Here is a 57671-nt window from a genome sequence, read left to right on the forward strand (position 1 = left end):
AAGGGCATTAAAACCAGATAAACACTAAATGTAGTGTCTGGTTGCTCTAAATGGATAGCCCTTATATATAAACAGTAAGTGTATTTATGATTCTTTATATTGCCGAAAAACCCAGTCTTGCCCGCGCTATTGCCGCCGCCCTTCCTTCGCCGCAGAAAAAAGAAGAAGGCTGTATTTGGCTACCAAATGGTGACTGCATTAGTTGGTGTATCGGACATTTACTTGAACAAGCGGAACCACACCAATATGATCCTGCTTATAAAACATGGAATTTAGATCATTTACCCATTATTCCCACAGACTGGCAGTGGCAAGAAAAAACCAACACTAAAAAGCAGCTTGGTATACTCAAAAAGCTAATCAAAAAAGCCACCACTTTAGTTCACGCTGGCGATCCTGACCGCGAGGGACAGTTGCTCGTCGACGAAGTGCTCCACTACACCAAGGTGCCCGCACAAAAGCTTAAAAACACACAACGACTTTTAGTGAATGACTTAACGCCCTCAGCCATCAAAAAAGCATTGAATAATTTACGCCTAAATAATGAGTTCGCCGCCTTATCTCGCTCCGCACTGGGACGAGCACGCGCCGACTGGCTATTTGGTTTGAACCTAACACGAGCCTACACCATTAGAGGGCGTCAAGCAGGCTACCAAGGCGTATTGTCTATTGGACGAGTACAAACCCCCGTGTTAGGCCTGGTTGTCGCCAGAGACAAAGAGCGAGAAGCCTTCGTCCCAAAAGACTTCTATCAAGTGTGGGCCAGCATACAAACACCACAAAACGTTATGTTCCAAGCAAAATGGCTGCCAAGCGAAGCTTGCCAGCCCTACATGGATGAGGAAAATCGTGTACTGAGTTTGCCTCTTGCACAAAATGTCGCCCAGCGCATTACTAATAAACCCGCTATCGTAATAGACGCCCAATACAAGCAGAAAAAACAAGCGGCACCGCTCCCCTACAGCTTATCAGCACTACAAATAGACGCGGCAAAAGCTTTTTCACTGTCCGCCCAACAAGTATTAGATACTTGCCAAGTGCTTTATGAACGCCATCAAATGATCACTTATCCACGATCAGATTGTCGGTACTTGCCAACTCAACAACACAAAGATGCGCCTGCTATTATTGCGGCCTTGGCACGATCAGAAGGTGATCTACAAGATGGCGCCCAAAAAGCCGATGCGACACGAAAAAGCAAAGCTTGGAATGACAAGCAAGTCACGGCTCACCATGCGATTATTCCAACCACTCAGGCTTATAAAGCATCATCACTTTCGAAAACGGAAGCTTTGGTATTCAACCTAATTGCTCGCCAATACTTAATGCAGTTTTATCCAGAATACGATTACCTATCGTCCTACATCAAATTAGACATTGCCGGAGGTCAATTTGACGCCAAAGGCAATACACCTATTGCTCTGGGTTGGAAAACACTGTTACCCAGTCATAATAGAACAAAAGACCCTGATGATGAGAACCAAAATGAACTGCCCAAACTGACCAAAGGCGACGAATTATGGTGTTCACAAGGTCAAGTACAAGAAAAAGTGACGACACCACCAGCCGCATTTACCGACGCCACTTTATTGGCCGCCATGACGGGCATTAGTCGCTTTGTGACCAATAAAGACATTCGTGCAATTTTAAAAGAAACCGATGGGTTAGGAACAGAAGCCACTCGAGCAAGTATCATTGAGCTACTCTTCAAAAGAAATTTCTTGGTACGACAAGGCAAGCAGATCCATGCTAGCCAGACAGGACGCGCTTTTATTGACTGCCTACCAGCCCAACTGGTCACTCCCGATATGACAGCCCAATGGGAATCGGCTCTGAATGGCATTAGCATAGGGGAAGCCAGCTATCAGGAATTTATGGCAAATTTAGAAGTAAATTTACATCAGCTGCTTAGTGCATCACGAGATATGCCGGTTTCCGCACTACAACATTTACCCGCACCGACCAAAAAGCCTTTTACAAAACGCAGAAGTACAGGGACAAGAAAATCGACGGGGGCTAGAAAGCCCTCAGGATCGGACGCAACGCGCTCACCAACAAAAAGACGCCCTAAGGCGTCTTCATAAACAATGGCTCAATCCGCTCTCTAGCCAATAGCAATATCAACCAGTTGCAACATCAACCGGTGGCAATATCAGCCAATTGCGAGCCAAACACCGACACCAATCATCAAAGAACCAGCAATACGGTTCATAATTCGTACATTTCCGCTCTGCATAAGTATGGCTTTCAGGGTTCTACCACCAGCGGCATAAATTAACAAGCAGATAAATTCAAGCGTCAAAATAATGGCAATTAACACTGTTAACTGACTGGCTAATGGACGACTTGCATCCAAAAATGGTGGCAACAAAGCAACAAAAAAAGCCCATCCTTTCGGGTTTGCAATGGCCGTCACAAAACCTTGTGACATTAAATCTAACCGTGATGCTGGCTTGCTTCCAACTGCGTCCATTTTGATCGCCATCTTGCCTTTAGAAAGCCACATTTGCAGACCAACAAAAGCCAAATACGCACCACCGATGTATTTTAAAGCCATAAAGACACTAGGATAGTTCAGTAACAAAGCTGCCACCCCAATGGCTGACAAAATAGCCACCGTCGCCACGCCAACAAGCTCTCCCAACATCATCCAAAGTGCTCGTTTAACGCCAATGGTCATGCCCAGCGTCATGGCTAATGTCATACACATACCGGGTGTAATGGAAACAAAAAAGAAAGTCGGCACAAATGCCGAAAGCAGCGCTAAATTCACAAAAAGTCCTTATCAAAGATGGCGTGAAGGGAAAGGAAAAATCGCATTATTTTTCATAACAAGCAAGAGAATATAATAAAAACCTCAGTGGGTCGAAAAGAACAGATAAACAACCGCGATACTCGAAATCTATCAGAAAAAACCGAGAAAATGCCTGTTAAAAGCGCTTTTTGCCTTTAAATGTAGAGTCTTCTATAAATTTACTCCACTCGTCATCTAACTCTTCTTCGGCCTCACTAGACATATTTTTGTTAATCTCTTCTTCGGCTTTCTGCAATGCCATATCGTCTTCAATCTCTTGCAACAATTCTTGATATTTTTGCACTGTAGGCTGTGCTTCAATCATATCTTTGATGGGAGTTAATTGTGCTAGAGCCTCTTTATACATATCAATGGCAGCTTGCATTTGCCCGCTCAGAAACGCTTTACGCGCCAGGTAACCATGATAATCTGCATTAACCTTGTAATGATAAAAGTTCAACAGTTTACTGTAACGATGAGCATTGTCTTGATCGATCGTTTTTTCTTTCTGGGACAGAATCAAAAAGGACTTGAGAGACTCAAACAAGCGTTTTACTTCAATGATCAATAGCTCATCATTCATCGTCTTGGCGCGTCTTTTTTGCTTACTGGTCTGAAATTCTGACATTTCTTCAGCCAAATGATTTCGTCGACGCGTTAAGGTTGGATCGGGTTGTAGTAATAATAACTGATCATAAATGGCGATCATTCGAGAAAATAACCACAATCGCATATCTTTAGGCTGATATTGTGGTGGCATGTCATCTAAATAACGACGTACTTGGCGCAATTGGTTATTCAGTGTAGCCACTTTACGCAATTTCTCGAGTCGAGCTTGCTCTTTCAACTGTAGAAAAATAGCAAACGCGATAAATCCACCGATAACAAGCAAAAGTACAGTGATGGTAACAGCTGTCATATAATAGGTTATTTACCTTAGTCGTGTTGTAGCTGAGTAATAATCATCATAAAGCATCCATTTTTATGATGATTCAGTTTTATCTTTTTTAGCAAATAAAACTTTTTCAACATCCTGTATCATATTTTGTAGACGAATAGCTTCTTTTTTTGCCCCACTAACAGAAATATTTTTCTCAATCACCGACAATGCAGCACGATACTTTTCTAGAGCGCGACCTTTTTTATCATTGTCTAAATCTTGCCTCGCTTGGCGGACCAACAAATCGCGATGCGCCAAAGCGTGGGCATATCGTACTAAGACAATATGATGCCGAATAATGGTTCGACTCACACCATAGTGCTCTGTCAGGTATCTTAACTCCCTGAGCATTACCTGCAGTGCATTCTGTACCTGTTCAAGTTGCTGCTGGCTAGTCACTCTATCTTTAACCATCACGTTCTTCCCAAGCTTCAGCTCTGTTAACAAACGTGCTAAGTATATCTTCTTAGTGACAAAGCTTGATTGAAAATTGGCTGTGATAAGCTGTTCAATAGCCGCTAATAAATACTCTATGATAAATAGTTTCGTTTCTTTCGCTAAGTAACGATCGGAAACCGTCTCTAGCGCATAGAGTAAGCGGTCGCTTCGATTAGATAAAGAAGAAAGCTGTTTTTCTTTTAACTCGCGCAGCTGCTTTCGCCAACGAAAAAATGCTGGCAAAGAACAGCACACCAAAAATAGAGTAACAGCCACTAAGACCAACATACTTGATTTCATTTATTGATAGTTACCCAAGACATTAAAACCAGTGTGAAGATACTCAGTACACCTAATCTACTTATATAACATAGAGCAGATGATAAAAACAAAAAAAGACCAGATAGACTGATCTTTTTTGTTTAATTGCCTCTTCCATTATCGAGAGACAGAAAAACCAAGTAACATATAAAAAATCAATGCTGAAAGTAAAGCTGATGCCGGCACAGTTATAACCCATGCCGCGGCAATACGTAACAAGGCAGAACGCTTAACCAATTCTTTTTTCGTCGCTTTTTTCAGTCCTTTACGCTCTTCAGAAGAGATAGGGGAAGAGGCCTGGGCCGCTTTTAGCTCTTTCAGAATCAACCGTTTTTCTTCTACATCCGCCGATTTGAAACGCTTCACAAACTCTTTCGTTTGTTCACCATTATGGCCCGCTGACGCAGAGTGAGAGATAATAGAAGCTAATTTCTTCTCATAAGATTGCTTGAGGTATTCACGTAAGAACCCAACACCAAAAATACCGCCTACCGCAATATGAGTAGAACTAACAGGCAAACCAAGTTGGGAAGCAATGATTACCGTGATAGCGGCCGCCATAGCGACACAAAACGCTCTGGTTTTATCAAGCTCTGTGATTTCAGAACCCACCGTTTTGATCAATTTCGGACCAAACAAAGCCAAACCAACGGCAATACCAATGCCGCCAACCATCATGATCCACAAAGGAATAGAAGCAGAACCAGAAACAGCCCCCGTTAACAAAGCATCATTTATCGCAGCCAAAGGCCCAATAGCATTAGCAACATCATTGGCACCATGAGCAAAGCTCAATAACGCAGCCGAAACAATCAACGGAATAGTAAACAAACTATTTACCGCGTCTTTGTCATTAGCCAACGCGGCAGCGGCCTTATCTACGATAGGACGAACGATAAAATACACCGTCAAGGCAATCGCAAAGGCAACCATAGCAGCCGTAATAAAATCGAGTTTCCAAAGCTTGCTCAGACCTTTCAGAATCAAGTAGGTCGAAAAAGACCACACCATAATACCGACTAGAAAAGGAACCACTTTTCTTGCAGCATCAATCATATCGCTCTTATACGTAATAGAACGTTTGATGTACATAAGGAAAAGCGCGGCAATTATGCCTCCCATCAGAGGAGAAATTACCCAGCTAGCAACAATGGCAATCATTTTATCCCAGTTAGCAATATCCCAGCCACCAGCCGCAATACCAGCACCAAGCACACCACCTACAATAGAGTGTGTTGTTGATACTGGCGCACCAAGGTATGTCGCTAAATTAAGCCAAATAGCACCTGCCAATAAGGCGGCCATCATGACCCAAATAAAGGTTTCCGCATTACCAATGGCATTGGGATTAATGATGCCGTTTTTAATGGTGCCCACTACGGTTCCACCAGCAATCAATGCCCCCGCAGCTTCAAATACCGCCGCGATCAAAATTGCCCCCGTCATAGACAGAGCTTTTGACCCAACCGCAGGGCCAACGTTGTTCGCCACATCGTTGGCACCAATATTAACCGCCATGTAGGCGCCTATTGCCGCAGCAATGGCTAATATTGACAAGTTAGAAACACCAACACCATTGTTGGTTGCATAAAAACCAGACGCTAAGACAAAAGCTAAAGCGATCAATACTCGAATAAACTCATGACCACTTAGTAAAGTGGATTCTTCTTTCGGGTTATTTGTAAGATCCATATGGGCTCTTCATTTATGATTAATCTATGCCAAACTCTTGATAAACTAAGGTAAACCTTACGTTATTCAACAAGGTGCCTTCCCAGCACAGTTATAAATTCGGCTCTCAATTCATCCTATCGAACATCTTGTGTATGAAGGCAAACACGGTATGCCTGTCATATATCTGTAAACTATCAAATCGGCGCCATTCTACACTGGGTTCGTGCAGATAAAAACCCCTGTGTCTTTTGCGTAGACTAGGCTAAAAAAGACAAAAAAAAGTGCCCTAAAAGGCACTGATGACAAAAATACTACACAAATATGACCGTTTTGTTACAGGGTGTTTTTTTCACACCCCCCTCATTTATTAACACTCGATGACATTAACTGCCAAACCACCACGGGATGTTTCTTTGTACTTATCGTTCATGTCTCTCCCTGTGTCGCGCATAGTGCGAATCACTTTATCAAGAGAAACATAGTGGGTGCCATCACCACGTAGGGCCATACTCGCTGAGTTAATTGCTTTAATAGAAGCCATCGCATTGCGTTCGATACAAGGCACTTGCACCAAGCCGCCAATGGGATCACAGGTCAAACCTAAATTATGTTCCATCCCTATTTCCGCTGCGTTTTCAATCTGTTCAGGGGTGCCACCCGTTGCCGCTGCCAATCCAGCGGCCGCCATGGCACACGCTGACCCGACTTCGCCTTGACAACCCACTTCGGCCCCAGAAATAGACGCATTCTCTTTAAATAACAAACCAATCGCCGCCGCGGTAAGGAAAAAATTAATCACTCCCTCCTCACAAGAGCGAGGGCAAAACTCCCAATAATAATGTAACACCGCTGGAATAATACCTGCAGCCCCATTGGTGGGTGCCGTCACAACTCGTCCTCCAGCCGCGTTTTCTTCATTCACTGCAAGCGCATACAAATTGACCCAGTCCATCGCCCCTAAAGACGGCGTAATCATATCCATGCGCGTTTTACTGGTCAGATCTCGGTGCAGGCTAGCGGCTCTGCGTTTCACTTTTAAGCCGCCAGGCAATATTCCCTCATTACGAATACCTTGCTGAACACATGCCCGCATCACAGACCAAATAGAAAGAATCCCCTGTTTAATCTCGTCTTCTGTGCGCCATGTTTTTTCGTTTTCCATCATGATTTGCGCAATACTCTTATCGTGCTCGTGGCAAAGCTGAATGAGGGTTTCGGCATTATGAAAAACATAAGGAAGCTCCGTTGTGTCTTCTACTATCGAGACCTTCCCCTGCTCGTCTTCTTGCACAATAAAACCACCGCCCACTGAATAAAAAGTCGCTTGATGAACCTTCTGCTCATCGGCATCAAACGCCACCAACACCATGCCATTGGCATGAAACTCTAAACGATCAATACGGTGATAAATTAAATCGGTAGCCACCTCAATGTGAAGTGGCTGCTTTGACAATAAATTCAGCTCAGATGAAGCTTCTATTTGCTCAATTCGCTCTTTGACACTACTGGGATCAATACTGTCTGGCAACTCACCTTCAAGCCCCATTAGCACAGCCGTTCCTGTACCATGCCCTTTTCCTGTTGCACCAAGAGAACCATATAAATCAATCTGTAAACGCGTAACCTTGGATAACAAATGACGATCTTGTAATTGATGAGCAAATTGGTTGGCCGCGACCATAGGACCAACCGTATGTGAGCTGGAAGGTCCAATCCCCACCTTAAAAAGGTCAAATAAACTGATTGCCATAACTGTTTCCTCTGTGACAAATACTGATAAGACCATTAACCTTGGCAATATATAAGACAAGATCACTATAAAGCGAAATTATCACTTCTGAGACAAAGTTTCCAATAGGAAACAAGAAGGAAACCAGATATCGGTGCGTCTATTCAAAAAAAAGCAATTTTTTGGCGCTTCGGGACCATTACAAAGCGGCAGGTGAAAAACGGACAATCTAAACAAAGCTCACAATAAAACAAAGCCAAAAGACAGAAAATGTCTTTTGGCTTTTCCCTTTTATACCAGCTTATTAGGTTAGATTAAAAGAACCCGAGCGGGTTGATATCGTAACTGACTAACATGTTTTTCGTTTGCTGATAGTGCTCTAACGCAATTTTATGCGTCTCACGACCAACGCCGGATTTTTTATAGCCACCAAAAGCGGAGTGGGCAGGATACTGGTGATAACAGTTCATCCAAACACGTCCAGCTTCCAGGTTACGCCCCATACGATAAGCAAGATTCGTATCTCTTGTCCAAACCCCTGCGCCCAAACCAAATTCGCTGTCATTAGCAATCGCCAGCGCTTCCGCTTCGTCTTTAAAAGTCGTCACACTCACCACTGGACCAAAAATTTCTTCTTGGAAGATACGCATTTCGTTGGAGCCTTTGAACAAGGTCGGCTGTACATAAAAGCCTTTACCTAAACCATCAACCGATTCAATGCCCCCACCAATCAACAACTCCGCGCCCTCGTTCTTACCAATGTCAATGTAGCTCATGATTTTATCAAACTGTTGTTTTGATGCTTGAGCCCCCACTTGCACATCCGTGTCCAAAGGGTTACCGCGTTTAATGGTTTTCGTACGTTCAATAACCAAGGCCATAAAATCGTCGTAGATGGATTCATGAATCAAGGCACGAGATGGGCAAGTACACACTTCACCTTGGTTGAAGAAAGCCAACACCAAACCCTCCACACATTTGCTGATAAAAGCATCTTCTTGCTGCATAACATCAGCAAAATAAATATTGGGCGATTTGCCACCTAATTCGACGGTTGAAGGAATAATGTTTTCGGCCGCACATTTCAAAATATGCGAACCCACTGGCGTTGATCCGGTAAAAGCAATCTTAGCAATGCGCTTACTGGTTGCCAGCGCTTCACCGGCTTCTTTGCCGTAGCCGTTAACAATATTCAGTACGCCTGGTGGCAACAGATCTTGAATCACTTTAACCAATTCTAGAATCGACGCGGGTGTTTGCTCTGCTGGTTTAAGAACCACACAGTTGCCCGCGGCAAGCGCTGGCGCGAGTTTCCATGCCGCCATCAAGATAGGAAAGTTCCAAGGAATGATTTGACCAACCACCCCTAATGGCTCATGAAAATGATAAGCCACAGTATGCTCATCTAGCTCAGCGGTACTGCCTTCTTGTGCTCGCAAACAGCCCGCAAAGTAACGAAAATGATCAGCGGCTAAGGGAATATCAGCGTTTAAGGTTTCACGAACCGCTTTGCCATTGTCCCATGTTTCGGCCACGGCCAACGCTTCTAGGTTTTGTTCAATACGATCCGCAATTTTTAACAGGATATTGGAACGATTAGTAACCGATGTCTTCCCCCAAGCCGCACGTGCTGCATGCGCCGCATCTAGGGCAAGGTTGATATCTTCTTCAGTAGAACGAGGAATTCGGCAAAATACTTCACCATTGACGGGGCTAATATTGTCAAAATATTGACCTTTCACTGGCGCCACCCATTCACCACCGATGAAATTACCGTACTCGGCTTCAAATGTAATAAGGCTACCATGGGTACCAGGTTGTGCGTAGATCATAAGGTGTCTCCAGTCTTGTTGTTTTTATATCAGGCGTTAATCTTAGTTTTAACCTTGTCCATTAAGAGTAGAAACAATAGCCCAAAAAAACTTGCCTGAGAGTCCACGAAACTTGTCTCGCGATCCATTTCTGCCATGTTATTTGTATTGACCCATAAGTCAGCAAGAGTGATGATAAGCGCAAGAAAATACGCCATACCACACAATCAAAATAAAAAGTATTAAGATCTAAGAGGTGTGTAAATGAGTCGTTCTGTATCCGTAGAAAAAACATTATTGAAGCACAAACGTGCGCCTATTCAGCTGGTCGAAAATCGTGTTTGCTTTGCTGGGCCACACTCTGAATTAAGTATTTACGACACCTATGAGCAGGCTCAAAAAGTCAGTCTAAAAGCGGATTCGCTGCTGTATTGCGGTATGGTGACGGGCGCCAAAGTCATGCATACCAAGCATCGTGACAACATCCCTTTTCTTCCGCATGAGTCTTTTATATTGGCTCCCAAAGAAGAAGTTTTTATCGACTTCCCTGAAGCCCAATTTCACACTCCAACGACTTGCCTCACCATCGCCATTTCGCAAGAAAGAGTCGCGCAAATTTGTGATCGCATGAATGATATTATGATCGAGTCTTTGCCTTCGGGCGCCGTACTAGACCCAAATCAACACCTTCACACTTTGCACACACAGGCAACACAACAAGTCATCGATCGTCTTACCAGTGATTTTCTGCGCAATGACCCAGACCGAGATTTGCTGGTTGACTTTGGGGTCAGTGAACTGGTCACGCGCATTCTAAGACATCATGGTCGAGACGCTCTATTACGTTTTACACAACATTCGCCCGATGCGAATGGCCTCACTTGCGTTATTCAATGGATAGAACACAATCTCGCGCAACCACTAGACATCTGCCAGCTTGCTAAAATGGCTTGCATGAGCCGCAGCCGTTTCTTCGAAAGCTTCAAACGCCAACTAGGCTGTACGCCAGTAGAATATCAGCATCAACGCCGAATGAGCCGCGCCTACCAACGTTTACAAGAAAAATGTTCGGTTACCGAAGTAAGCTACGAGCTGGGCTATTTAAGTTTGAGCCATTTTAGCCGACGCTTCCACCAACACTTTGGCATGTCTCCTCGACAAGTCGCGCAAAGCAAACTCCACTCATGATAAGGCCGACTCATCGCGGTCTAAAACACGTGCCGTAATGTCGAGCGACAATAGATGAATGCCCCCAACATAAAAATCAAACTACACATCAAAGCAAAAAATGGAACCAACTGACCAAGTTGATAAAGAGACGCCAAAATCACCGGCCCTAGGGCAGCACCAAGCCCCTGCATAGAAGCATTGACACTGGCTAAGCGGCTTTGCTGACTGTCTTTTACCAATAAGGTTTGTGCCGTCACTATCCCAGGGAATAAAAAGCCAAAACCGGCCCCAAATAACCCCATGGCCAGTAACACACCCGCGTAGGAATCCAAGAAAATAAACGCGAACTGAGCGAGCACGCCCACTCCAACGCCACTGAAGATTAAAGTCACCACGCCCAACTGAAACCTAGGCACCAAGATCATTTGTACCAAAATGCTAAAACAAGACATGGTCATCATGGCAAAGCCTAACTGATGGGTCGTCTGCGCCACATCAAGCTGAAACCTATCTTGAATCAGAAAACTCATAATTTGTTGCACCCCCGTCATCGATAAAATCGACAACGACGACATACATAAAAATGGCATCACAGGCTGAGTAAACCAGTTAATGGCTGGCGGTTTTTCAAACTGACGCACATGCTTGGCGTCTTTCACAAAAAACACCACCAATAAGCCTGCACAACCAGCCAATAACGCAATAATATAAAACGGCGCTGTCAGTCCCAAGCTGCTTAATAAAGACGCGAAAGCTGGACCTAAAATCATGCCAATACTAAAGGAAGCGCCGATCATCGCAATAGTAGAACTGCGACGCTTAATATCGGTATGAGCAATCAAATAGGTTTGGATGGAAGGCAACACCCCAGCAATACCAAGAGAAAACACAATGCGTAAAGCAAACACAAAATAATACGTCTGCTCAGCGGATAATTGCCTCGCTAACGCTTCTTGTAGCACAAACCCTGTTAAAGCAATGGTAATAGCGTAGCTACTCATACCAATAATCACTGAACGCACACGGCCAATTCGATTAATGATGCTCCCCCATAAAAAGGCAGCCACCACAAAGGTTGCCGCCCCCGCAGTAATCAGTGTGCTAATTCGCACATCCGCCAAACCGATCTCACGACCAATAGGGGGTAAAGAGGTAAAAATAAACGATTGTCCAATTCCCACGGCCATTAAACAAGACAGCAATAGCCAGCGGGACAGTCGGCCATGAAGCGACGAATCTGTAGCAGAAAAAATCAATGTGAATCCTTATCATCAAATAGCCCTCTGCTTAAGCAGTAAACAGGCTGACAAAAAACCGTCGGGGGTCGGTATTAGGAGGCTAGTTATCATCCTGATAAATAGGCCAATAATCTAACATAGTTCTCTCTGTTTTTCTGGTTACGCTCAGAACAAAACGACTATTTAGATAAAAATAATGACTATCAAGAAAGAAATAAAAATGCTTAAATTTTCTTTTTTATGCCAAATCGAAAAAACACCATGCCGTCACTCTTTCAACACCCGAATTTTGTTCATTTCTGGATCGGCCAAATAGCCTCTTCTTTCGCCTTCCAAATGTTGAGTGTCGGCATTGGCTGGCAAATGTACGACTTAACCAACAGTCCAATGGCACTAGGCTTAGTAGGACTGTGTCAATTTCTCCCGCAATTATTATTGACCTTGGTCGTAGGGCACGTTGCAGATCGCTATAATCGTCGGCTTATCTGTGTCTGCACACGTTTAACCATGGCAATGACGGTGGCCATCCTAGCGTATGGCAATATTACAGCCACTATTTCGGCCAATATGATTTACGCCTGCGCTGCGCTTCTTGGCACCGCAAGAGCCTTCGAAATGCCTGCAAATCAAGCGATTTTACCGAACCTGATCCCAAATGCCCTGCTGTCCCGTGCGGTTAGCGCCATGGCTTCAGCACGAGAGATATCCGTTATAGCAGGTCCTGCACTGGGTGGACTCATTTATCTTTTAGGGCCGACGACACTGTATTTATCCAGCATGAGTTGTTTTCTCATCTCCTGCATTATCATGTTTTTCTTACGTTATAACTTTACCGTAAAAAGCAAATCCCCCATTAGCATCGAACATCTGTTTGGTGGATTAACCTTTATACGTGGCAATAAAGTCATCTTGGGGTCAGTCTCATTGGATATGTTTGCTGTGCTACTCGGTGGCGCCACGGCATTGTTGCCAATCGTTGCAAAAGACATTCTTCATACAGGGCCTTGGGGCTTAGGTTTACTGCGCTGCGCTCCGGCATTAGGCGCGTTATTAATGTCTGTCTACTTAGCACGCCACCCTTTGACTCACAGTGTGGGGAAAATTATGTTCGCCGCCGTCGCGATTTTTGGTGTTGCGACCATCCTCTTTGGTTTATCTGAAAACCTTATTCTCTCTATGTTAGCACTGGTTCTTTTAGGCGCTTCAGACATGATCAGCGTGGTCATTCGCTCCACGTTAGTACAATTAGAAACACCAGATGACATGCGAGGGCGCGTCAGCGCAGCCAACTCTGTGTTTATTGGCAGTTCGAATCAATTAGGAGAATTCGAATCTGGAGTGACAGCAGCTTGGTTTGGCGTGGTTCCAGCCATTGTCATTGGTGGAGCAGGAACCATTGCCGTGGTGGGGCTCTGGATGTATCTGTTTCCAGATTTGCTAAAGCGTCACACCTTAGACAAAGCAAATGAGTAACCTTGCTACGCTGACGATGAAACCGAACGTTTCAAAATACTATGAAAAAGACCAAATAAAGCCAGAGCGTAAGCTAAAAAGCTGATACTCAATGACGTCAGCCCAAACTGTCCACCTATTAGTCCACTCAAAAATGGTAGCGTCATTGCCCCCAAGACAGCGGCACTCATCTGAAAACCGATGGCGTGTACTGAGTAATGTTTACCAACCCGTGCGGCTGTTTGCGAAATCATACAAGGAAAGATGGGGGCGGCACAAAATCCCATAAGCGCCAATCCCAAATAGCTAGCGTAAGGTGTCATACTGAAGGTAAAGAAGAGCGCACCGAACGCCATGCCAGCCAAACAAAGACGTAATAACTGATCAACCGAAAAACGCTCAACTAAGAAACCAAAAATAGCGCGGCCAAATGCCAAAGCCCCCCAATATACCGCCACCCAAGTACCCGCGCTGGCAAGGGAAATACCACGAGACTCTGTCATCACAGTGAATGCCCATTGCCCCACTCCGACCTCTACCCCTGAGTACAGAAAGAAAAAGACAATCTGGAAGCGAATCACTGGGTGTTTTAAAGCCTGGAGTTGCGTCACAGGTACAAGAGCTTCTGAAGAAACCTCGGCTTTTTTAGGCGCATGCTTGTCACTTTCCCACAGGTGGCGACTAAACAAAAACACCAGCGTCATGGTAAATAAGATGATAGCGATCACAGCATAACCGAGACGCCAATTTTGCGAAAAACTCACTAAAACACTGGTAACAATAACCGGGCCTGCGGTCGCCCCTACGCCAAATGCGGCGTGTAACCAGTTCATATGTTTTGTAGAGAAATGCTCTGCGGCATAGGCATTTAATCCTGCGTCAATGGCACCGGACCCCATGCCAATCACCACAGAAAACAAAGCAAAAATCCAAAAAGCAGGGCTGAAATAAAACCCGCATAAACCACTGCTCACCAGCAAGCTGCTCACCACCAGCAACCAGCCGACACCAAAGCGGTTCATCAGATAACCAACCGAAAAACTCGATATCAGATAACCGATACCTCCAGCGGCAATCACCAAGCCTAACCACCCCATTGGGACAGCAAAGGCCGTTCGCACAAAGGGCCAGTTAATCCCATGGGCCGCATCCGGCAATCCTAAACTGATAAATCCTAAGTAAGCAATAAACAATAACACGCCTGATGTGCGCACTAACTTATCCTTAAATTTGTTTTTGCTTATTTGAACCGATTCGTGTTTTCAATAAAATCTTTAAATTCACTTAAATTGACTTAAGATAAAGATTTGCTACTTGTACCATCGGCGCTTATCTTTCTCGATCGGTTTCCACTTCCAATTTGGGGCTTCTCCTTTCCAGAGATACACCAACAATAGAACGAAAGTCATACTGGCAACCAGCACAGCCCATTTGAGAAGCGCTTCTTTAGGATCAACAGCGAAACTGACGATGGCCACACTAACAATATACAACACCAATACCAGCCAACCTTGCCAAGTGTTAGGTTTTCCCCACCCCCAGCCATTGTCTTTCGCTGGAAACCACACTGTTTTCTTATCTGTCATGCCTTAAAGCCTCAAATGTAAAGGTTTATCCTGTCTGTGCTGCGTCACTTTGCCTGAATTTATGACATAAAAAAAGAGCCTGTATTAAACAGACTCTTTTCGTTTGAGTACTTATGATGCTTTTCAGTGAATCCAATTGCCTTAGCAGCACATCTTGCCAACCTATCTGGCAAGGAACTCCCCACGGGTTTTATCACTGCGTTTGAACAACCCACCCAAAGCGGTGGTTTGAGTCGAGGAGCTGGCATCCATGACACCGCGTGCTTTTACACAATAATGCACAGCACTGATGCTAACGGCTACGTTATCCGTTTCCAACAAGGTCTGTAGCGTCACTAAAATTTGCTGTGTCAAACGCTCTTGTACCTGCGGACGCTGTGCAAAAAAGCGCACGATACGGTTGATCTTCGACAAACCGATAATCTTCGTTTTCGGCAAATAAGCCACTTTCGCCAACCCATCGATAGTAACAAAATGATGTTCACAGGTACTGGTAAAACTAATATCACTCACCTTGACCATTTCATCTACTTGCATCTTGTTTTCAATGACGGTGATCTTAGGAAACAAGGCATAGTCCAGACCTGAAAAAATCTCTTTCACATACATTTTGGCTATTCGATGCGGTGTTTCTGCCAAACTGTCATCACTTAAATCTAGGCCGAGCGTTGTCACAATATCTTCAAACGAGTGTTTAATACGCTGATATTTTTCTTCATTGGTTAGACCATTATCAATCATCGGGGTTTCTAAACCGCTGTTGATAAGAGCATCACGTACTTTTATCGCCGCATCAGACAAGACGGGACGATGTAAATTGGTTTGTTCAGCTGTGTTAGCTTTCATATGTTTGTCCTAAGTTGCTTAACCCTGTCACATGACACGGAGGCGTTCAAAAAAGAGGTGCTATTTGGTTAATTAGACCAAATGACGACCCCCATCAAGTGACAAGGTTCGACCTGTCATATAGCGACTGCCTAATATATACTGCACGGCCATGACGCCTTCTTGTTCTCCTGGCGCTTTGCGAAGCAGTGACTTATTCAATGCTTTATTACGGTATTCGTCATCATCGCTTTCATTAAACATCAACAATGATGGTGCAATCGCATTCACTTTTACCTTAGGGGCAAAGCGTTTAGCAAAAGAGCAAGTTAAATTAGCCAAACCCGCTTTACTCGCTGCATAGGCAATATGTTTATCACTGCCTTTCTCTACCACGTAATCCGTCATATGAATGATGTCTGCTTGCCCATCTTGCTCAGAACCTGCACATAATAATGCTTCAAAGGCCAGATTTATACGATAAGGTGCAAATACATGCACTTGCCACATTTTTTCCATTAATAAGGCCGTATCAGCACACCCGTCCTCAGGCGCCCATTCAGACGCATTGTGAATAATGCCGCCTAATGCTGAGTAGCGACTGAGTATGGTCGCCACAAATTCATCAACGCCAGATGCGGTTGAAAAATCGGCTTGAATGCAAGTCACCCCTTGTTCTTCTAATGCCACAATACTTTCTCGTTCTTTTCGATAAGTAATAATGACGTCATATCCCTGTGCAAGTAGCGCTTTCGCACAGGCTAAACCTAGACGTTGCCCGCCGCCTGTAATGATAATAGGCATTTTACGCATCATAAGTATCCGTTCCTATTGAGTTATCTTCATTAAGAAGATTGGTAAATACTATTTACTGAGTACTAAACTCTAATTACGCATACTTTTAGAAAAAAGATCAATCTTCATCATCCGATACTTTTTTTTATACGTATGTCTATTGAACCATTTTTGTTTGCTCACTTCTAAAGAAGACATTAGTACAGATATACCGTGTCTGCTTTTGTAATCTAGCCCAACAATGGTCTATAACAATGTTCTGCTTAGTTTCATCAACCCTATAAGGAAGACATAGCAATGACGTTATCATCAGAAAAAAACTCGCCTAGGCCAATATCAAGCAACAGCATTCCGCAAGAAGCGTTTGACTGGTACGATGAATACGCCCATGGCGACATAGATCGCCGCACTTTCTTATCCCGCTTAGGGACGCTCAGTGTCACTGGACTCACCCTTTCTGTTGTCGCTGGTGCGTTGACACCCAACTATGCGCTAGCGGAACAAGTGTCCTTTAATGATCCAGAGATCAGCGCCAGTTATGTCGAATTTGACACACCTAATGGACACGGCAAAGGCCGCGGTTACTTAGTGATTCCCAAGAATGTCAATGCCGATAATAAAGCCCCTACGGTGTTAGTTGCCCATGAAAATCGTGGTCTTAATCCTTATATCGAAGATGTGGCAAGACGCTTAGCAAAAGCAGGGTTCATTGCTTTTGCCCCTGATGCTCTGTTTCCTCTCGGTGGCTATCCTGGCAACGATGACGCGGGCCGCGAAATGCAAAAAACCTTAGATGGCAGCAAGATTGAAGGCGATTTCATGGACGCAGCAACCCTACTGAAAAATCACGAATTCAGCACAGGCAAAGTGGGTATGGTCGGATTCTGTTACGGTGGTTATTTAACCAACACATTGGCGGCGGCCATGCCGGATACCATTCAGGCAGGAGCGCCTTACTACGGCACGCCTGCCAAAGGCAATATAGATAAAATTAAAGCCGCTTTGCAAATTCACTTCGCAGAATTAGATCAGCGAGTGAATGACACCTGGCCTGACTATGAGAAAGCGTTAAAAGCCAACAATGTAAATTACACTGCCTACGTTTACCCTAAAACAAACCATGGCTTTCATAATGATTCAACGGCTCGATATGATGAGAAAAACGCAGAATTGGCGTGGCAACGTACCATCAGTTTCTTTGAACAAAACCTACGCGCTTAAAGAATGAGCTTGCTTAACGGCAAGCAAAAGACCGTTGCACACCGAATAAAATAGGATGAGATACGGCCTGTCATTAGTGACAGGCCGTAACGCTTTTAACATCAATTGCTTGTGTGGCTTTATCATACTTAAAATCAATACCACGTACATTGGGTGTTTGTCGCCATAATGACTCGCACAAGTCAGCAATACTGATATCATGGCTAGACTGCAACCAAGCTACCACCGCTTTGGCGACATTGGGGTAAGAGATTTGCATCACTCGACTTGTCTCTAGCCACTCTTTAATAATCTCAGAGCTCAACAGATTACTGGTTTTAGCAAGGCCCAATAAATCCAATGCAATCGCATTCGAATGCTGCTCTATCTGTCCTTTTAGCGGTTTCGCTAGAATACGGCGTCCTAACTGTAACGCCTCTGAATTCAATTCAAATCCCGCATTACACAGCACAGACTCGCATTCGCTTAAATTTTTCTGGAATAGGTCTCGGCCAAAGGGAAAGACTTCAACGTTTCCATACACACCAGGCTCTATATCCTTACAGTGTAAGCGAAACTGGTAATTGGGGACGCCTTCAAGCCAGTCTAAAACTGCTTCACTGTTTTCAAAAGGTAGATACACTAACACCTGATCAGAATGCGCTCTATTCGCCATGGTTTGTGCGTGAATGAGCGGTGGTAAAATAGGGTAACCAAAATGATGCCAATGGGCGCCTAACTGCGTGGCGGCAGGCGCAAAATTCGACATAATCCATTGCGCGATGGCGTTTTTTTTGTAGCGAGGAATATCGTATTTAAAGGCATATTGATGACCGAAGCCCACACAAGGAACACCCTGACGCTTAGCCGCCCAAGCCACAATGGGTTCAAAATCCGTGATCACTAAATCATAACCCCGAGTATCCAAAGAGCGAATGTCTCGAAACAGCGTTAAAAAATTGGCATTCCGACAGGTAGCATACAGATCTAATTGCCCATTACGCGCCACAAAGCTAAGTCCCTGAAATGTCCGGTAGTTGCCAAATACGGCCATATCAAAATAATCTTCCGGTGCGCGTCCTGAAAACACAAAATCCACCTCGATTCCAGCAGCCTGCATTTCCGCTGCCATGGCTCTTGCCCGAGTGATGTGACCATTTCCTGTACCTTGCACGCCGTACAGAATTTTCATACCAACACTCCTATTGCTAACGCGGCACAAGCACTGCCTAATAAGGCGCCAATCACCGTATCTGTAGGGAAGTGAACGCCCAGAAAAATACGTGATAGCCCCACATTTGCCGCCCAGAAGTACAACATCATATTTAAACTGGGGAACCACTCACTCAAGCAAAAAGCGATAAAAAATGCACCAGAGGTATGACCAGATGGAAAGGAAAATTGATCTGAGGGAATAATAAAGCTGCTAAAATTATCCAGAGCATCCGCTGGCCTATTGCGCTTAAAGCCCCGCTTTAGTACAAAATACACTAAACGCTCAATCACAAAACCCAAGGCTAACACGGCCACTAAAACATCGTATCCGGCCCACCATAGCAACAAGGCCCCTAAAGCATATAACGGACCGTCAGCCGAAAATGAAATTGCTCGCCCGATGGCCGTCAGCTTCGCTCTGTGTTTACGCGCCATACACCAAGAAAAAGTCTGGACATCAAATGCGTGGATATTTTGAAGTATGTTCATGCTAATCACCCTCACTGGTTTCTCTTACTTTCAACATAGACCAGTAAAATGTCCGTTCTGTGGCATTAAGATGACAACTTCATGACAGCACCTATTTACAACCAATAGACAAAAAAATACCCCGACAAAGCGAGGTCTTTTATGTCTATTGATTATTAAACAACAATCATCATTGGGTAATACATCACAACCAATTGGTCAACATAATACCGACACCGATCGATTGCGTCTGATGGTTGTAATCCAAGAGCGATTGCCCATAACCATTAAAGTATTGGATATAACCCCTGGATTTACCCCATAAAGGAAACGTAAAACCCACTTGTAACGCGCCTCTGTTATCGGAGGACTTAAGGTTATTCCTCAACATAACATCAATACTGTAATCGTCAATCACATGGATAATATTCAGCTCGCCGTAGCCATAATAGTTTTCTATGTTGGGATTATCGTCAATGTCAGCACTTTCCGGCATTCGATACCAAGGCTTAATAGAAAATGCGGTATCCTCAGTTTCAAATAAGAAATCCACATAAAAACGATTCCAAGAACGAGAGAGATCGCCCGATTGGCCATTCGACTGATGGTTAAAACCGTACGTAATATAACTCGGTTTGATACCTAAAAGGCCCTGTTTTGGTTTGGTAACGATAAACACCTCAGGTTCATGATTGGTGTCCCGAAAAGGCGCTGAAATATGGCTATTGTAGGCTTGCCAGTAAGCTTGTTGCGTATAGGCAAACCATAAACTGGTATTACGTCCTACCACATCATAGACAACAGGAAATTTCACACTGAGTTGAAACTTAAATTCCACACTTTCCAAACTCTCGTCTGTATCCTCCCCTAAAAAAGAGCGATCATTAGGGTTAGAGGTGTAAGAAAAAGGCAAAAAATAATTGGGGCGATGAGGCGTTAAAACAAACGGATTATTCAAAGTTGCTGTTTCTCTATTTTCCCGCTGCTGAAAAAGACCATTCGCCTCTCTCGCTCGTTGTGAAATAGAGTCTGGTACCGCTGGCTCTTCTGGAGAATAAGGTGCCTCCTCTTCCGTCGGCGTCTCAGAAACACTACCATCGGATTGAATCACAGGCGGATTTTCAGAGAATTGGGGCTCAACTTGTGCCCATAGCAAACTCGGTAGAAGCATCATTGAACACACAATGGCTTTCATTATATTTAAAACCTTTTTTAGCGATTAGACCCGCTATTGTTATTGGGACAGAACAACCTTTTTTGCGTAGGTATCGCGTTCCATTTCACACACTTCCACGGAGAAGCTAACATCTTTTAATGAAAATTGTGTTAACGCTTCAAGAACCAAATGGGAAAGTTGCTTTCGTTGTTCCAACGTCCGACCTGACAACATTCTTAATATCACATGAATGAAGGCATCTTCTTGTCCCGCCGTCAAAAAACTCTTGTATGGAACACTGCGTAATTTTATGTCTTCCGCTGTAAAAAGCGTCGATGCAATGCAGGCAGCTTTCACCGCTTCAAGCAGATCGACTGGTGGCACTTCTTGTTCTAAATTTTGACTGTACTCAAGAATACAATGTGGCATAAAGGCTCCTATTTAGATTTATTTTAACACCCTGCTGACTAATATCCACGCATGGGATCTACTGCGGATGGAATGCAATTGGTTAAACGATAGTGCTGTACATTGGAAGCCACTATCTGACTGGCACTAACAGGATGTGTCGGTGCTGATATATGTGGCAACACAGTGACGGATTGATGTCCCCAATAAGGGTGTTCTATGGGTAATGGTTCTTGCATAAAAACATCTAAAACCGCATGGGATAAATGCCCTTGATCAAGCAGAGTGAGCAAAGCCTTATCGTCAACAATAGCACCACGAGCAAAGTTGATGAGACTGGCGCCCTTAGGTAAATAGGATAAATTTTGCAGATTCAGTAGATGCTGTGTCTGCGTCGTCAAGGGTAACAGACAAACCAGCAAATCACTCTGACTTAACAAAGTAATCAGCCCATCTTCACCAGAGAAGCATTGGACACCCTCTATCTGCTTTTCACTACGGCTCCAACCTGCCACAGTAAACCCATTGTCTACCAAACGTTGTGCACTGACCTGACCCAACGCTCCTAGACCGAGTAACCCAATCCGACGATTTTTTGCCTCCACCATAGGACGCGGGCACCAATAGCCTTCGCTTTGCTGCTTTGCGTAGGCAGGCATATCTCGATGAAGGAACAAGGTCCAAGCCAAAACCGCTTCCGACATTGTTTTTGCCAACATAGGATCAACCAGGCGCACAATAGAAAATGTCGGTGAGGCCAACTCATTGATCATGCGCTCCACCCCCGCCCAAACACTGTGGACCCATTTTAGAGAAGGGAGAGCCAGCAAATCGTCGGGATTAGGATTGGCAACAATCGCAATGTCACACTCCTGCCTTTGCTCTAGTGTTAAGGCTGAAAATGGCAAAATCACCTCGTCTGGCATAGCCGCTGACAGCTGATTAATCCACACGGTCTGCTCAGCGGAACCAATACGACTGACAAACGGGATCATTTGTCGTATACCTGAGCCAAGTCTTTAAACCCTTTCAACTCAATCGCGTTGCCACTTGGATCTTTAAAAAACATGGTCCACTGCTCACCTGGCAAACCTTCAAAGCGAACGCTGGGTACCAGATCAAACGCGACATTGCTTTCAGTGAGGCGTTTGGCGAGTTTTTGCCACTCATCTAATGGCAAAATCAAACCAAAATGCGGCATAGGAACAAGATGATCTCCCACTTTCCCCGTATTCGTTGTTGGGCTGGGCTCACCCAGATGCAGCGATAACTGATGACCATAAAAATCAAAATCGACCCAAGTGTCTGTGCTGCGGCCTTCTGTACAGCCTAAAACTTGCGTATAAAAAGAACGCGTTTCTTCCAAAGAAGTGACGTGAAAGGCGTAATGGAATAAAGCTGACATAGGTACTCCTAACAACAAGATATGAGGTTAGAAAATACAGCACACACAGCAAAAGTAAACACGAAGCGTTACTGCCGCTTCATATATTTAGCATTAAGATAAAAAATGCGTGTCTTTTGCTGTTGTCATGAGAGTGGGGGTTCAGGCAAATCTTGAACAAACGCAGTAATGAATTCACGCGGTGGCAAAGGGTGACCAAAGTAGTAGCCCTGATAAAAAAAGCAATCTATTTCACGCAACCTGTCATAGTGTGGCAAGGTTTCCACCCCTTCAGCAAGTACGCTAATATTCAGCGCTTTCGCCATGGCAATCACCGCGTGAACAATGGCTTCATCGCTTTTATCCGTCAGCAAATCACGCACAAAAGATTGGTCTATTTTTAATCGATCTATGGGTAAAGATTTTAGATACTTAAGAGACGAGTAGCCGGTGCCAAAATCATCAATCGAAAGATGAACACCCAAAGCCTTAATCGCATTCATTTTGTCTAGGCATGAAGCAAGATCGTTTAATAACATATTTTCCGTAATTTCAAGGTCCACACAGCTGGCGGGCACATCGTGTTTTTCTAACTGAGCTTTCAACATAGGCAAAAAACCCGCCTGTTGAAATTGAATTGGGCTGACATTGATCGACATACGCCACGCTAATTGCCATTTCCCTTCTTTTAACCAAGTCGCGACTTGGGATAATGCTTCATTTAATACCCAATGACCTATTTCGACAATGAGCCCTATTTCTTCGGCCACTGGGATAAATTCAGCTGGAGAAATAAAGCCTTTTTTCTCATCTTTCCAGCGTATCAAGGCTTCGGCACCAATCAACTCATTCTTATCGTTGGTCTGCGGCTGGTAATATAAATCAAACAACTTAAATTCTGTCGCATGATGCAGGGCTTTTTCCATGTCAAGCCGCGCATCTGAAATCGCCTGCATTTCAGGCTTATACAAAGCAAATGTGTTACGCCCAGATTCTTTTGCTCGATATAAAGCCGTGTCCGCTTGCTTTAAAATCACCTCAGCCGAACCTTCATTGCCATCAAAAATAGTGGCGCCCAGACTGGCCGTAATATGCACTTCATGATGGCCTGCTTTTTTAACCTGCTGACACGCATACATCACACTGTCCGCAAAACCATTTATGGCTTTTTCTACTTGCTCTTTATCATCGCCCATCTTATTCAACAAAAAAGCAAACTCATCTCCCCCCATCCGAGCAAAAACAATATTGTCTTCTTTTAAGAACGAAAGTTGAGCAGCGACACAACACAATAATTGATCGCCAACATTATGCCCTAGAGAGTCATTGATCGTTTTGAAGCGATCTAAATCCATAAAAACCACAGCAGAATAATTCACACCCTGTTGTTGACGTTGTAACGCTTCATGAAGTTTATCGGCTAAATATTGACGGTTGGGCAAGTTTGTAATCGGATCATAATAAGCGAGATGATGGATGTGCGCTTCGGTTTCTTTGCGTTCGGAAACATCACGGATAAGCAGTAAAGTTTCAACCTGATTTTGTATCTTATACTTTGCCAGACGTATTTCGACAGGCAGTTCAACATGCTGTATCTGGTAAACCGTTTCAATCGTAAGAGGGGTATTCACTTGTAATGACGTCAAAATCTCAACAAATGGTGCCCAAGAAGCAGACGTATGCAATGACTCTAGCGACTGAGAATGCAGATCCGCGCTTTTACGTTTGAGCATATACTCTGCAGCGGTGTTAACCAGGGTAATGTTATTGCTCTCATCCAACAACAAAATACCATCCGCAGCGTGCTCAATCATGGCTTTAGTATGGCTATTACTGCGTTCTAAATCACTTAGAGCCATGCTTAATTTGCTCCACAAACGCGCAAAGGTGGCATGAAGATGACCCAGCTCATCGGATTTATGGTGACGGTAAAATGCCTTCGACAAAGGCAACGTCTGATTATGTTCAAGCGCTGATAATGACTCGGTCAAACGCATCAAAGGATGCGTCACCAAAAAATAGAAAAACAGTGAGATTAAAGAAGCCAGTAACACATCTTTGAACAAATTGTAGATAAGTGTCGACAGGTGTTCTTGAAACATTTCATCAAGCAAATAACGTTTTTCTGGCAAGACAATTAAATGACCTGCTTGAAACACTGGCTTCTCTAAACGCAACCTGCGGTCATACACCTGCAAGTCTGATAAAAAGTAATCCGCTAATGAATGAGAGATGGAGAAATTACGCTCTTTTGCAGTGGCACCAACGAACAGCTCACCAAGCTCGTCTCTCACTTCCACATGCGCAATAGAAGGCGTTAACAGTAAACTATTGATTTGCTGTTGAGCAAAATCCACATCTAATCGAAACATGGCTTCTGCTAATGGCTTTTCAACCACAGCAAGCAGCTCATCAAAATTCTGATCAATCTGCGTTTTCTGATGTCGAATTCCCTCAAAAAACTGAATGCCGCTGCTTAGCAAGCTCAGAACAATGGCTAAGGCTAACGTTAAAATTGCTTGTTTTATAAATAATGATCTAGAAAGAACAACACCCATTATCTCTCACTTAGCTTTCTATGCGTCACGACCATCGCATAACAATATCCACACAAAGACATTTGCACTTAGTATGCACATTACCAAGATTGCTGGATTATTCCTAACGAAAAAGCAAAGTATAAAAAAAATTTATGTACTTTCTGATATAAATCATAATTTCTTACGGACAAACAAAAAAAACCAGCATGCGTTCACATGCTGGCTTATAAACTAAGAACAATGTGGCCGAGTAGACCACTAAAAAGTGTTAGCCTATGACAGCGCCGTCTTCACGGGAGATAGCAACCACACTGGAACGAGGAACCGACTGCCCACCATTTGGCCAATGAGAATTACCATCTTCACCTGGGTGCTGAACACTGATAAACATAGTCGTTTTACTCGCATTCCAAGCAAGACCAGTGATTTCACACTCTTTTGGCCCTACTAGGAAACGGCGAATTTCACCCGTTTCTGGATCACCGACTAACATCTGATTATTGCCTTGACCTTGGAAGTCTTTTTCATTCGAATAGTTACCGTCTGTTTGAATCCACAACAAACCTTTCGAGTCAAACTTCAAGCCATCAGGCGAATTGAACATGTTGTCTTGATTAATGTTTTTAGAACCCGCATTCGCGTCAGTATATACTGCTGGGTTGCCCGCTAAGACAAACAAGTCCCACTTAAATTCCGCACTAGTATGATCTTCGTTCATTGGCATCCAACGTACGATCTGACCAAAATTATTTTTAACACGAGGGTTCGGGCCAACCGCTGGTGTCTCATCGCCACCAGCGTTTGGTTTAACACCACGATTCGAATTGTTTGTTAACGCGCAGTACGCCTCTACTTTATGTGGATGAGAGGCTACCCATTCTGGGCGATCCATCGTCGTCGCACCGACTTTAGAGGCCGCCATACGGGTATGAATCGCAATCTCCGCTTCTGTCATACCAGTGGTTTTTGGCGTTAGAGCTAGCCACTCACCGCGGTTATTGTCATGGAATTTGGCAACATACAGTGTGCCCTCTTCCAATAGATCACGGTTATTACCGCCGGCTAAATATTTGTGCTTAGAAACGAAACGGTACAAGAACTCACCACGCTCATCATCACCAAGGTAGACAACTACGTGACCATTTGCCGCAATGGTTAACTCAGCATTCTCATGCTTGAAACGGCCGAGTGCAGTACGTTTTTTAGGACGAGAAGTTGGATCCAAAGGATCAATCTCAACAATGTAACCAAAGCGGTTTGGCTCGTTTGGCTCTTTGTCTAAGTTAAAACGATCATCAGACAAAGCCCAGTTATAACGACCTTCGTTACTGACACCATAACGTTTGTAATCATCAGGCATTTTAAAATCTTTACTTGCAGTGAAGTAACCATTGAAATTTTCTTCGCAAGTTAAATAAGTACCCCATGGCGTCTGACCATTACCGCAGTTGTTCCAAGTTCCTTTTGCTACCACACCTTTTGGATCTTCAGAGGTTTGCATCCATTTATGGCCACGGGCAGGACCTGTAATGTCCATTTCAGTGTCAGCGGTGATACGACGGTTATAAGGAGAATCTTGAACAATGCCCCATTTACCACCGCGTTGATCGACTTCAATGATAGACACGCCGTGCGCCGCTTTGTTTTTGCGTACATCATCGGCGTTGATTGGCATACCATCCGCACGGTTAGCATGAAGTGTTTTTTCATTGGTGTATTCGTTGTTGATGGCCATAATTTGTTTGCCATCTTTTACAAAGAAAGCCATACCATCGTTGTGATCGCCAAAAGCCAATTCTTGAGACGCTCCAGTGCCGCCTGTCATTGGGTCAAAAGCCGGTGCATTACTGAATAATGGATCTCCCCAAGACGCCACCACTTCCCACTTATAACCTTCTGGCACCGTAATCGTATCCAGCGTGTTGGCTTTGACCATGCTGAACGCTAAACGAGATTCAGCGGTCTCTGCTGCAGCAAGCGCATTGCCAGCTGCCAATGTCGTAGAACCCATTACGAATGCACTCGCGCCAACCGCCGCACCGCCACTCAAAAAGCCACGACGAGACACCATTCTATGTGCTACTTCCTCAAACTCAACCACTTCTGGCGCTGGACGTACTAACTCATCTAATTCATCAAAGCTTAAGTTCTGTTTTTGTTCAATAATCATAATACTGCCCTATATTGTCTAATAGATTTATTTGATTCGTAGCGTTTTTAAGTAGCGCGCCCACAACGACGCAAACAACGCCTTCTCCCCTGCAAGAGAAGTTGTCTTAAATCTATAAACAAAACATGACATTAGGATGACAATTAAACGACATTATCATGATAAAGTTCGTTTAAGGATGTTAGCTATACCATTTTAAATCGAAGAACCGCGGTATAAAGCAAGCGCACCATGACGCACTTCCAAGCCCTCGCGAATGGATTTTTTTAAGCCTTTCACCACCAAAGCATAGGAATGATCAATCTGACGTTGAATTTCTCCCATTGGTAAATCGCCCTCTACGATAAGTGAATTCCAATGACGTTTATTCATATGATAAGCGGGAATCACATCACTGAAGACATCACGCAACTCAATGGCATGATGCGGATCACATTTTACATTGAGTAACAGACGCCCCTGATACTGACTTAATAACGCAAACATTTTGCCTTGAACTTTAAACACCGGGGTATGATCGTCAAAGGGATAATCTTCAATCGATTCAGGTTTAGATAACAGGTACTTTTTTATCGCTAAACTATTCACCAACAGCATCCTATCTAGCATGTTATAAAACATTCTTAATGAATAAATAAACTTCGCTCAACAAACTTGCAAGCAGCATAAATAAAAAAACCGCTTACTGATGACTCAATAAGCGGCTTCTATTAAAGAGGACAGTGAAGACATTTATGCTTGGTGAGCCAGATACTCATCATAGGTGCCTTGGAAATCAATCACTTTTTTCCCTTTGATTTCGATGACTCTGTTTGCCAAAGAGGACACAAAAGCCCTGTCGTGGCTAACAAAAATCAAAGTACCATCAAACTCCAACAAAGCGTTGTTTAACGCTTCGATGGCTTCCATATCCATGTGGTTAGTCGGCTCGTCCATGACCAAGACGTTTAAGTCCATCATCATCAACTTACCAAACAACAAACGGTTTTTCTCACCACCAGAACACACTCGTACTTTCTTATTGAAATCATCTGCGGTGAACAACAAACGCCCCAACATAGCACGTACTTTTAGATCATCGTGCTTGGCAGTACGCCATTTTGACATCCAATCGAACAGGGTTAAGTCGCAATCGAAATCTTCAGTACTGTCTTGTGGGCAATACCCAATCACTGCGTTTTCGGCCCATTTAATCTCACCCTGCTGAGCATCTAACTCATTCATTAGGCATCGTAAAAAAGTGGTTTTACCCGCGCCGTTTTCACCGATAATTGCCAATCTTGAGCCGGCTTCTAAAATCATATTGCCGCCGGTAAACAGCAACTCATCGTAACCATGACCAAGGTTTTCTAAAATCAACGCATGACGGTGAAGTTTCTTGTCTTGTTTGAAGCTCAAAGAAGGCGTCATACGACTGGATTGTTTGACTTCCGCTAATTCAATTTTTTCCAATTTTTTAGCACGAGAGCTGGCCTGTTTGGCTTTTGAGGCGTTCGCAGAAAAGCGATTCACAAACGCTTGGAGGTCATCCATCTCGGCACTTTTCTTCGCGTTCTCAGTGAGTAACTGTTCGCGAATCAAAGACGACGCTTCCATGAAGTATTCGTAGTTACCCGGATAAATGCGCAACTCACCAAAGTCAATGTCTGCCATGTGCGTACACACAGAGTTCAAAAAGTGACGATCGTGGGAAATAATAATCATGGTGCATTTGCGTTGATTCAACACACCCGCCAACCAGTTAATGGTATGAATGTCCAAGTTGTTGGTCGGTTCGTCCAATAACAAAATATCAGGGTTCGCAAACAAGGCTTGTGCCAACAACACACGCAACTTCCAGCCCGGTGCCACTTGACTCATCAAACCAAAATGAAATTCTTCCGCAATGCCTGCTTCCAACAGAATATCACCTGCACGACTTTCCGCACTGTAGCCATCCATTTCAGCAAATTCGGCTTCCAACTCCCCCGCACGCATGCCGTCTTCTTCACTCATTTCCGGCTTGGCATAAATCGCGTCACGCTCTTGTTTGACTTTCCAAAGTGCCACATCGCCCATAATAACGGCATCAACAACCGTATATTCTTCAAAAGCAAACTGATCCTGACTTAAGGTACCCACTTTTTCACCAGGGGTAATAGACACGTTACCAGAAGTCGGTGTTAGTGCCCCACTGAGGATTTTCATAAAAGTAGACTTACCGCAGCCATTCGCGCCAATTAGGCCATAACGATTACCGTTACCGAATTTTGCCGAGATGTTTTCAAACAATGGCGTTGCGCCAAATTGCATGGTGATATTAGCCGTGGAGATCAAAGGAAAAAGCCCTAAACAAAGAGAAAAGAAAAACGTTTATATAGACCACTAAATTAGGGTCGAAAGACAAACACAAAGATGGGCGAATATAGAGATTTCGTCAGCTAAAGTCGAGGATTAAGTGATGTTTTTTTGAACGTTTGCCAGCGGTGTTTCTTCTTTGCCTTGGGCGGAAGGCGAGGATGTTTCTGTCTCTGGCGTTGTTTGAAAATTCTCGGCCGTCGTTGGTGATGCCTGAGACTTGTGCGGTTCCGCGGCGGCTTTTTTGGTATCAAGCGTTAAATAGGCTGTGAGCTGCGCGATGACAAAGCTCAATACCTCCTTGCTGGCACCGTTAAGTAAATTTTTTCTGGCGTTTCGAGTAATGTCCAATTGAGTCGTTGCGCCCAAGACAAAACTAGCCAACAACCCAGCCGGGCTGGTGGCTTTGCCAAGCAAATTATCGATGGCCTTATCACGGGATATTTTAGCGCGTTTTTCCAAGATCTGAGTACGCAAATAAAGCCGATCTCGCTGTTTGTACATACGGTTAATACCAAACATAATCAGTCCTCATCCGTTGGAATAATAGCATCTAAAGTACGGGTAAAATTCATGCCCTCAAGAGTACGTTTAACCAAATACAACAAAACAACGGCGCTGATAAAAGTAATTAGGGTGGCGGTTAGCAAGATACCCACCAACGAAAAACCATAACTCCACGCAACCGCCGCACCTGTTGCTATGATGAGCAACCACGTGGTTAATATAAGAAAAACCACACCACACATTAAGGCAAGGAGCTGGGCGCTCGACGCCACCCATAACTTCGCTTCTAACGCCCCTAGCCCTAACACACTCTTTAGCCAGCTTTTATGGGCTTCAGCCACCGCATCAAGATCCGATGGCGCTTGCTGTGGTTCAGAGTGAGGTGCTTCCATGAATGCTTTCCTAATACTTATTTACGCTTGCATAATAAACTAGCGGCTAGAGCACCCGCTAAAAAGGCAATACCAATGGTCTTAACAGGATGCTCTTTGGCATACTCCCCCACGGCAGAAGAAATTTTTTCCGATTGATTTTTGGCCGTATCTGCAATTTTGTGAGCTTGTTCACTGATTTGCTGAGCCACTTCTTCAATGCGCTCTTGGCTTTGCTCTTTCATCTCAGCCGCACTATCAACCCCTTTATGGGCGGCTTCGGCTGCGTTATTTACTTTTTCATGGGCTTTTTCTTGGGTCGTGCTTTTGGTAGTTGTAGCCATTTTTCATTCTCCTTTTAGAATTAAAATTTTCTTTCCAACGCCAATATAGCGACGAAAAACGGCCCCTTCTTGGACCGCTCTTTTGACTGGATAAACAGTCTAAAAAGATAAAAATGAGATTCTTTGTTTTGCCACCAGTTGCGCAACAAAACGAAAAAACATTTATTTACCTTTCCTTACTTACACTACGGGGTTAATTAGCCGTGGTCAAATGCACTCACCAAAACACCTCTTCTTTCCTTTTTTTATAATCAATCTTTAAAATAAACGTATTATTGCTCAAGATAAGACAGTTAAATAAAAAAAAGCAAACTCGTGCCACCTGCACAGTTTGCCTTTTTAGGATAAACTCATAAAGATACCTATTGGTTTGCTACAGATTGACTGTCCATCCGTATATTCTGTAAGCAACACTATTTTTTCACATCGACCCAAGCATCCCAGCCTTTCCATTCATCCAGATCAAAATCACTGTTCACTTCCACGCTCTCATGTTTATCAGGATGACGTTTAAACACCTGCACATTGATGAACTTTTTAATTAAGCGAGACATAATGCTCCTCCTTATCCTTAATAATTTTGGAAACATTAGGCTAGCACTGAAAAATGCAAGGATACGTCAGAAATAGCTAAAGAAAGTCTCTTTCCCCATTCGATGGACAAGGCTCCACGTTCTTGACATAGAATGCTTATAAAAAGGAAAAGTGACCGCTTTAATCAATAAAAGGCATAAAACCGACACTTTAATATGAGATCAACTAGACCAGTGACGAGCTGAAGCCACTGTATTTTTTAATAAAGGCCAATCCAATAAGCTACGCTGATAATCACCTGCCTTACCATCAAGACAAATACCATAAATATCTAATCGAAAAGCTAAAATCGCAAAAAAAGCATCAACAGCTCCAGCTTTATCAAACATAAAGGGGCCCTTAGCCTGCGCAAAAATAACCTTTATGCGCTCAATATCTTCTTGTATTACCCCATTAAAATCAGCCAAAGGTTCGATTTTTTCAAACGTAAACGGGCAGCGAGAACGTAAACTAACAAAACCAGAGTGCATTTCCATGCACAGACTTCTAGCTTGCGCTCTTTCTGACTGCTCCCTTGGATACAATGCCCCATCTGAGCATTCATTAAAATACTCCACAATCGCCAAAGAATCGCACACAACAAAATCATCAACCAGTAACGCTGGCACCAAGCCTGTTGGTGAATATTTCAGTACTTCAGCTTTATAACCAGGTTTCTCTAAATCTATCAATATAAGATCTGGTTGAATGTTGACCAATCGAGCACATATAAAAGCACGAAGTGACCAAGTAGATAAGGTTCCCACAACTAACTGCATACGACATTTCCTTGTTATATTTCAGAAAAGTAATCAGATCTACTTCAGCTTGGTGACTAAAAGTTGCTCAACCCTAACGCCTTCCAAATCCAATACTTCGAACTTATAGCCTTCATGAACAAAAAAATCAGTACGCTTTGGCAAACGCTTCAAGCTATAAGTAATGAACCCTCCCAAGGTTTCATATTGGGTGCGATCTGGAAACTCTTCAATGCCCAAACTGCGCATCACATCATTGATCGGTGTAAGCCCTTCTATTAACCAAGAATTTGCGTCACGCTGAACGATTTGTTCTTCGTCATGAGGCGTTAATAAGCCCCCCATAAAGCCGCCTAACAAATCTTTTACTGTCACAATACCAACGATAGTGGCGTACTCGTTAACAATAACAGCAAACGCTTGTGGCGCGACTTTAAAGGCATTGAGAGCCTCTGAAAGAGTCAGCGTTTCAGGCAAATAGAACACATCTTTGTCAATTTTTTCTGGCTTAATGTGCGCCGGTTCACCCTTTAACACCAAACGTAAAATTTCTTTTGATTCTATAATGCCTTGGATTTTATCCAAACTGCCATCACACACTAAAAAATCATTATGGGGATGATCAATGATTTTCTGACTAATCTCTTCACTACTGTCATCAATATCAAAATAAATAATCTGATCTCTTGGCGTCATGGTACTGGAAATGCTTCGTGTTTCTAATTCAAACACATTACCGATTAACTGATATTCTTGTCGCTGTAGACTGCCATCTTCCGCCCCAGCGTCCATCATGGCAACAATGTCTTCCGTGGTAACGATTTCTTCACGCTCAATCGGCACATTCAAGACTCGCAAAATGGTATTGGTTAAGCCGTTAAATAGAAAAACCACTGGCGTTAGTATAAACGTCACCCACAGCATGGGCGTTACCATACGGATAGCCACGGCTTCAGGCATGATAATCGCCAAGCGTTTTGGCAATAAATCAGCGAATAAGATGAACAAGGATGTAAGACAAAGAAACGAAAAGACAAAGCTGATTTGATCTAATAATGGCCCAGAATAAATCAAGTTCACGACTTGCCTGATATAAGGCGTTAACGTTTGCTCACCGATAATACCGCCTAAAATAGCAATAGCATTTAGGGCTATCTGAATCATCGCGAAAAATGCACCAGGCTTTTGCTGTAATTTTATCACCGCCTGAGCTTTTACGTTGCCTTCATCTGCGAGCACTCGCAGTTTGATTTTCCTCGCGGCGGCCATGCCTATTTCAGACATAGCAAACAGGGCACTGGCTATAATCAGCAAGCCAATACTTAGCATATCACTCATTTTGATCTCTCTTGTTGCTAGGAAGACGGAACCAACTCTCAAATAGACATTCCGACATTATTAAAGCAGCATTATAGAAGGTAGTTAAATCGATACAATGCTTATTTTCTATACTTTCAGAAGGGTTATAGACGATACTCAACATACAGATGACACCGTAAAATAGCGCAATAAGATTTTTTAACTCACCCATCAAGGTCGATCATGATTATCACACTAACCACTCCCGCTATGCTATTCCCTGCGGTTTCATTATTGCTACTGGCTTACACCAATCGCTTTGTCACCTTGGCCTCCATTATTCGTAACTTTGATCCGAAATTGGAAGATGAAAATATCAAAGAGCAAATTGCTAACCTACGTAAACGCATTTATTTGATACGTCGCATGCAAGAAGCAGGGGTAATCAGTTTCTTTCTTTGCGTATTGTCGATGATGGCAATCTATCTAGAATACCAACAAGCAGGCAGCTATATCTTTGGTGCCAGCTTGGTTTGCCTCATGTATTCTCTGTATTTATCCGTTCGAGAGATCACCATCTCATGTGATGCCTTAGAGCTGCATTTACAATACTTTAGTACCAACTTTAAACAGCATAATCGCAAAAAATAATGTTAATGACGCAATACGTGAACATTAAAACCTTTTAGTGAAGAGGTACCACTTGCGTAATGAGAAAAATACTCTGCGAAATTTTCATCCATGACTTTTTTGTGTGTCAAACTGGCGTGACGAAGAAAAAGTACACCCTGCTTACGAATGGCAATGCCCTGATGGGACACATTCATATTGGTGCCAATCCATTGTTTTAATGACCAGTCAGGACGCACCATGCTAATCACACTGCCAGAGGGAATACGATCTAGTAACGCTTGGTCTACTCGCCCCTCAGCACCAACAAACAACGCAGTCAAAGGCACGTAAGGTAGGTAAGCAGGTTCTGGTGAAAAAGCGCTGCCCTCGGCTTTTAGCTGACCCAACAGCGTTGTGCACTTATTAGAAGATGTGGCATCACAGCCTAAAATCTCACCAGTAAGATGCTGGTACCAAGCGGCTTTATCGATAAGGGTTTGCGCCACTCGGGCAGCACCTCCCGCCACTTCTGGCGTGATATCCAGTAATTTGTCTTGATTGTTGTGAAACCAATCCAAACTGGGGAAATGATTACGTGACACAAAAGACACCTCCCCATTTTTGTAGCGCAGTGCCATTAGGTTGGCTTCAAACTCAGCCGAAGACGTCGACATAACACCTGCCAACAAAGTTTCAACATAAGTCGTGCAATCAAATACATCAAAACGCATCAAAGGATCTTTGTCATATTTCCCTTGCTCCCCTTCACCAACACTGCCGCCGACATACACAGCCCCCAATAACACCTGACTCAAGGCATCCATTTTTTCGACGTAAGATGAGGAGTCTTGTGTAACGTGATGGCGGTCTAGCGTCTGAAAAAAAAGCGCTTTATTCGCCGCATCAAGCCCATTGACCGACACTGAGTCCGTTGCGCTTGCTGGTACTGCGATCGGAGATAAAATACCTAAAACCAATGAGCCAACCATTAACGCTCTTTTCATTCTATGACCCATATACACATCCCCATTACGACCAATATCCGTCACACACATAAAAAAACAATCACTGGTTAAAAAACACCCTCTTTATATGCTAGTATTTAACCCAAGTTAAAAAAATGACGCTGCAGGTATAAAAGCAATTTATGCAAATCAACAACACTTCATTTCCTTATGGTCAACAAGGCTTACAACGCAGCCAAGACAGATTAGACCTCGCCAGCCAAAAAGTTGCCAACGCATCGACTCAAACGCTTGGTCAAAATAGCACCCAAGCTAACGCTAGATATGGCTCCGCCATTCAAGACGGCTTACTGGAAGCCAAAAGCAGTGAGCTAGAAGCGAAAGCCAATGCTAGAGTCATAGACGCCTCCGATAAAACCATCGGTCGACTCATTGACATCACGGTTTAGACAAAACGCTGCAATACGCAAGTAATTCGCGCACCTCAACTTTTGAGGTAAAACGTACAATGCGTTTCACTTCTTGCCCATCCTGCAACAGGATTAAAGTGGGCCAAAGCTTAACACCAAATTGCCGCCCAAGTCGTTTCCCTTTACCATCAAAGACCTTGATATGAGCCATGTCAGCATTTGACTTCATTGTGTCCTCTATGGCGTCACGAGCCGCTTGACAGTGTCCGCACCAAGGCGCACCAAACTCCAACAGAACAGGTCCCTTTAAACCTTCAATTTCTTCAAGGCTGGGTGCCTCTTCGGCATATTCTGAATTAAAACCGATGGTCATTGCCTGCATCAAAAAATCCTCTTTTCACCATTTGAATAAGCCACACTGCTGTGAGATAAAGCACTGTCAAACCACAATCATAAGATAAGGATAAAACACCATGTTCAGCCACATTATGTTAGGCGCCAATGATGTACAAGCGTCAAAAGCATTTTATGATGCAACGTTTAAAACACTTGGCTATGGCGAAGGCTTTGTTGATCCAAAAGGTCGATGCTTTTATCGCACAGATACTGGTACCTTTGCGATTACGAAACCAATAAACGGCGAAGCGGCCAGTCACGGCAATGGTAGCACGATTGGTTTTTCAGCTACATCTGAAGAGGCGGTAAAAGCTTGGCATGCGGCAGGGGTAGCAAATGGCGGAACCAGCTGTGAAGACGCGCCAGGGATTCGCTCATTGGGAACCATGAAATTGTATTTGGCGTATTTAAGAGACCCATCAGGTAATAAACTTTGCGCCATGTATAGACTGTAAACACACAATCATTATTAGGTAGTGACCATGGATCACTACCTAATAACGTTAAACTCTTCTCGACATTCATCGGAACCCATTTCAAACTCGCGACAAATCCAAGGACGATTGTCATAAATAGTACAGAGAAACGTGTTTCTATCGACCGCAGAGCACCAGCCATCGTCGAGCCTCAGCATGGTCTCACCACCCCACTCATCGACCGATATGTGCCTATCTGGTACGCCAGTGTCACTGATGATCATCACCTCCATGCGACAACAGCATGCCTGACATTGCGAGCAAGTCACACTAGAGTCAACGATATTCTTGAGAGCAATGGTCATAAGCCGCCACGAGTGATTGAGAAAAACGCAATATACACCTGATCTCAATGAGAAGATATTAACCAGATTAATATCGAGAGAATCTTTGTCGCTGTTCAGGGCCATCGACTAAAAAGCCCCCATTGATGAGGGCTTCCTGAATAACGCCAACACTTACACCTTAAATTTCACCACCAACTCATTAAGCTCTATCGCCAATCGCGTCAGCTCTGCCGTACTGGCGCTGGTCTGATTCGCTCCGACAACCGTTTGCGCGGCCAAGTCACTAATGGTTGTGATATTGCCATCTATTTCTTTTGCCACGTTAGACTGCTCTTCTGCCGCACTGGCAATGACATGATTACTGTCGCTGATAGCAATAATGCGTGCGGTAATTTGCTCTAATGCCTTAGACGCTTCAGCGGCAACGGTTTGTGCTTGGTTGGTTTTTTGGCTTGTGCTTTCCATAGACGTCACCGCCTCATTGGCCGAAAGCTGAACCTGACGTACCATGGTCTCTATTTCACCGGTGGACTCTTGGGTACGATGGGCAAGATTTCTGACTTCATCGGCGACAACCGCAAAACCTCGACCCGTTTCCCCCGCACGAGCCGCTTCTATCGCCGCGTTTAAGGCCAACAAGTTGGTCTGCTCTGCCACGGCTCGAATCACATCTAGAATCTGACCAATTGAGGCCACTTGCTCGGCCAATTGATTAATCACTCGAGTGCTGTTCGTCATCTCTTTATTCATATCAAGAATCACAGCCGTTGTTTCACCAACTCGCGCTTTGCCTTCTGCCGCCAATGTGGCTGAATCAGCAGACGCTTCTGAGGTTTGCTGCGCTGTTCGAGCCACTTCATCCACCGCCGAACTCATTTGCGCAATAGCAGAGGCAGCCGATTGAATCTCGTTATTTTGCAACATCAAACTATTCGACGAACTTTCCGTGACAGAGCTTAATTCTTCCGCTGCCGATGCCAACTGGCTAGAAGAATCACCAATGTGAACTATGGCCTCTCGTAGATTCCCCTGCATCGATTTAAGTGCATTGGTTAAACGAGTCAATTCATCCTTACCTTCTGGCACAATGGCCTGTGTCAAATCCCCTTTAGCAATGATCTCGGCAGAATTCACCGCATCTAAAAGCGGCTTGTTAATGCTCTTTGACAGTACCATGGCAATCGCGACCCCCAACGCCACAGAGATGGCTATCACGATATTGATCAAAACAAAGCCTTCGTCATACGTTTTTACTGAGTCTAAAGCCGCTTCATCCGCTTCCTTTTGATTTGCTGCCACCATGGCTCGCAGCATCCTCACCATGTCATCAGCTGCGTCGTTCATTTCAGGTAGAAGCACTTCGGCTGCCAACTGATCCCCCTTCATGACCAATTCAGTCACTTGTCCTTGCAGTCTATAATAATTACTTTCTTGTTTCATAAACTGCTCAAGCGAACGTTTTTCACTCTCTGTATCAATAGTTACTTCATATTCGGCACGCGCCTTGGCAACATTCTTTTTTATTCTATCAAGCGCAGAAAAGGCTTCTTTTTTACTCTCTTCGCTTGTTGAACTTAATAACCTTAATGTAAAAATCCTGACCCGCATCAGATCCGTACTCATATCCCCCAAGCTTGTAATAGCTGGCAAAACATTTGTTTCAATCAATTCTGAATTTGAGCGAATCTTATCCATCGTAGCAATACCAACGCCACCTAGAATAATCATCAAAATGATTGCCGATGAAAAACCCATCAATAATCGCGATCGAATATTTATATTCCTTAACATTACCTTATCCTCTTTTCGTATTTAACACTCAAAAAGCAGTCACCTGACAGAACAGCCAACGGCAGAAAACAACAAAAACTGTAAAGCAAAATAGCGGTAAAGATTCTCATAATAAAATGCTTACCGATGGCTTTTTATTTTTCAGACATTAAGGTTTCATTTAAAAACCAGCTTTCAAAACTCTGTGTCGACAACGGTGGAGAAAATAAATACCCTTGAATGACGTCATATCCTATTGCTTTTAAGTAAGACAATTGTTGTTGTGTCTCTACCCCTTCTGCTATAGCCACAGCGCCTATTTTCTTACTAATAGAAAGCACCATATAACTTAACTCTACAGAAAGCTTATTCTGTAGCGCACTGACAAACGCTCTATCTAGCTTTAGCTGGGAGACTGGAAACTTTAATAATCTTTTTAAATTTGAGTACCCAGTCCCAAAATCATCTAATGAAATAGTCACACCGATCGAATGAAGCTCGCTAACAACATCAACAAAAGGATCTGATGGCTTTATTTTCTTACTTTCCGTAACTTCCAGCACCAAGCAAGTCGCCATAAGACTATTCTGCTCCAAGATGGTCTGAATCTCGTTTTTTAGGCTAGGACAGCTAAAGCTAAGCGGAGAAAAATTAACGGCAATAAGAGGGACATTTATATTTTTTTTACGCCACGCCGCCAGCTGTCGACAAGCTCCACGGAGTACCCATAAATCCAGTTCAGCAATGAAACCAAAGTTTTCTGCTAATGCAATAAACTCGTCAGGGGCAACATGCCCTAACTCTTCGTTATGCCATCTAGCCAACACTTCAACACCATAAAGCTGATTACTCGACACGTTAATTTGAGGTTGATAATGCAGGGCTAATTTGCTCTGTTGCAAATCTGTTCTTAACATCTGAGCCATACTTAAAGACTGACGGCTATCACGCAAATAGGACTCCACATAGTCACTAGGAGTAGGGCAAGCCTCTTGTATAAGCAAGCTACAAAAATGCTGACCAAGTAACTGAAACGTCTCTACTTGCACCTTAATTTTATAAGACTCACTCTGAGTAGGCATGAAGGTGAGAGTGATACTTTTTCCGACAATACGCCTAAATTCAGCAACAGAGTAAATGCGCTGTTCGGCTTCAGACCAAAAGCAGCCCAGAGGCAATAGAGCGTCATTTTTTGAATAAAAACGCGAGGAAGACAACATTTTTTGCGCCTGATTGTTACACGAAACAATCACATCATTACTGTCTAATACAATAAAGCCATGATTCGTTTCTTGTAACTCCTGCCAATCATGTCCAGTATTCATCCCCTCTGTTTTCACAAGTCAATCCTTCTACTGCATGCTTCGATTAACACCAGACACGGTCTTTTATTTGTCTTTAAGACACAAACCTTCACCAATATTGCCTATATGGCAAAAAGTGTCAAGCAAATTGCCTGTCAGGTTTTGCCATATAGGCAAAATTAAACGGATAATCTTGCCATGAATATTGGCCACGTTATTAAAACCTTACGTATTCAACGTAAGATGACACAAGAACAAATCGCACTGGAAGCTGACATGGCCACCAGCAATGTGTCACGAATTGAAAAAGGTCAGAGACAACCTTCCCAGAAAGTATTACAAAAACTAGCTAAGGCACTCAATACAAAGCCTTCTACATTGTACGCTGCAAGCGAACAACCCCTAGAAGACATAGCTGATTTTTTAAGGCAGGAAGAGAATACAGAGAAAAATGTAGGAACAGACTCCCTAACCTTCACTCAAGATACAAAAATTCTAATCACTTTATTCAATGAACTAACACCTAATAATAAATCTTTATTATTAGAACAACTTAAAATCTTACACAAATGGCAAACTAAAATTGGCCAATAAGGCAAAATCTGCCAGCAAAGTCATTAACAGAAGCCCACGGCAAAACGCACCCTAGGCGCCATAATAAAAAATCGCAAAATAATGGCAAACCGTTCCAGCGAGCACAAACAAATGCCACACCAGATGGCCGTAGTGCAATTTCGAGTCGATCACAAAAAACACCACTCCCAAGGTGTAAAGCACGCCGCCCAATACCAACAAAAGTAAGCCATTCGGTTCCATTAGGGAGACAAGTGGCTTAATAGCGATAAGGATAAGCCAACCTAAAACAACATATAAGGTCGTAGAGAGCGCAGGATGAGATGCCTTTCCAAAGGCTTTAAGGGCCACGCCAACCAGAGCCAACGTCCAAACCGCCGCCAGCAGCGACCATCCCCAGACGCCTTGTAACACCCCCAAGGTAAACGGTGTATAAGTGCCTGCAATCAGTAAATACACTGCCGAATGATCTATCACACGAAATACATATTTCGCCTTACCTTTTGGCATTGCATGATAAAGTGTTGATGCCAAATAGAGCAAAATCATCGTGCCAGAAAAGATACTAACGCCGACTAGAAAACTCACGTCAGCGTAATCAATCGCACTTAAAATAAGAAACGGCGTACCCACAATTGCGGCCACTAGCCCCAAGCCATGGCTGATACTATTAGCGACTTCTTCGCCTAACGACTGTCCTCGATTGGGAACCGCAGAAAAGAACTTTTTCATACTCAACGCCTCCTAAGTGAAGAAATAAAAGCATGAAACAAATAAGCGTATTTAACAACGAAAGACATTGAATAAATAAAGCAAATCAGAAGAAAACCAGCGGCAATACTTTTCAGCGTTTACACACCATAGGTGCCTGATAATCAAGTTTCAATAATTTGAAATAATTCTCTCCCAACGCAATATTACGAAATGCGTTATCATCCAAATATTGAAGTATGCGACTCGTGGCCTCTAATTCTTTCTGGTAAACCTTAAAATTATTTCCTCGGAAGGCAACAAAATCCGAGCCTGGCAAAATACGTTCTGCATAACGATTAAGAAAAGCCACATACAAAGGCTGATTGGCTGCTTTGCTAAAATAATAATCCTCTAAAATTCGCCATGATATATCGATCATCAAATTCGGATATTGGTCCAACAATCGCGACAAAATAGCAATATGTTCAGAGGCCTTCATGTTTGTCTGCTCATAAGACAAGCCCATGTGCGCCCAGACTATTTTGTTATGTGGATACAAGGCTAACGCCCGTTCCATTAAAGGCAAATACAAGGTAGGTGAGGCATCGTTCCCTATGTCTGAATGAATGGTGATTGGATAATCTCTCGCTCTTAACTCCGCCATAAAACCGGCCCATTGAGTAATATCTTGAGGAGTAGCGGGTTTATGACGATTATTGAATTGCGCTTGCTTCACCAAATTGACCTCCCCCATCCAATGAAATAACCCTGGGTATTCCTTTTCATAAAGCGTCATCAGGGCGACAGTGGGCTCGGGGTCGGACAAATCAGTAAAGGTCATAGACAATGTCAGATGAAGATCATCCGGTTTGTATTCCAGCATATTCGCGGCATTGACAAAATCATTACGCGTGGTAGGCGACACGGGCGTACCAGGGCATTTTAAATAATTAGAACAAAGAGAGTCTGACGGTAGCATTTGCCCGATGCCATACACGTTAGCAAATCGAACACTGGTCTGCGATAAGTAGTCATTCACCTCATTAAACGGAATAGCCCGGCCATCAAACGGACGATAATGCAAGTGCGTATCCACCACAGCGGTGTAGGGTTCAGTTTGTCTGTCATAACAAGCGGATTCTCCTTTGAACGAATCCAATGAACGCAAAACTGGCGTGTTATCGGAAGACGCACATCCACTCAGCAACAAAGAAACCAACAGACCACATGGTAAACAACGACGCATAACACACATTCCCAACAGTTTACAGGCTCAATAAGGTAAACACTTTAAAGCATTACAAAACATCTCTGCCTCTGTGTAAACCACTGTTCGATGTTTATCTTAAACCTCATCCAATTGACTCAAAGTAAGGCGCGATGTAATCACTAGGTAAGAAACAAGAGCAGCACGCCAAACAAAATTCGATACCAACCAAACGCCACAAAGGTGAACTTTTCTAAAAACACCATAAATAACTTCATCACCACAAACGCACTAAGAAAGGCGACAACAAAACCAAACACCAAGGGTTGCCATTGCTCGCCAGCAAATTCCTGATAGTTTGACAGTAAATCATAACCTGAGGCCGCCATCATCACCGGTAAGGCTAATAAAAAAGAAAACTCAGCACTGGCTTTCCGGCTTAACCCCACCAGTAAAGCCCCCACTATGGTGGAGCCGGCTCGACTAGTGCCAGGAATAAGCGCTAATAGTTGCGCAACCCCAACCCACAACGCTTGTTTAAAGCTCAAGTCATCTAAATTTTCAACACTGGGAGATCGATGCTTAAGCCACCTTTCCACCATTAAAAAAACAATACCACCCACAATAAACATGGTGGCCACAACCGACACGGAAAACAGGGCTTTTATTTGGTGACGAAACAAAAAGCCCACTATAGCAACGGGTAAAAACGCCACAAAAACTTGACACCACAAACGACAATGCCGAAGTGTAAAACGCGCTTTATAATTGGCGATAACAGCCAAAATCGCCGCCAGTTGAATGATCACCTCAAACGCTTTATTACCCTCTGTTTGCTCCATACCCAGCCACTGACTGACCACAATCAAATGACCCGTTGAAGAGATAGGCAAAAACTCCGTTACCCCTTCCACCAAACCTAAAATGCCACTCTGTAATATATCCATCGTTGTTGACCTAAGTTATTCCTCGAACAAGTGTAAAAAAATGCTTGGCTTTTTTTGAAATGGGCCATACTAAAAGGGCAACACTATAGACAAAGAAATGTGAAAGAAAAGTAAAAAGTCGAGCAACATGGTTTCATCTGAAAACATTATCTTTGCTTTGACCTATGATCATCAAAACGCTATTTTGTACGGTGCTTTTTTCACCCCTGCCGTACAAAGCTGTTTTCTCATAGGAACGACCCATGTCCACCCACCACTACTATCAACTGCAAGGCTACTTTCGCGAACTGATTGAGCTAAAAACCCTCAAATCAGGCAGCAAGTTGCCATCGGAGAGAGAGATAGGGGAACAATTCAAACTTACCCGCGTCACGGTTCGGCAAGCACTGCAAAACCTAGAAGCTGAAGGTCTTATTTATCGACAGAATCGTAAAGGCTGGTTTGTCACACCACCTGCTGTGGTATACAACCCATCCAGTCATCTTAGTTTTAATTTGTACGTCACGGAACAAGGCTTCGTGCCGCATACAGAAAAATTGATGCAACAAATTGAACCCGCCAACGCCTATATTGCCCAATTAATGAACATTCCTGAGCACGCACCAGTGCTGTATCTTCATCGCCGCCGCTATATCAATCAACGCCCCGTATTGATTGAAAAAATGTACATCAACACAAGATTATTACCCGGCATCGAAAAAGAAGACCTTACTCAGTCTTTAAGCCAGCTGTTGAAAAATAACTATCAGCGGGAATATCGAGACATGGATTTGGTCTTTAAATCCACATCGTTGCCAAGCAGCGCCGCCGATGATTTGGGCATTTCAGCAGGCCAGCCGGGCTTACACATCGAGCGCATTAACTACACGGCAGACAAACAAGTACTTGAGGTGGATTACGAGTTTTGGCGGCATGATGCCGTTACCATCAACATCGCCATCCGAGACTGACCGACCTTGTAGCACCCTACTTCCAGCGCCTTTTCCTTAGAAAGGGCTTTTTCCTGTCGCCCCAGCCTAATAAATTCATTCTTATGTCATCGATTTGACATATTTGGCTGATATCTTGCTTAACCAATCTGGTCTATACCAGTTTAAATCAATCTCAAATGATGAAAGATGGAGAAGTGAAGATGACTATTAAGCCCTTGATAAAAAGTCTTAGTGCTATCGCCGGTATCGGTATGGTTTCCATAGCCGCTCACGCAGCAACAACAGAACTCACTGTCTACTCTGCCGTAGAAGCGGAAGATTTGAAAAAATACGCGGCTCGCTTCAATCAAGACCATCCAGACATCAAAATCAATTGGGTACGTGACTCAACAGGCATAGTCACGGCTAAACTACTAGCAGAAAAAGCCAACCCTCAAGCCGATGTCGTTTGGGGCTTAGCGGCGACGAGCTTAATGCTGCTCAAAAACGAAAATATGCTCGAAAGTTACAAGCCAAAAAACTACGATCAACTGTCCCCTAAATTTAAAGACACATCAGAAAATCCTGTGTGGACGGGCATGGACGCGTGGATGGCCGCCATCTGCTACAACACAGTCGAAGCCGAAAAACTTGGCTTACCCAAACCGACTTCGTGGCAAGATCTCACAAACCCTGTTTACAAAGGCCACATCGTAATGCCAAACCCAAGTTCATCGGGCACAGGCTATCTGGACGTCAGCAGTTGGTTGCAACTGTTTGGTGAAGACAAAGGCTGGGAGTACATGGATGCGCTTCACAACAACATTGGCACCTATACGCATTCAGGGTCTAAACCTTGTAAATTAGCGGCATCAGGGGAAACCGCTATTGGTATTTCATTTGCTTTTCGTGCGGCCAAATCCAAAAAAGAAGGCGCACCACTGGACATCGTTTTTCCAACCGAAGGTTTAGGCTGGGACATGGAAGCCACGGCCATCATCAAAGGCACAGACAAGCTTGAAGCAGCCAAAATCCTAGCGGATTGGGCCGCCTCTCAAAAAGCCAACGAAATGTACAACGAAGGCTACGCCGTGGTGGCCATGCCAGGCATTGCACAACCTGTCGAATACTTCCCAGCCAATGCTGAAGCACTGATGATTGAAAACGACTTTGCCTGGTCAGCGGCCAACCGCGATGCGATTTTAACAAAATGGCAACAGCGTTATGACAGTAAAAGCGAGCCAAAATAACTCCCACACGTCAATCACAGAGTGAAACAAGTGGGATCAAGAAAGACCCGTCAGACGCACAGTACCATGTGGGTCTGACGTTTTTTTGATCAACCGTATTTTACAAGGATTATAATAGAGGGCGACTTATGTCTAGCAAAGTATCCAGTAACGCCTATTTGGAACTTCATAACATTCATCAATCCTTTGGCTCTCATCAAGCATTGAAAGATGTTTCATTACATATTGCCGAAGGGGAATTTGTCTGTTTCTTAGGTCCTTCAGGGTGTGGCAAAACCAGCTTATTGCGAATCATTGCTGGCTTAGACACGCCAACCTCAGGTGTTCTCTTACAAGCGGGTAAGGACATAACCCACGCCCCAATCAAACACCGAGACTTCGGTATTGTCTTTCAATCCTATGCGCTTTTTCCCAACTTAACCGTCGCTGACAACATCGCCTATGGCCTTGTATCCCAAAAGGTGTCCGTTAATGACCGCCGAGCTCGTGTCAAAGAGTTATTGGCTACCGTCGGCCTGTCAGGAAGCGAAAGCAAATACCCAGCGCAACTATCAGGTGGTCAACAACAACGCGTGGCGCTTGCCCGAGCGCTCGCCACGTCCCCCGGATTATTGCTCCTCGACGAACCACTTTCTGCTTTAGACGCCAGAGTGCGTGCGCATCTGCGTCAAGAAATCAAACAATTGCAAGAAAAATTGGGCGTCACAACCATCATGGTGACTCATGACCAAGAAGAAGCCCTGACCATGGCCGATCAAATCGTCGTGATGAACCAAGGCGTGATTGAACAAATTGGCTCGCCACAAAATGTTTATGCCCACCCACACTCCCCTTTTGTCGCCGAGTTTGTTGGTGAAATGAATTTTCTCAGTGCCGAAGTCACAGGCGCGGGACAGATGCAATCCGGTCAATTAACACTGCATTGCGATCAATCCACTCACCTTATGCAGGGAGACAAAGCGCAGTTAGCTATTCGCCCAGAAGACGTGCGCTTCTCAACCAATCAACATGACAACAATACACTCAGCGCTCAGGTCATTCATCTAGAATTCTTGGGCTCACGGGTCCGTTCATTATTAAAACTGGACAACCACAAACGCCCAATATTGGCCGATATTTCTATGAATGAAATGGCTAACTTACAGTTAAAACAAGGCCAAACCGTTCAGTGCCAGTTACCACAGGATCGTCTGCATGTGTTTGGGGGTGCGGCATGAGTCAAACCATGACCAATAAAGCCACCCTCACGACAACCAAACGACCTTGGCTTGGACGTCGTAGCCTAGATGAATGGTCGCTTGGCGGTGTATTGATCATTGGCGTACTTGGGTTATTTATTTGTGTGGTCTTGCCGCTTTATACTCTGCTGTCTAAAAGTGTGCAAAACAGCGACGGACAATTTGTCGGCTTAGCCAACTTTGCCCAATTTGTGTCCACTCCTAGCTTATTTAATTCCGTCAGTAACTCGTTATCGATTGCTTTAATATCGACCACCATTGTGACCAGTCTGTCTTTTTTGGCTGCGTACGCCATTAGTCGTACCCGCATTCCGCTAAAAAACACCTTTCGCACCCTGTTGGTTTTGCCAATCTTAGCGCCGTCTTTGCTGCCTGCGATTAGCTTGGTGTATTTATTTGGTAACCAAGGGATTCTCAAAGAATTACTGATGGGAGAAAGCATTTACGGCCCCATCGGTATCATTATCGGCTCCTGTTTCTGGACCTTTCCTCACGCCTTGATGATCATGTTAACCGCCCTCGCTAACACCGATGCGAGGTTATACGAATCCGCAGAAGCACTGGGCGCATCGCCCATGCGCACTTTTTTCACCGTCACACTGCCAGCAGCAAAATACGGCATCATCAGTGTGGCGTTTGTTATTTTCACTCTGGTGATTACTGATTTTGGTGTGCCCAAAGTCATTGGCGGTCAATTCAATGTGCTCGCCACTGACATTTATAAACAAGTCATTGGCCAACAAAATTTTGAAATGGGTGCCGCTGTCAGTATCATACTCTTGTTACCTGCGATACTCACTTTTGCAACGGACCGTTGGCTACAACGCCGTCAGTCTGCACTGCTTACCTCCAAAGCCGTGCCGTGGACACCACCCGCTCGTCCCTTGGTTGATAAGGTGTTTCTCGGGCTTATGTGCTTCATATCGGCCTTTATAGTGAGCATTATCGCCATGGCCGTTTACGCCTCTTTGGTGACTTTTTGGCCTTATAATTTAAGCTTATCACTGAAAAATTATAACTTTGACCTTATGGACGGTGGCGGTTGGGCAGCCTATTGGAACTCTATCCAAATGGCATCCTATACGGCGATTATTGGTACCATTTTTATTTTTTTCCAATCGTACCTAGTCGCGAAAATGGCCGGTTTTGCTGTGCTTAAATGGCTTTTCCATCTGTTCGCCATTCTGCCGTTGGCGGTGCCCGGTTTGGTGTTGGGCCTAGCCTATATCTTCTTTTTCAACGCACCAGACAACCCACTCAATGGCATTTATGGCACTATGACTATTCTAGTGGTATGCACTATCAGCCACTTTTACACCGTCTGTCATTTAACCGCGACCACCGCACTCAAACAGATCGATGCCGAATTTGAAGCCGTGTCCGCGTCCCTTAAAGTGCCGCAAATCCTCACTTTTTGGCGTGTCTCCTTGCCAGTGTGTATGCCCGCGGTACTCGACATAGCCAGTTACCTTTTTGTGAATGCCATGACGACAGTGTCAGCCTTAGTGTTTTTGTACTCATACAACACCAATTTGGCCTCTGTGGCCGTGTTAAACATGGACGAAGCGGGTGATATCGCTCCGGCGGCAGCCATGGCGGTCATGATCATGCTGACCTGTATGGTCGCCCGCTTGATTCATTGGTTATTAGGCAGCGTATTGCTCAAACATACGCAGCATTGGCGCCAACGCTAGGAGTCGCTTTACATGACGATAACCGCCATTATCTTGGTGCTTATTTCCACCTTTATGCACGCGGGCTGGAATTTCTTCGGAAAAAAAACCAGCCCCACATTGGGATTCTTTTTTCTCACCATGGTGGCGGGCACCGTGGTTTTTTCCCCAGTGGTGTTTTACCACTGGTCACTGATACTGGCCCTCAATAACGACATTTTGATCTTGCTACTGTTAACAGGGTTGTTTCAGTCTTTCTATTTATGGGGATTGGCTGAAGCGTATAAAGCTGGCGATATGTCAATTGCTTACCCTATCGCTCGTTCCTCGCCCTTAATCGTCGTGTGCATTTCCAGCTTTTTTCTTGGTCAGCAGCAAAACGTTTCCGCGCAAGCGGTAGTTGGGATCGTATTCATCGTCATCGGCTGTTTGTTTATCCCCTTACCAAGCTTTCGGGCCTTAAAACTCTCCAACTATCAAAACCGCACGACGGCTTTTGCTCTGGTCGCGGCGTTTGCGACCGCTGGGTACTCTTTAGTAGACAATCGTGCGACACAACTCATGCGAGGCTTAACCAACGACGCGGGCGACACGATTGCCAGCGCCAGTGAAGTGGCTTTGGTCTATGTCACCTTGCAAAGTGCGTTTTCCGTTATTTGGATGATAGCCATTGTATTAAGCACGCAAAAACAGCGTACGGAATTGTCCTTTCTGAGCCGAACCCAATGGCGCGCAGCACTGTTCACTGGGGCGCTCATGTTAGGAACCTACTCTCTGGTGATTTTAAGCATGGCCTTTGTGGATAACGTCAGCTACGTGGTGGCGTTTCGGCAATTAAGCATTCCACTGGGTGTACTCTTCGCGGTGATTGGCTTTGGAGAGTCACTAAAAGGCCCCAAAATAATCGGCGTTGCCATTACGTTTATTGGCCTAATCGCCGTAGCACTGGGCTAGCAAATTTCATTTCACATTGACCTATTTACTTAACACATTAATAAGGAACCACAATGGCACTGGCATTTTTTGACCTTGATAACACACTGGTCGCAGGCGATACCGCCCAAGCGTTTGCGGAATACATGGCCGCAAATGAACTTCCCACCCCGATCGATTTTTTAGACATCAATCATGCTTACATGGCAGACTATGATGCAGGCAATTTAAACCTTGCAGATTACATGCGTTATACCTTGTCGCCTTTATTTGGCTTAAACGCAGAAACAATAGCGGCTTTTATTGAGCGCTTCATTCAGGATGTTGTGGTGTCTATGACGCTGCCCAAAGCCCAAGCGTTAATTCAACAACACCAAGACGCTGGCGACGAGGTGGTCATTATTTCTGCCACAGGCATTCATCTCGTGGCACCTATTGCCCGCTACCTAGGCGTAAAACACGCGCTTGGCGTCGATATTGAAATTAAAAATGGTCACATTACTGGTGAATTAACGGGCGTTCCCACCTTTCGAGAAGGCAAAGTCACCCGTGCGCTACAATGGGCTCAAGAACAGGGCTACGAGATGACAGACACCTACTTCTACAGTGACTCCCATAATGATATCCCACTGCTGGAAAAAGCCCTTTACCCCGTAGCAGTAGACCCAGATCCTATTTTGGCCGCCACCGCACAAGCCAAAAACTGGCCCATCATCAGCCTAAGACAATAAGCATCAAGCAAGCCTAAAGGCGCGACCTCTTTTTGTGATGTCGTGCTTTAGCGCGACAAGGCGTTATACTCAAGGAGAAAAATAACAGGGGAAACTAAAATGTACCAAATTGGTGAACTGGCTAAAGCCTGTGGAATCAACCATGACACATTACGATTCTATGAAAAAAACGCCTTACTGACGCCTTCCCATCGTTCAGAATCTGGCTATCGTCTTTACACAGAAAAAGACAAAGAGATTCTGCAGTTTATCTTACGAGCAAAATCGGTTGGCTTTACTCTTGCCGAAATCCGAGAGTTGTTATCGATTGAAATCGACAAAGCCAACAATGCCTGCGCCGATGTAAAAGTGCTGGTGGATACCAAACTCTCAGAAGTAGAAAAAAAACTCGCGGAACTAATACGCTTCCAAACATCGTTACAACGCCTGTCCGATGCGTGCTGTGGCGGCACAGAAAGCGCCGAAGATTGCACCATACTTGAAGCCTTAGAATCCAATACCAACACGGTTCGTCACGAACATCATCACAGTTAATACCGCATAAGCCAGACAGAGCGCAGCGCAAAGCCGTTAAAACAGTGTTTAACGGCTTTGCTTGATGGCGGCATCAATCAATCAGTTTGTTGTTCTCATCAAAAAAGGGAAACGGTCCAGCCGATTTTTCTGCAGACTCAATGTAACTGATATGACTAACCACACTGTCGAGTTCAAGCTTGAACAACTGAATCGCAGGCGGTTCAAGTGAAAACCGAGAGGGAGCATTAGGGTTTAAATCCAAGGTCACAGCATGACTATGGGAGGGTCCAACCCAAACCGGCAACCCCTTCCATGTGGCGTATATAGCACGGTGTAAGTGCCCTGCGACCAACCCTTTGACTTGTCCATGATGTTGAAGCACTTGCCATAAATCCTCATCATTGAGAAGTTTTTGCACATCCATATGATCAATACCAACTTTCATTGGCGGATGATGGAGAAAAATCAACGTAGGCACAGCACTTTGCTCAGCAAGCGTGGTGTTTAACCAAGCTAATGATTCTGGCGTTAAACGCCCATAGGGCTTCCCCAACACAGAAGAGTCCAAACCAATCAAATGATAACCATCAAGCATTTGAGAAAAATGACAATACTCGTAGTGATCAAAACTGGCAAAGCCATCAAAGGCGGCACGAAGGTGATCCCTGTGATCGTGGTTCCCTGGAATCACTTTGACAGGCGCTTTGAGCTTTCTTAACTCGGGTACCAATACAGCGTATTCTTCCGGCGTACCAAAGTCCCCAAGATCCCCTGTTACCACCACCCAATCAGGCTGAGGTGATAAGCGATTAATATGACTGACGGCATTTTTTAAGCACTGTAAGGTATCCACTTTTTGATAGGCTATTTTGCCATTTTTTTTGATATGTAAATCGGTCAATTGTGCGATCAACATGGCATATCCTCCGTTTCTTTTGTTGGCAACAGAACCACACGCAAAGGCGGAACCAATAAACCGACTCGGTCTCCTCGGCTATAACGTTTTCGTTCAAAACAATCTACATGCAGCAATTCGGTCACACCTTCAACACTTACCAATACACGTGTTCTGTCTCCTAAAAACACACTATGAAAGACCGCGCCTTTTAGGGTGGCGTCTTCAAATGCTATTAAACGCATGTCTTCAGGACGAGTCATACAACGCAGCCGTTCGCCTTCTTTATGGGTGGAATACAAGGCTTCAGGTAACGCCATAAAATTTGATTTAAACGACAGAGCTTGGCCATGCAACAGACCATCGAAATGATTCATCTGACCAATAAAGTTGGCGACAAATTCGCTTTTAGGCGACAAATAAATGTCCTCTGCTGTGCCAATTTGCGCAATGTCACCGCGATCCAAAACAGCAATACGGTCTCCCATTGCCATGGCTTCTTCCTGATCGTGTGTCACATAAACAGCCGTGATGCCTAAACGTTTTAACAAGGCATTAATGTCCGTTCGTAAACGCTTTTTCAGCAAAGCATCTAAGGCAGACAAAGGTTCATCAAGCAACAGCACTTCGGGCTCAGTAATAATCGCACGTGCCAACGCAACACGCTGACGCTGACCACCAGACAGTTGATCAATACCACGCTCGGCATAAGGCTCCAAATCAAAGAGAGTCAGCATTTCTTGGACTTTTTTCTCTTTTAACGCTTTGCTTTCACCGCGCACGCGCAAACCATAAGCAATGTTTTCGCTCACATTCATATTGGGAAATAAAGCATAGGATTGAAACACCATACCAACACGGCGCTGTTCAATGGCAATACTGGTTACATCTCGATCACCAAACAAAATTTGACCGCCTTGATCGCAAAACTCCAAACCTGCGATAAGGCGTAACGTCGTGGTTTTGCCACAGCCAGAAGGGCCAAGTAACACTAAAATTTCCCCTTTTTCAATATGAAGATCCAAGGGTTTTAAAGCCAGTGTGCCATCAGAAAAGGTTTTCTGAACCTGCTTTAAAGTAATGGCCACACTTGTTGATGCATTATTCATTGGGTTACTCATCTTGTTTATTCATCTTCTTTATTCATGAATGCGGTTAACTATGCGGTACGCTTAGGTTTACGGTTCAACCATTGCGCCGCCATCAATAAAGGCAAAATCATGCCGAGAAAAATCAGCGTGTAAGCGGAACTGACTTCCAAGCGCATAGAGGCATAAGAATCCGCTAAACCAACTGGCAAGGTCTTCGTCAAAGGCGTATGCAGCATCCACGTCAGGTTAAATTCCCCAGCGGACAAGGTCAGTGTCATCAAGACACCACTGACAATGCCAGTTTTACAGTTGGGCACGATGATATGAAAAAAGCGCTGCCAAAAACTTGCCCCTAAACTGGCCGCCCCTTCTTCTAACACACGAAAATTGATACTTTGTAATACCGCCAATACCGACTTCACCATGAACGGCAACGTAAAAATCACATGCCCTACTAAGATAAATAGCCAGCTCATACGAAACTCACTGATTCCGCCATAAACCGAAATCAAGCCAAGCGCAATCGCCATACCCGGTATAGCAATTGGCAGCGTCAAACATTCATCCAAAAACGCTGACAACTTACTGCGTGTTCGGGCTAAATAGTAAGCACAAGGCACCCCCACGCAGAGATTCACCAGAGTGGTCACCAAAGCAATATTGATGGTTAACCAAATGGTATCGGAATACAGCCCCCATACTTGGTAGACCCAACGCAACGTCAAACCACTCTTAACACCAACAAAATAGTTATTGGTAAGACCGGCGGTGATCGACATAAAAATTGGCACAATCAGGAAAGCACAAACCAACAAGGTAAAAGCAAGCTGAAAATAAAACGACATCCCTTTTTTCATCTCAACCTCCCATCCCCAATGACGAACCACCTTGGCGACGGGCGATGGTCAAACACAGCCAAGTGATAAAACCTAGGATCAAGCTCAGCGCCGCCGCCATGGCAAAGTTCGCATTCAATGTAAACTCGGTATAAATCGTCATCGGCAATACATTTAAGTTGGTTGCCAAAGTAAACGCCGTACCAAACGCCCCCATAGAAGTGGCAAAACAAATTGAGCCTGAGGAAATCAACCCCGGCGTTAATGCTGGCAACGTCACATCTCGCAATAACTGCCAGCGATTAGCACCTAACGAGCGACCCGCCTCGATCAAGTTATGATCCAACTTCTCTGCCGCGCCCATTACGGTGAGAACAACGCGAGGAATAGAGAAATACAAATAGCCAATAAACAAACCCGCAATAGAATAAGCAAGCGTCCAACGTTCACCGGTTAACGCTAAGCCAAGTTCTGCAAACAAACCTTGTCGACCTGCCAGCATGATGACAAAAAAACCAATCACCACACCGGGAAACACCAAAGGAAAGCTCAACATAGCAACCAGTATCGATTTGCCTCTGAACGCATGGCGAGTCAAAAATAGCCCCACAATAGTCGCAATCACCAAACTGGTAATGGTCACCACTGCAGACAGTAAAAAAGTCGACCCAAGACTTTTTAAATACACCGGCTTGGTCAAAATATACCAGTAGCTGATGCCATGTTGCTCAGTCAGTGACAGCCATAGCAGCTTTGCCATTGGCAATAAAAAAAATGCCAGACTGACAATTAACGCGGGAATAATGAGTAGAAGATATTGCTTATTTTGCTTCATAAAAAAATGTCATTATCAGGTGACTTAAACAGGATCCAGTGCACAAAAGAGCGGCCTACATACCGCTCTTTCCATCATGGAATTAACGAACTTCGTTTAAATAGCGCTGAGAAAAATCACCTTGTGCCTCTGCCATTTTGGCAAAATCGACGGTTTTCGCGCGCTCATAGTCTGATGCCGGAAGGAACTTCGCTTCAATATCAGGCGTCATCGCAGAAGCGATAACGGGGCGAAGATAAGCTTCAGCCCAGACTTGCTGACCTTTATCGGATAAAACAAAATCCAATACTTTGTGGCCATTGTCTGGCTGCGGTGAGTTCTTCACCGCACTCATCACATAAGGCACAACAACAGAACCTTCTTGAGGAATGACAAACTGAATATTTGCGCCATCCTTGTATTTGGCACGGTATGCATTGAAGTCGTAATCAAGCAAAATAGGAATCTCTCCCGAAATAACACGCGCATAGGCGGTTTGTTTTGGCACGATGGGGTGGTTCTTAGCCAGTTTTTTGAAATAATCAATCGCAGGGGTAAAGTTGCTCATGTCGCCACCGAACGACTGATTAATCGCCACCGCGCCAGCATAACCAACAAAGGCGCTAGTTGGATCAAGGTAAGCCACCATGCCGTTATATTCTGGTTTTAAAAGATCGTTCCAAGATTGTGGAATTGGCTTACCATCCAACGCGTCTTTATTAACAAAGAAACCTATGGTGCCAGAATGAATCGCAAACCAACGGCCTTGAGGGTCTTTTAAACCTTGCGGGATTTTGTCCCAATTTTCCGGTTTATAGGAGGCAACAACGCCCTTTTCTGCCGCCTTAATACCAAAAGACACACCATAATAAACAACATCCGCTACCGGACTGTTTTCCTCTGCGACTAATTGCGACAGAGACTGGCCCGAGTTTTTATTGTCCATTGGGATAGAAATACCTAGCTCTTTTTTGATCAATTCAAGCTGCCCACCCCAATTCGCCCATTCCGGTGGACAGTTGTAACAAATCGCATCCGCTGCGTAGGACGCTCCTGTTGTCAGCCCCAACGATAGAACCGCTAATGTCGACACTTTTTTAAAGATACTCATCCAACTTTCTCCTCTATTTAAAGAACGCTTCATATTATGGATGGCTGACATTCAGCCACAGTCCCCACAAAGTGGGTTTGGTAATCTAACTTTCTTGCTAAAGATAACGCCGCTTTATGCTTAGCGTTAAACAACAGGTCCACCGCACACAATCCCATGTCATGATGCGGCACCTGGATCGTGGCTAATGGTGGATACAAAATTTGCCCCAACGCCATGCCATCAAAACCGATCACAGAAACAGACTCTGGTACAGAGACACCTTTGGATTTGAGATGGTTTACTAGCTTCAATGCCAACAAATCGTTACTGCAAAACCACGCCGTAGGAGCACTAGGCGAATCAAAAAATGACCATTGGGTTTGATTGAAAGGGGTTAACGCATATTGATCGACTTCCATCAACAGTGCTGAGGATAGTGCGGCTTCTTTATTGAGCCGCTCAGTGAATCCTAAATAGCGCTGTTTTGCTCTATCGGACGATTGAAAACGCCCCGCGACCATACCAATCTTGCGATGCCCCAAAGACAGCAGGTGCTCTGCCACATCGCAACCAGCCTGATAGTTGTCAACGTAAACACACGGTTCATCTGAGGATTGGTTATGAACCAAGCAGAAAGGAAAACGGAACTCTCGCAGTAAAGACAAGGCCTCGTTGTCTTCTACTGACGTCGTTGTCAAAATCACCCCTATAACACGTTGGCGAATCAGATCAATAATGGCCTGTTTTTCACGGCTGCGCTCATATTGGGTATCGACCACAACGACAGAGTAGCCAAAATGCCGGGCTCGTTGCTGAATGCCTGCCACAATTTCCGAAAAGACCGGATTCAGCAAACTGGGAATCATCACCCCTATGGTTGGATTATGATTCCAATCCACTTGCTTAGAAGAATGATTGGCATCGTATCCAGTCAACTCGATCACTTTTTCAATACGTGCCCGAACGACGTCACTTAAGGGTGCGGTCTTGTTTAGGCACCGTGAGACTGTCGCGGGAGAAACCCCTGCTAATGCAGCGACATCTTTAATGTTCATGACAACTCACCTTCTGCGACAACCTTAGATGCAGCGAAGTATAGAAATCATAAGTGACGAATTTGTGACAGAAAAAGACACTTGACGGCAAATTAAAAGATTTTAAATGCTTTTTCTCTGCTATTTAATGGAATTTAGCGTATGAAACACAATCATTTCATCACTAAAACGCGACATAAAAAAGATTAAAAAATAGACAAAAAAAAACCAACCATCGATATTTAAAATCGATAATTGGTTTTTATGCGCTATCCCTTTATTACCACTAATGCGGTATTAGAATTTATACGTCGCTGCGATGTAATGTGAAACACCAGAAGATTTGAATCCAGAACTGTCTTCAATACCGTAAACATCTTTGTAGATTTTTAAGCCGTAACCCAATGCATATTGTTTAGAGTGCCAATACAAACCTTGGAAAGTAGCCCCACCGTCTGTTGCCGATACATAATCACTGTCCATACCAAATTGGTAATCGACATAACCTTGATAGGCTAAAAATGAACCGTTATCAAAATTCACAATCGGCTTAAACCAGTTTGCTGAAAACTGGTAACCATTCCAACCATTACGGTTACCAAAACTTTTATCATACAAAGAGTAAATGTTCATGCCTACTTTGCCTAACCAAGGCACGTTCACATCCGCCCCTAAACCAATAAAAGAATTATTGGTGCCATCTTGTCCACCGTCTAAACTAAACAACGTTGAGACATAAAGCTCTTGCACGGCACCGAAAGATAAATCCTTGCCTGTCATACCATCCAAAGAAAAGCGCGGCGCCAACTTAAGAAACATCTTATCGTTATCTGCTTTATCACTGCTGTCGCTTGACGTCACATTGAATATATCTAGGTAACCATAAAGATCAACAATACCTGAACGGCCACCAAATTCTATTTCCAAATAGTCGTGGCTTGATTCACCTGGTAGCTCATCAAAGGCATACATCAGGTTAAATTGACGCCAAGAATAATCGTTTTTATGAATATCATCAGAATAATCAGCAGCAAAGCCAGTGCTAGCAAGCGCCATGGTAGATAAAGCTAAAAGTGTCTTACGCATTCTTTTCACCTCATTCGGTATCGTGTTTTAAATGTGAATAAAATATGACTAAATGGTCAGAAAAATGCATGTTACAGCTTTTTAAAATCGACGCAATATAATTTAAACACCGCTTAAAATTAAATTTTATTGCACAAAAATAGTTAAAAACGCCATTTTATCGCACTAAAATGGTAAACGTTCGAAAAGCTTAAGGCATAAGGATTTAACCCAAACCTCAGTGGGAATTGATATTTTTCAGCACAATCGCGCACCTTATTGGTGCAAATAAAATAGAAGCTAAAAAGTTGCTCTGGCAATAAATTTAGCTTAATTGGCCAATAACGTGCTCTAGATCAAATCAATTCATGGCATTCAGTTCCACAATAGCGTGATAGAAAGTTTCAACATACTTCCGATACACTTAAAAAAAGGGGAACACCATGAG

General features: G+C 44.1%; 58 protein-coding genes (1 of these 58 running past the window's edge). 16 read left to right on the forward strand and 42 right to left on the reverse strand.

Translation table 11 applies throughout. The annotated features are described in order from the left end of the window. The first annotated feature begins 86 nt into the window (after positions 1–86). A complete protein-coding gene (locus DK187_RS00005) occupies positions 87–2084 on the forward strand; it encodes a DNA topoisomerase III (RefSeq protein WP_111605278.1) in 1998 nt (665 codons plus the stop codon). A gap of 68 nt (positions 2085–2152) precedes the next feature. On the opposite strand, the gene DK187_RS00010 is transcribed toward DK187_RS00005, so the two are convergent. From DK187_RS00010 to exaC, 6 genes are all read right to left on the reverse strand, one after another. After that, positions 2153–2773: a LysE family translocator gene (locus tag DK187_RS00010; RefSeq protein ID WP_111605279.1), complete on the reverse strand. Its 621-nt coding sequence runs from the start codon at positions 2771–2773 to the stop codon at positions 2153–2155. Between the two features lie 157 nt (positions 2774–2930). Then, positions 2931–3713, reverse strand: coding sequence for a hypothetical protein (locus DK187_RS00015; protein WP_111605280.1), 783 nt, complete (start codon positions 3711–3713; stop codon positions 2931–2933). A 63-nt stretch (positions 3714–3776) separates the two neighbouring features. After that, positions 3777–4415, reverse strand: a complete 639-nt coding sequence (locus DK187_RS00020) for a hypothetical protein (protein WP_162623456.1) — start codon at positions 4413–4415, stop codon at positions 3777–3779. Between the two features lie 195 nt (positions 4416–4610). After that, positions 4611–6185, reverse strand: a complete 1575-nt coding sequence (locus tag DK187_RS00025) for an inorganic phosphate transporter (protein ID WP_111605282.1) — start codon at positions 6183–6185, stop codon at positions 4611–4613. A gap of 349 nt (positions 6186–6534) precedes the next feature. Beyond that, positions 6535–7917: an L-serine ammonia-lyase gene (locus DK187_RS00030; RefSeq protein WP_111605283.1), complete on the reverse strand. Its 1383-nt coding sequence runs from the start codon at positions 7915–7917 to the stop codon at positions 6535–6537. A 293-nt stretch (positions 7918–8210) separates the two neighbouring features. Then, entirely contained in the window at positions 8211–9728 is a 1518-nt protein-coding gene (gene exaC, locus DK187_RS00035; protein ID WP_111605284.1) for an acetaldehyde dehydrogenase ExaC, read from the reverse strand. A gap of 243 nt (positions 9729–9971) precedes the next feature. Here exaC and DK187_RS00040 point away from each other — a divergent pair, with 243 nt between their 5' ends. Further along, positions 9972–10895, forward strand: a complete 924-nt coding sequence (locus DK187_RS00040) for a helix-turn-helix transcriptional regulator (protein WP_111605285.1) — start codon at positions 9972–9974, stop codon at positions 10893–10895. Between the two features lie 20 nt (positions 10896–10915). Here the strand turns inward: DK187_RS00040 and DK187_RS00045 are convergent, their stop codons facing one another. Then, positions 10916–12133 (reverse strand): MFS transporter, encoded by a 1218-nt coding sequence (locus tag DK187_RS00045; RefSeq protein ID WP_111605286.1) that lies wholly within the window; start codon positions 12131–12133, stop codon positions 10916–10918. 243 nt (positions 12134–12376) lie between these two features. Between DK187_RS00045 and DK187_RS00050 the strand changes: the two genes are divergently transcribed. Next, complete coding sequence (locus DK187_RS00050) at positions 12377–13588, forward strand: MFS transporter (RefSeq protein WP_111605486.1); 1212 nt, start codon at positions 12377–12379, stop codon at positions 13586–13588. A gap of 5 nt (positions 13589–13593) precedes the next feature. On the opposite strand, the gene DK187_RS00055 is transcribed toward DK187_RS00050, so the two are convergent. From DK187_RS00055 to folM, 4 genes are all read right to left on the reverse strand, one after another. Beyond that, a complete protein-coding gene (locus tag DK187_RS00055; RefSeq protein ID WP_162623457.1) occupies positions 13594–14781 on the reverse strand; it encodes an MFS transporter in 1188 nt (395 codons plus the stop codon). A gap of 96 nt (positions 14782–14877) precedes the next feature. Continuing rightward, the gene (locus tag DK187_RS00060) at positions 14878–15153 is read right to left on the reverse strand and encodes a hypothetical protein (RefSeq protein WP_111605288.1); all 276 of its coding nucleotides are present in this window, start codon (positions 15151–15153) and stop codon (positions 14878–14880) included. Between the two features lie 162 nt (positions 15154–15315). Then, positions 15316–15999 (reverse strand): GTP cyclohydrolase I FolE, encoded by a 684-nt coding sequence (gene folE / locus DK187_RS00065; RefSeq protein WP_111605289.1) that lies wholly within the window; start codon positions 15997–15999, stop codon positions 15316–15318. Between the two features lie 72 nt (positions 16000–16071). Then, positions 16072–16794 carry a dihydromonapterin reductase gene (gene folM, locus DK187_RS00070; RefSeq protein WP_111605290.1) on the reverse strand — a complete coding sequence of 241 codons (723 nt, stop codon included), beginning with the start codon at positions 16792–16794 and terminating at the stop codon, positions 16072–16074. Positions 16795–17070: 276 nt separating this feature from the next. Between folM and DK187_RS00075 the strand changes: the two genes are divergently transcribed. Beyond that, on the forward strand, positions 17071–17994 hold the full coding sequence (locus DK187_RS00075; protein ID WP_111605291.1) for a dienelactone hydrolase family protein: 924 nt from the start codon (positions 17071–17073) through the stop codon (positions 17992–17994). 73 nt (positions 17995–18067) lie between these two features. Here the strand turns inward: DK187_RS00075 and DK187_RS00080 are convergent, their stop codons facing one another. From DK187_RS00080 to paeA, 16 genes are all read right to left on the reverse strand, one after another. Then, a complete protein-coding gene (locus tag DK187_RS00080; protein WP_111605292.1) occupies positions 18068–19165 on the reverse strand; it encodes an MJ1255/VC2487 family glycosyltransferase in 1098 nt (365 codons plus the stop codon). Beyond that, a complete protein-coding gene (locus DK187_RS00085) occupies positions 19162–19677 on the reverse strand; it encodes a phosphatase PAP2 family protein (RefSeq protein ID WP_111605293.1) in 516 nt (171 codons plus the stop codon). Before DK187_RS00085 ends, DK187_RS00080 begins: the two co-directional genes overlap by 4 nt. A gap of 184 nt (positions 19678–19861) precedes the next feature. Beyond that, the gene (locus DK187_RS00090; protein ID WP_111605294.1) at positions 19862–20851 is read right to left on the reverse strand and encodes a phospholipase A; all 990 of its coding nucleotides are present in this window, start codon (positions 20849–20851) and stop codon (positions 19862–19864) included. Positions 20852–20890: 39 nt separating this feature from the next. Beyond that, complete coding sequence (locus DK187_RS00095) at positions 20891–21241, reverse strand: 5-carboxymethyl-2-hydroxymuconate Delta-isomerase (RefSeq protein ID WP_111605295.1); 351 nt, start codon at positions 21239–21241, stop codon at positions 20891–20893. A 38-nt stretch (positions 21242–21279) separates the two neighbouring features. After that, a complete protein-coding gene (locus DK187_RS00100; RefSeq protein ID WP_111605296.1) occupies positions 21280–22215 on the reverse strand; it encodes a 2-hydroxyacid dehydrogenase in 936 nt (311 codons plus the stop codon). Further along, positions 22212–22625, reverse strand: coding sequence for a VOC family protein (locus tag DK187_RS00105; protein ID WP_111605297.1), 414 nt, complete (start codon positions 22623–22625; stop codon positions 22212–22214). The genes DK187_RS00100 and DK187_RS00105 overlap by 4 nt, the downstream gene beginning before the upstream one ends. A gap of 125 nt (positions 22626–22750) precedes the next feature. After that, on the reverse strand, positions 22751–25162 hold the full coding sequence (locus tag DK187_RS00110) for a putative bifunctional diguanylate cyclase/phosphodiesterase (protein ID WP_111605298.1): 2412 nt from the start codon (positions 25160–25162) through the stop codon (positions 22751–22753). Between the two features lie 250 nt (positions 25163–25412). Further along, the gene (locus tag DK187_RS00115) at positions 25413–27314 is read right to left on the reverse strand and encodes a PhoX family protein (RefSeq protein WP_111605299.1); all 1902 of its coding nucleotides are present in this window, start codon (positions 27312–27314) and stop codon (positions 25413–25415) included. Positions 27315–27509: 195 nt separating this feature from the next. Continuing rightward, positions 27510–27923 (reverse strand): MmcQ/YjbR family DNA-binding protein, encoded by a 414-nt coding sequence (locus DK187_RS00120; RefSeq protein WP_239494807.1) that lies wholly within the window; start codon positions 27921–27923, stop codon positions 27510–27512. Between the two features lie 123 nt (positions 27924–28046). Further along, positions 28047–29630, reverse strand: a complete 1584-nt coding sequence (locus tag DK187_RS00125; RefSeq protein WP_111605301.1) for an ABC-F family ATPase — start codon at positions 29628–29630, stop codon at positions 28047–28049. Between the two features lie 117 nt (positions 29631–29747). Further along, positions 29748–30173 carry a hypothetical protein gene (locus tag DK187_RS00130; RefSeq protein WP_111605302.1) on the reverse strand — a complete coding sequence of 142 codons (426 nt, stop codon included), beginning with the start codon at positions 30171–30173 and terminating at the stop codon, positions 29748–29750. Between the two features lie 2 nt (positions 30174–30175). Further along, positions 30176–30550, reverse strand: a complete 375-nt coding sequence (locus DK187_RS00135; RefSeq protein WP_111605303.1) for a hypothetical protein — start codon at positions 30548–30550, stop codon at positions 30176–30178. Positions 30551–30567: 17 nt separating this feature from the next. Continuing rightward, complete coding sequence (locus DK187_RS00140) at positions 30568–30873, reverse strand: DUF883 family protein (RefSeq protein WP_111605304.1); 306 nt, start codon at positions 30871–30873, stop codon at positions 30568–30570. A 413-nt stretch (positions 30874–31286) separates the two neighbouring features. Beyond that, positions 31287–31427, reverse strand: a complete 141-nt coding sequence (locus DK187_RS21075; protein ID WP_162623458.1) for a hypothetical protein — start codon at positions 31425–31427, stop codon at positions 31287–31289. Between the two features lie 201 nt (positions 31428–31628). Then, positions 31629–32225 carry a glutathione S-transferase N-terminal domain-containing protein gene (locus DK187_RS00145; RefSeq protein WP_111605305.1) on the reverse strand — a complete coding sequence of 199 codons (597 nt, stop codon included), beginning with the start codon at positions 32223–32225 and terminating at the stop codon, positions 31629–31631. A 39-nt stretch (positions 32226–32264) separates the two neighbouring features. Next, on the reverse strand, positions 32265–33542 hold the full coding sequence (gene paeA / locus DK187_RS00150; RefSeq protein WP_111605306.1) for a polyamine export protein PaeA: 1278 nt from the start codon (positions 33540–33542) through the stop codon (positions 32265–32267). A 204-nt stretch (positions 33543–33746) separates the two neighbouring features. On the opposite strand from paeA, the gene DK187_RS00155 reads away from it, so the two are divergent. Further along, entirely contained in the window at positions 33747–34154 is a 408-nt protein-coding gene (locus DK187_RS00155) for a DUF2721 domain-containing protein (RefSeq protein WP_111605307.1), read from the forward strand. 2 nt (positions 34155–34156) lie between these two features. On the opposite strand, the gene DK187_RS00160 is transcribed toward DK187_RS00155, so the two are convergent. Continuing rightward, positions 34157–35119 carry an N-acetylmuramoyl-L-alanine amidase-like domain-containing protein gene (locus tag DK187_RS00160; protein WP_223232212.1) on the reverse strand — a complete coding sequence of 321 codons (963 nt, stop codon included), beginning with the start codon at positions 35117–35119 and terminating at the stop codon, positions 34157–34159. 143 nt (positions 35120–35262) lie between these two features. Here DK187_RS00160 and DK187_RS00165 point away from each other — a divergent pair, with 143 nt between their 5' ends. Beyond that, entirely contained in the window at positions 35263–35529 is a 267-nt protein-coding gene (locus DK187_RS00165) for a hypothetical protein (RefSeq protein WP_111605308.1), read from the forward strand. Here DK187_RS00165 and DK187_RS00170 read toward each other — a convergent pair. Next, entirely contained in the window at positions 35519–35872 is a 354-nt protein-coding gene (locus DK187_RS00170) for a thioredoxin family protein (RefSeq protein WP_111605309.1), read from the reverse strand. The genes DK187_RS00165 and DK187_RS00170 overlap by 11 nt on opposite strands. A gap of 91 nt (positions 35873–35963) precedes the next feature. Here DK187_RS00170 and DK187_RS00175 point away from each other — a divergent pair, with 91 nt between their 5' ends. Further along, positions 35964–36341, forward strand: coding sequence for a VOC family protein (locus DK187_RS00175; RefSeq protein ID WP_111605310.1), 378 nt, complete (start codon positions 35964–35966; stop codon positions 36339–36341). 35 nt (positions 36342–36376) lie between these two features. Here the strand turns inward: DK187_RS00175 and DK187_RS00180 are convergent, their stop codons facing one another. From DK187_RS00180 to DK187_RS00190, 3 genes are all read right to left on the reverse strand, one after another. Then, entirely contained in the window at positions 36377–36667 is a 291-nt protein-coding gene (locus tag DK187_RS00180) for a YkgJ family cysteine cluster protein (protein WP_111605488.1), read from the reverse strand. A 153-nt stretch (positions 36668–36820) separates the two neighbouring features. After that, positions 36821–38440 (reverse strand): methyl-accepting chemotaxis protein, encoded by a 1620-nt coding sequence (locus DK187_RS00185; RefSeq protein ID WP_111605311.1) that lies wholly within the window; start codon positions 38438–38440, stop codon positions 36821–36823. 134 nt (positions 38441–38574) lie between these two features. Continuing rightward, positions 38575–39759, reverse strand: a complete 1185-nt coding sequence (locus DK187_RS00190; RefSeq protein ID WP_111605312.1) for an EAL domain-containing protein — start codon at positions 39757–39759, stop codon at positions 38575–38577. A 162-nt stretch (positions 39760–39921) separates the two neighbouring features. On the opposite strand from DK187_RS00190, the gene DK187_RS00195 reads away from it, so the two are divergent. Continuing rightward, positions 39922–40317, forward strand: a complete 396-nt coding sequence (locus DK187_RS00195; RefSeq protein WP_111605313.1) for a helix-turn-helix domain-containing protein — start codon at positions 39922–39924, stop codon at positions 40315–40317. A 51-nt stretch (positions 40318–40368) separates the two neighbouring features. Here the strand turns inward: DK187_RS00195 and trhA are convergent, their stop codons facing one another. The 3 genes from trhA to DK187_RS00210 all read right to left on the reverse strand — a co-directional run bounded on the left by trhA (position 40369) and on the right by DK187_RS00210 (position 43143). Further along, positions 40369–41028: a PAQR family membrane homeostasis protein TrhA gene (gene trhA, locus DK187_RS00200; RefSeq protein ID WP_111605314.1), complete on the reverse strand. Its 660-nt coding sequence runs from the start codon at positions 41026–41028 to the stop codon at positions 40369–40371. A gap of 112 nt (positions 41029–41140) precedes the next feature. Then, positions 41141–42235, reverse strand: a complete 1095-nt coding sequence (locus tag DK187_RS00205) for an amidohydrolase family protein (RefSeq protein ID WP_111605315.1) — start codon at positions 42233–42235, stop codon at positions 41141–41143. A 143-nt stretch (positions 42236–42378) separates the two neighbouring features. Further along, positions 42379–43143: an undecaprenyl-diphosphate phosphatase gene (locus tag DK187_RS00210; RefSeq protein ID WP_111605316.1), complete on the reverse strand. Its 765-nt coding sequence runs from the start codon at positions 43141–43143 to the stop codon at positions 42379–42381. A 242-nt stretch (positions 43144–43385) separates the two neighbouring features. Between DK187_RS00210 and DK187_RS00215 the strand changes: the two genes are divergently transcribed. The 7 genes from DK187_RS00215 (at position 43386) to zntR (ending at position 50413) form a co-directional block, all read left to right on the forward strand. Beyond that, a complete protein-coding gene (locus DK187_RS00215) occupies positions 43386–44093 on the forward strand; it encodes a UTRA domain-containing protein (protein WP_111605317.1) in 708 nt (235 codons plus the stop codon). Between the two features lie 182 nt (positions 44094–44275). Beyond that, entirely contained in the window at positions 44276–45304 is a 1029-nt protein-coding gene (locus DK187_RS00220) for a putative 2-aminoethylphosphonate ABC transporter substrate-binding protein (RefSeq protein ID WP_111605318.1), read from the forward strand. Between the two features lie 128 nt (positions 45305–45432). Beyond that, positions 45433–46521: a putative 2-aminoethylphosphonate ABC transporter ATP-binding protein gene (locus DK187_RS00225; RefSeq protein ID WP_111605319.1), complete on the forward strand. Its 1089-nt coding sequence runs from the start codon at positions 45433–45435 to the stop codon at positions 46519–46521. Continuing rightward, positions 46518–48236, forward strand: a complete 1719-nt coding sequence (locus DK187_RS00230; RefSeq protein WP_223232213.1) for a putative 2-aminoethylphosphonate ABC transporter permease subunit — start codon at positions 46518–46520, stop codon at positions 48234–48236. The genes DK187_RS00225 and DK187_RS00230 overlap by 4 nt, the downstream gene beginning before the upstream one ends. 12 nt (positions 48237–48248) lie before the next feature. Beyond that, positions 48249–49169: an EamA family transporter gene (locus DK187_RS00235; RefSeq protein ID WP_111605320.1), complete on the forward strand. Its 921-nt coding sequence runs from the start codon at positions 48249–48251 to the stop codon at positions 49167–49169. A 53-nt stretch (positions 49170–49222) separates the two neighbouring features. Then, complete coding sequence (locus DK187_RS00240) at positions 49223–49879, forward strand: HAD family hydrolase (protein ID WP_111605321.1); 657 nt, start codon at positions 49223–49225, stop codon at positions 49877–49879. 99 nt (positions 49880–49978) lie between these two features. After that, positions 49979–50413, forward strand: a complete 435-nt coding sequence (zntR, locus tag DK187_RS00245) for a Zn(2+)-responsive transcriptional regulator (protein WP_111605322.1) — start codon at positions 49979–49981, stop codon at positions 50411–50413. Positions 50414–50486: 73 nt separating this feature from the next. On the opposite strand, the gene DK187_RS00250 is transcribed toward zntR, so the two are convergent. The 7 genes from DK187_RS00250 to DK187_RS00280 all read right to left on the reverse strand — a co-directional run bounded on the left by DK187_RS00250 (position 50487) and on the right by DK187_RS00280 (position 57244). After that, the gene (locus DK187_RS00250) at positions 50487–51311 is read right to left on the reverse strand and encodes a phosphodiesterase (RefSeq protein ID WP_111605323.1); all 825 of its coding nucleotides are present in this window, start codon (positions 51309–51311) and stop codon (positions 50487–50489) included. After that, positions 51305–52399, reverse strand: coding sequence for an ABC transporter ATP-binding protein (locus DK187_RS00255; protein WP_111605324.1), 1095 nt, complete (start codon positions 52397–52399; stop codon positions 51305–51307). The genes DK187_RS00250 and DK187_RS00255 overlap by 7 nt, the downstream gene beginning before the upstream one ends. Positions 52400–52449: 50 nt before the next feature. Then, positions 52450–53238 carry an ABC transporter permease gene (locus DK187_RS00260; RefSeq protein ID WP_111605325.1) on the reverse strand — a complete coding sequence of 263 codons (789 nt, stop codon included), beginning with the start codon at positions 53236–53238 and terminating at the stop codon, positions 52450–52452. A gap of 1 nt (position 53239) precedes the next feature. Next, positions 53240–54052, reverse strand: a complete 813-nt coding sequence (locus tag DK187_RS00265) for an ABC transporter permease (protein ID WP_111605326.1) — start codon at positions 54050–54052, stop codon at positions 53240–53242. An 82-nt stretch (positions 54053–54134) separates the two neighbouring features. Beyond that, positions 54135–55142 (reverse strand): ABC transporter substrate-binding protein, encoded by a 1008-nt coding sequence (locus tag DK187_RS00270; RefSeq protein WP_204355560.1) that lies wholly within the window; start codon positions 55140–55142, stop codon positions 54135–54137. A gap of 29 nt (positions 55143–55171) precedes the next feature. Further along, entirely contained in the window at positions 55172–56179 is a 1008-nt protein-coding gene (locus DK187_RS00275; RefSeq protein WP_111605327.1) for a substrate-binding domain-containing protein, read from the reverse strand. A gap of 276 nt (positions 56180–56455) precedes the next feature. Next, positions 56456–57244, reverse strand: a complete 789-nt coding sequence (locus DK187_RS00280) for a nucleoside-specific channel-forming Tsx family protein (protein ID WP_111605328.1) — start codon at positions 57242–57244, stop codon at positions 56456–56458. 422 nt (positions 57245–57666) lie between these two features. On the opposite strand from DK187_RS00280, the gene yiaY reads away from it, so the two are divergent. After that, positions 57667–57671 carry the 5' portion of an L-threonine dehydrogenase gene (yiaY, locus tag DK187_RS00285; RefSeq protein ID WP_111605329.1) on the forward strand. 1144 nt of this gene lie beyond the right edge of the window, so 5 of the gene's 1149 nt are visible here — the first part of the coding sequence; it begins with the start codon at positions 57667–57669; the stop codon falls past the right edge of the window.

The organism is Marinomonas arctica (genome assembly GCF_003259225.1).
In the GTDB taxonomy this organism is placed as follows: domain Bacteria; phylum Pseudomonadota; class Gammaproteobacteria; order Pseudomonadales; family Marinomonadaceae; genus Marinomonas; species Marinomonas arctica.

Excerpts from the sequence above, each read along its gene's own strand:
- DK187_RS00005 (WP_111605278.1), top strand. The coding sequence starts at position 87 with ATGATTCTTTATATTGCCGAAAAACCCAGTCTTGCCCGCGCTATTGCC.
- DK187_RS00015 (WP_111605280.1), bottom strand. The coding sequence starts at position 3,713 with ATGACAGCTGTTACCATCACTGTACTTTTGCTTGTTATCGGTGGATTT.
- DK187_RS00025 (WP_111605282.1), bottom strand. The coding sequence starts at position 6,185 with ATGGATCTTACAAATAACCCGAAAGAAGAATCCACTTTACTAAGTGGT.
- DK187_RS00030 (WP_111605283.1), bottom strand. The coding sequence starts at position 7,917 with ATGGCAATCAGTTTATTTGACCTTTTTAAGGTGGGGATTGGACCTTCC.
- exaC (WP_111605284.1), bottom strand. The coding sequence starts at position 9,728 with ATGATCTACGCACAACCTGGTACCCATGGTAGCCTTATTACATTTGAA.
- DK187_RS00040 (WP_111605285.1), top strand. The coding sequence starts at position 9,972 with ATGAGTCGTTCTGTATCCGTAGAAAAAACATTATTGAAGCACAAACGT.
- DK187_RS00050 (WP_111605486.1), top strand. The coding sequence starts at position 12,377 with ATGCCGTCACTCTTTCAACACCCGAATTTTGTTCATTTCTGGATCGGC.
- DK187_RS00060 (WP_111605288.1), bottom strand. The coding sequence starts at position 15,153 with ATGACAGATAAGAAAACAGTGTGGTTTCCAGCGAAAGACAATGGCTGG.
- folE (WP_111605289.1), bottom strand. The coding sequence starts at position 15,999 with ATGAAAGCTAACACAGCTGAACAAACCAATTTACATCGTCCCGTCTTG.
- folM (WP_111605290.1), bottom strand. The coding sequence starts at position 16,794 with ATGATGCGTAAAATGCCTATTATCATTACAGGCGGCGGGCAACGTCTA.
- DK187_RS00075 (WP_111605291.1), top strand. The coding sequence starts at position 17,071 with ATGACGTTATCATCAGAAAAAAACTCGCCTAGGCCAATATCAAGCAAC.
- DK187_RS00080 (WP_111605292.1), bottom strand. The coding sequence starts at position 19,165 with ATGAAAATTCTGTACGGCGTGCAAGGTACAGGAAATGGTCACATCACT.
- DK187_RS00085 (WP_111605293.1), bottom strand. The coding sequence starts at position 19,677 with ATGAACATACTTCAAAATATCCACGCATTTGATGTCCAGACTTTTTCT.
- DK187_RS00090 (WP_111605294.1), bottom strand. The coding sequence starts at position 20,851 with ATGAAAGCCATTGTGTGTTCAATGATGCTTCTACCGAGTTTGCTATGG.
- DK187_RS00095 (WP_111605295.1), bottom strand. The coding sequence starts at position 21,241 with ATGCCACATTGTATTCTTGAGTACAGTCAAAATTTAGAACAAGAAGTG.
- DK187_RS00100 (WP_111605296.1), bottom strand. The coding sequence starts at position 22,215 with ATGATCCCGTTTGTCAGTCGTATTGGTTCCGCTGAGCAGACCGTGTGG.
- DK187_RS00105 (WP_111605297.1), bottom strand. The coding sequence starts at position 22,625 with ATGTCAGCTTTATTCCATTACGCCTTTCACGTCACTTCTTTGGAAGAA.
- DK187_RS00110 (WP_111605298.1), bottom strand. The coding sequence starts at position 25,162 with ATGGGTGTTGTTCTTTCTAGATCATTATTTATAAAACAAGCAATTTTA.
- DK187_RS00115 (WP_111605299.1), bottom strand. The coding sequence starts at position 27,314 with ATGATTATTGAACAAAAACAGAACTTAAGCTTTGATGAATTAGATGAG.
- DK187_RS00120 (WP_239494807.1), bottom strand. The coding sequence starts at position 27,923 with ATGCTAGATAGGATGCTGTTGGTGAATAGTTTAGCGATAAAAAAGTAC.
- DK187_RS00130 (WP_111605302.1), bottom strand. The coding sequence starts at position 30,173 with ATGTTTGGTATTAACCGTATGTACAAACAGCGAGATCGGCTTTATTTG.
- DK187_RS00135 (WP_111605303.1), bottom strand. The coding sequence starts at position 30,550 with ATGGAAGCACCTCACTCTGAACCACAGCAAGCGCCATCGGATCTTGAT.
- DK187_RS00140 (WP_111605304.1), bottom strand. The coding sequence starts at position 30,873 with ATGGCTACAACTACCAAAAGCACGACCCAAGAAAAAGCCCATGAAAAA.
- DK187_RS21075 (WP_162623458.1), bottom strand. The coding sequence starts at position 31,427 with ATGTCTCGCTTAATTAAAAAGTTCATCAATGTGCAGGTGTTTAAACGT.
- DK187_RS00145 (WP_111605305.1), bottom strand. The coding sequence starts at position 32,225 with ATGCAGTTAGTTGTGGGAACCTTATCTACTTGGTCACTTCGTGCTTTT.
- paeA (WP_111605306.1), bottom strand. The coding sequence starts at position 33,542 with ATGAGTGATATGCTAAGTATTGGCTTGCTGATTATAGCCAGTGCCCTG.
- DK187_RS00155 (WP_111605307.1), top strand. The coding sequence starts at position 33,747 with ATGATTATCACACTAACCACTCCCGCTATGCTATTCCCTGCGGTTTCA.
- DK187_RS00160 (WP_223232212.1), bottom strand. The coding sequence starts at position 35,119 with ATGAAAAGAGCGTTAATGGTTGGCTCATTGGTTTTAGGTATTTTATCT.
- DK187_RS00165 (WP_111605308.1), top strand. The coding sequence starts at position 35,263 with ATGCAAATCAACAACACTTCATTTCCTTATGGTCAACAAGGCTTACAA.
- DK187_RS00170 (WP_111605309.1), bottom strand. The coding sequence starts at position 35,872 with ATGCAGGCAATGACCATCGGTTTTAATTCAGAATATGCCGAAGAGGCA.
- DK187_RS00175 (WP_111605310.1), top strand. The coding sequence starts at position 35,964 with ATGTTCAGCCACATTATGTTAGGCGCCAATGATGTACAAGCGTCAAAA.
- DK187_RS00180 (WP_111605488.1), bottom strand. The coding sequence starts at position 36,667 with ATGACCATTGCTCTCAAGAATATCGTTGACTCTAGTGTGACTTGCTCG.
- DK187_RS00185 (WP_111605311.1), bottom strand. The coding sequence starts at position 38,440 with ATGTTAAGGAATATAAATATTCGATCGCGATTATTGATGGGTTTTTCA.
- DK187_RS00195 (WP_111605313.1), top strand. The coding sequence starts at position 39,922 with ATGAATATTGGCCACGTTATTAAAACCTTACGTATTCAACGTAAGATG.
- trhA (WP_111605314.1), bottom strand. The coding sequence starts at position 41,028 with ATGAAAAAGTTCTTTTCTGCGGTTCCCAATCGAGGACAGTCGTTAGGC.
- DK187_RS00205 (WP_111605315.1), bottom strand. The coding sequence starts at position 42,235 with ATGCGTCGTTGTTTACCATGTGGTCTGTTGGTTTCTTTGTTGCTGAGT.
- DK187_RS00210 (WP_111605316.1), bottom strand. The coding sequence starts at position 43,143 with ATGGATATATTACAGAGTGGCATTTTAGGTTTGGTGGAAGGGGTAACG.
- DK187_RS00215 (WP_111605317.1), top strand. The coding sequence starts at position 43,386 with ATGTCCACCCACCACTACTATCAACTGCAAGGCTACTTTCGCGAACTG.
- DK187_RS00220 (WP_111605318.1), top strand. The coding sequence starts at position 44,276 with ATGACTATTAAGCCCTTGATAAAAAGTCTTAGTGCTATCGCCGGTATC.
- DK187_RS00225 (WP_111605319.1), top strand. The coding sequence starts at position 45,433 with ATGTCTAGCAAAGTATCCAGTAACGCCTATTTGGAACTTCATAACATT.
- DK187_RS00230 (WP_223232213.1), top strand. The coding sequence starts at position 46,518 with ATGAGTCAAACCATGACCAATAAAGCCACCCTCACGACAACCAAACGA.
- DK187_RS00235 (WP_111605320.1), top strand. The coding sequence starts at position 48,249 with ATGACGATAACCGCCATTATCTTGGTGCTTATTTCCACCTTTATGCAC.
- DK187_RS00240 (WP_111605321.1), top strand. The coding sequence starts at position 49,223 with ATGGCACTGGCATTTTTTGACCTTGATAACACACTGGTCGCAGGCGAT.
- zntR (WP_111605322.1), top strand. The coding sequence starts at position 49,979 with ATGTACCAAATTGGTGAACTGGCTAAAGCCTGTGGAATCAACCATGAC.
- DK187_RS00250 (WP_111605323.1), bottom strand. The coding sequence starts at position 51,311 with ATGTTGATCGCACAATTGACCGATTTACATATCAAAAAAAATGGCAAA.
- DK187_RS00255 (WP_111605324.1), bottom strand. The coding sequence starts at position 52,399 with ATGAATAATGCATCAACAAGTGTGGCCATTACTTTAAAGCAGGTTCAG.
- DK187_RS00260 (WP_111605325.1), bottom strand. The coding sequence starts at position 53,238 with ATGAAAAAAGGGATGTCGTTTTATTTTCAGCTTGCTTTTACCTTGTTG.
- DK187_RS00265 (WP_111605326.1), bottom strand. The coding sequence starts at position 54,052 with ATGAAGCAAAATAAGCAATATCTTCTACTCATTATTCCCGCGTTAATT.
- DK187_RS00270 (WP_204355560.1), bottom strand. The coding sequence starts at position 55,142 with ATGAGTATCTTTAAAAAAGTGTCGACATTAGCGGTTCTATCGTTGGGG.
- DK187_RS00275 (WP_111605327.1), bottom strand. The coding sequence starts at position 56,179 with ATGAACATTAAAGATGTCGCTGCATTAGCAGGGGTTTCTCCCGCGACA.
- DK187_RS00280 (WP_111605328.1), bottom strand. The coding sequence starts at position 57,244 with ATGCGTAAGACACTTTTAGCTTTATCTACCATGGCGCTTGCTAGCACT.